The following is a 57,671-nucleotide window of genomic DNA, read 5'->3' as shown; positions in this document are numbered from 1 at the left end:
GGGGAGCGTAGAGAGGTCTTCCTGTAGATCTACTAAGATTCCGGGGTGGTCTCCTCCTTCCCGAAGAGTGTATGCGGAGACACTCGATCCTTGCTCATTTGAAGAATAGAGAATCGGTTTGCTTGGATGAAAACAGAGATGCCGGGGTCCAATTGGGGCACCCGGATTGAGATTTCCTATAGGATTTTGCGTAAGTGTGCCTGTATCCTCGTTAAAATGGAACTGGTAGATAGCGTTCCGGGGGACTGTGTGCGGCACAAAGGCAAACCGATTTGAGGCATCCGTCTCAATAAAGTGAGCGTGTATATCGGTTTCGACGGTCTGAAGCGTTTCGCCTTGGACAGTTTTATCGTCGCCGATTGTATGTACAGTAACTTTGCCAGCACCGTAATAGGCGGAAAACAGGAAACGCCCTGTTTTGTCTGGCGCAATATAACACGTATCCGCGTCTAACTGGACTGTCCGCAAGTGTGAGAGGCGTTTTGTCTCCTCGTCAATGCGGAAACTTGCGATTTCGCGACTGGAGCGTAGACCAGCATATAGGTAGTTGCCACAAGTTGAAAGTGCTAACGGACCCGGAGAACCGGTAACATCAATATTTTCCTGAAATTCGATGCTACCATCAGAAGCATCAAACGTGTAAATGGCGATTCTGTTTTCTCCTGCTATGGAGAGATAGACATGAGTTTGCATATTTTTAATTTTCCTTGTGGTTCGTTGAAGTGGGTTTGACCTTTGACGTTTCTCTCCGTCTATCTGAAAAAACACCTAAGCAAAACCCCTCCATTTCATTACGGGCTATGCGCGCATTAAAACTTCGTGGGTGTGGCGGAAGGGGAGGAACACCGCCTCCTTTTTTTCTACGTCGGATTAAGAAAAATGCCAGCGGCACCCATACCACCGCCGATACACATTGTTACCATGCCGTACTGGTGATTTTGCCTCCGCATCTCATTAATCAGACTCACGGTGAGCTTTGTTCCAGTGCAACCGAGGGGATGTCCCAACGCGACTGCCCCGCCGTTGACGTTTACTTTTTCGGGTGGCAACTGTGCCTCTTCAATTACAGCGAGGGCTTGCACAGCAAATGCTTCGTTGAGTTCTATAACGTCTATATCAGCCAAAGTTAACGCTGCAGACGCGAGTGCCTTAGGAATCGCAGGCACAGGTCCGATTCCCATGATTTCGGGCGAAACACCGGCTGTGGCGTAACTGACAAAGCGAGCCAAAGGTTCGTAACCTGCCGCCTCGGCGCGCGCCTCGGACATGAGGACGACAGCGGCGGCAGCGTCACTCATCTGGGAGGCGTTGCCAGCCGTCACTGTGCCATCCACGTGAAAAACGGGTTTGAGAGATGCCAATGCTTCTGGCGATGTATCTCGGCGGGGTCCTTCATCCGTATCAAAGACAGAACTGTTCGTTTCAGAAACTCCTTCCGAATTGAGATGCGTTTCTTCTACCGTGAACGGAACGATTTCTTCTCGAAATTTGCCTGCATCAATCGCCGAGATCGCCTTGCGATGGCTCTGATATGCATAAGCGTCCTGTGCAGTGCGAGATATACCATATTTTCGCACCAGATTTTCGGCAGTTAATCCCATGCTGAGATAGGCATCCGGCGCATGCGCTATAAGCGTAGGGTTCGGCGAGAGGTTAGCACCGAACGGCACTTGACTCATACTCTCCACACCACCCGCGATAACCACATCGGCACGTCCAGATCGAATCTGCTCAGCACCCATAGCTATTGTCTCCAAACCGGAAGCACAGAACCGATTGATCGTAATGGCGGGTATGGAAACCGGAAACCCTGAACGTAAACTCGCAATCCGAGCGACGTTGTAACCTTGCGGTCCCTCATGTGTAGCGCATCCAATGATGACATCATCTATAGTGTCCAAGTCAAGCTGCGGGAGTCTATCAACTGCCCCGCGGAGCGCGGCAGCGGCGAGTTCATCGGGTCGCGTGTTTCTCAGCGTTCCTTTTCCTGCTCTTCCTACAGCTGTGCGCACCGCAGATACGATAACTACGTCTGATGGTGTTTGCATTACTTTTTACCTTTTAACACCGTTGCTTCTATCCTTGCATGCGTTTCCTGTTCCCCACAAAGGCTGAGAAATACTTCATGTTCCAAGTCAAGTAGGTACTGTTCGGTGACGAATTGTGGAGTCGAAAGTGTGCCGCCACAGAGGACGTAAGCCAATTGATTGGCGAGGTGCTGCGTATAGTCATCAATAGCATCCGCTTGCCGAAGGAGATGTGTTTGTAGATTGAGACGAGCGATCCCCTCCTCACCAAGCACAAATATTTGTGGTGGTTCGGGTGGGTTATACCCTATTTCATGCCTTGACAGCACAAGTCTTTTGGCATCTTCGAGATGCATTTCCTGATTCAATGAGATAGCATCCGTCCGGCGAAGGTAACCGAGGCCCACTGCTTCTGCTGCGTTTTGTGAAATCGTGGATTCTCGGATGGTATCAAAAGCCTTATTAACATGTGGAAACAGATCCTGAATCGGCGCAGGCAGCGTCTGTCCGTCCAGACATCGGAGTGCCATCTCCTTAGTACCACCGCCACCGGGAATAAGCCCCACGCGGAGTTCAACGAGACCAAGGCGACTTTCTGTAAAGGCTTGGACCGCATCCGCCCCGAATGCAAGTTCGCACCCGCCGCCGAGTGCCATACCTACTGTCGCCGCAACGACCGGTTTTGACGCTGTCCGAAGTCTTGTGCAGACGGTTTGTAGTTTGCGGAGTGTTCCTGAAATAGCGTCCCAATTTTGGCTCTTCGCACGCTCCAGAAGAAGGATGAGGTTAAGTCCCACCGAAAAATGCTTCGCCTCTGTAGCAACAATCATGCCCGCATAGTTCGTTTCTACCTCGTCTAACGCCGCATCGAACATCTTCAGCATTTCGTCCCCGATGATGTTCAACTTGCTATGCAATTCAAACCGGGCGATGCCATCGCCGATGTCTATCAGACTGGCATCCGCATTGGAAATGATAGGTTTAGTGTCTGTTGTTTTTAATGTTGACATCTCGACAATTTACCTTAGAAGCATTCTCAAACTGTTCGGTAAAGAAGCATTACACATCGAAATGGTAGACGATTTCATCGAACCGATCCGCTGCGAAGGTGAACAGGAAAACCAACTTCTCGGTGCCGGTGCAACGGAGTGAATGCTTGGCATTAGAGGGTATGAAAACCGACGCTCCGGGGCCCAATGATGCTTCGCGATCGTCTACCGTTACATATCCAGAACCACTGATGACATAATATGTCTCCGCGGGTTCATGGTGATGGAGCGGTAGCAAGGTCCCCGGAGCCATCTCTGCTATTCCGGTGGCAAGCCGACTACTGGGTCCGCGTTCACCCGATATGAGGATCTTCCAACGAATTGGACTTTTGGCAGCGAGGTCTGGATCGTCCCAAGTTTCCCAGTCAAGTTCTGCTTGATTAAGGATAATAGGTTGTTGTTTATCCATGAGATATAGTCTAACAAATTGGCAGCGATTTTACAAGATTTTTCCGATAGGACAGACAAGCAACCAACCGTAAAATATTTACACATCCGTCAATGTGCTGGAGTTTGCGAGCCAAAATCCTTGTGTTTTACTTGACAAAAAATAGGCGGTTCGCTAAAATTATAGAAAACGTTTCGGCAATTTTCAAAACGTTTGACAGTGGTTTCATTCCCTTATGTAAGTGAAGACGCTCAAACACTGATACGGAGGAGATCATGGATACCCTAAAGGAATTTGAATTCAAACAAAGAAAATATATGCCTACTTTTCCAAAAGCAACAGGAAAACCCACCATTTACATTGAAGGCTACCCTTGTGAGGACGATGAACCGATGGCGGCGACAGGATTTCACGCTGATCAGATCCGTATCTTTTCTGATCAAATCTCGCGATACTTTGCGATCAACCCACACATTTACATTGGCATTGACAGTTTCATTTACTACCGTGAAGGCGACATCACAAAATTCGTCGCACCCGATGTTTACGTCGTCTTTGGTGTTGATAAATTTCCACAGCGGCGGAGTTTTTATACCTGGTCAGAAGGTGCTGTTCCTGCGGCTATTTTTGAATTTCTTTCCGATGCAACAGCGAATCAGGATCGGCATGAAAAAGTCCAACGCTATCTGAGGGATATGGCGGCTCAAGAGTACTTTATCCATCAACCCGAAATGGAGAAACCTTCGGAGTTTCGCGGATGGCAGCGAAATCCATCAGGAAACATCGTAGAACTTTCACCGGATGCACAAGGAGGCTTGTTCAGCGAAGCGTTAAATCTCTATTTTCGATGGGAAGATCAACTGGATACCCACGTCAGGCTTTTGCGTCCGTATTTACCAGATGGCACCCCGATTACGACTTCCATGGAGGAAGAGCAACTTCGGATAGAGGAGCAGCAACTTCGGATAGAGGAGCAGCAACTTCGGATAGAAGCAGAAACGCGCGCAGCAGAAGAAACACAACGGCGCAGGGAAGCAGAAATCGAGATAGAGCGTCTCCGTCGGCAACTCGCTAATCGCTAAGATAACCGCATTTAAGCGTTTTATCCTGTCACAGCCCCTTCAGAGGCAGAAGAAACCGAATTCGCATATTTCGCCATAACCCCGCGAGCATAGCGCGGTTCAGGGGGTGTCCACTGTTCAAAGCGTGCTTGAATTTCCGCGTCGGAGAGTTGAACGTTGAGCCGTCGTTCCTTTGCGTCAATTACGATTTCGTCCCCTTCTTGGAGGATAGCAATCGGACCACCTCTGGCTGCTTCGGGCGCGACGTGGCAAATCATGAAGCCGTGCGTTGCGCCAGAGAACCTGCCATCGGTTAAGAGGGCAACATCTTCGCTCAAGCCTGCGCCGACGATTGCTGCTGTTACGCCCAACATCTCCCGCATACCGGGACCACCGGTGGGTCCCTCATAACGAATAACGACCACATCACCTGGTTTAATCTCTCCACCTTTAATGGCGGCAAAAGTATCCTCTTCACGTTCAAATATACGTGCGGGACCGCGATGGAGCGTTCTGTCCTGTCCGGCTAACTTGATGACACATCCATCCGGGGCGAGGTTCCCCCTCAAGATCGCAAAGCCGCCCGTCGGTTTGAGCGGTGCATCTACCGGTCTGACGACCTGTTGTCCTTCAGTTTCGGTCGCTGCGTTTGCCTCTACACCGATGGTTTTCCCTGTAACGGTAAGTTCATCGGTGTGGAGCAAACCTGCTTCTGCCAAGCGTTTTGCCAAGAACGGAATGCCTCCCGCTTCATAGAGGTCGGTAGCGACAAACTGTCCGCCGGGTTTGAGGTCCGCCAATACCGGGGTTCTTTGACTAATGGCATGAAAGTCCTCAAGCGTCAATGGAATCTGTGCCTCGTGTGCGATGGCGAGGAGATGCAAAACACCGTTCGTAGAACCACCGGTTGCAGCGACAGAGGTAATCGCATTTTCAAGTGACTTACGAGTGATAATCTGACTCGGTCGCCGGTCATCAGCGAGCATGTCGATGACGAGTTGTCCAGCTTTGTATGCCTCCTGATCCTTGTCTTCTGCGACGGCGGGGACACTCCCACTTCCCAAGGGGGCAATCCCTAACATCTCAACGGCTGTTGCCATGGTATTGGCGGTAAATTGTCCACCACATGCCCCCGGACCGGGACACCCTTTACTAATTAGATCGTCCAATTCTTCGACCGTGATAGTGCCTTCTGCATGCTGCCCGACTGCCTCAAACACATCTTGGATGGTGACATCGCGTCCCTGAAAATTGCCCGGCATGATTGAACCACCGTAGAGGGTGAGCGATGGAATATCTAACCGTGCCAACGCCATGACGGTGCCAGGGACGGTCTTATCGCAACCACAGAGAGCAACGACAGCATCAAACATGTTGCCGATGGAAACCAACTCAATTGAATCGGCGATGATTTCGCGACTGATGAGCGAGGTTTTCATACCCTCAGTCCCCATCGTGATACCATCGGAGATACTAACGGTGTTAAATTCAAGTGGTGTTCCGCCTGCAGCACGGATGCCCTCTTTGACTTTGGCGGCAAGTCTTCTTAAGTGGAAGTTACAGGGACCGATTTCGATCCATGTATTGGCAACCCCGATAATCGGCTTGTCAAGGTCTTCGGGTGATAACCCGCCATCGCCAAACATGAGCATGGTGCGTGCAGCGGCGCGGTCGGGTCCATCGGTAATCGCATAACTTCGGGGTTTCAGCTTATTGGACATTTCTTTCTGTTCTCCTACAAATTGATAATAGATCTGCTACTTTCCTACATACCCAACCAGTTGTTAAACACACCACCATACTTCGCAATGAGACCCGCAAAAACGACAGACACCATAGACATCAACTTAATGAGGATGTTAAGCGAGGGGCCAGAAGTGTCTTTGAACGGATCCCCGACAGTATCACCAACAACGGTAGCTTTATGAGGCTCGGACCCCTTTTCACCGTATTCGTCCTTATGGCTGCCTTCCTCAATGAACTTCTTGGCGTTATCCCATGCACCACCGGCGTTTGCCATCATAATTGCGAGAACAAACCCAGTCGCCAATCCACCTGCCAGCAATCCTAACACACCACCGACATCAAAAATTAGACCGACAGCGACAGGCACAATAATGGCGATGAGTGATGGAAAAATCATTTCTCGTTGTGCCCCAACGGTTGAAATTTCGACACATCGTGCGTAGTCCGGTTTTTCTTCGCCTTTCATAATGCCCGGCTTCTCACGAAACTGACGACGGACTTCCGCGGCCATAGCTCCAGCGGCACGTCCCACGGCTTTCATTGTCAATGCACAGAAATAGAACGCCATCACTGCCCCGATGAACAATCCAATAAGGACCTGTGGATTCATCAGCGTGACATCGTAGTAATCCATAAATTGGCTGACGGTGACCTTCAATGTATCAATCGTGCCTTCGCCTTCAATATCCAGTGTTTCCTTGCCTGCCAAGTGGATCAAGCCGTATCGGATTTCCTCTAAATACGCAGCCAAGAGCGCGAGTGCTGTTAGCGCGGCTGAACCGATCGCAAATCCTTTACCAGTTGCGGCTGTCGTATTACCGAGGGCATCTAACTGATCTGTACGCTCTCGGACACTTTTATCGAGTTCCGCCATCTCAGCGTTTCCACCAGCATTGTCTGCGATGGGTCCGTAGGCATCTGTGGCAAGGGTAATACCGAGCGTTGCCAACATACCGACAGCAGCAATGCCGACACCGTAAAGTCCCATCAGTGGTTCGGTTGCTCCACCAGGAAGGTAGTAACTAATAGCAACCGCTGCAACGATAGTTATAACCGGAATTGCCGTTGATTCCATGCCAACAGCGATGCCTTCAATAATTACTGTCGCGGGTCCGGTTTGTGCCTGCTTCGCAATGGCACGCGTTGGAGAATAATCGTGGGAGGTAAAGATTTCGGTGACTTTGCCGATAACTAAGCCTGCTACAAGACCAGCGATAATTGCGCCCCACACTTGCCACTTGTTGGGAAGGTCAAGGTAGATAAGCACTGGCAGAGATAAGACGGCGATGCCTATTGCACTGCCATTAATGCCGAAGTTCAGTGAGCCCATCAGTTGTTTCATCGACGCACCCTCTTTTGTTCTCACCATATAGATACCCAAAATGGAGAGAATTACGCCGATACCGGCAATAATCATCGGTGCCGAGAGATATTTAAGTTGGAGGACAAGGTTCCCATGATCTTTGGCAGCGACAGCAGCAACACCAAGCGCAGCCGTCGCGAGGATTGAACCTGCGTAGGATTCGTAGAGGTCTGCCCCCATGCCCGCGACATCGCCGACGTTATCGCCGACGTTATCTGCGATAGCAGCAGGGTTACGCGGGTCATCTTCTGCGATTCCGGCTTCAACTTTTCCAACCAGGTCTGCCCCAACATCTGCTGCTTTGGTATAGATACCACCGCCAACACGAGCAAAGAGTGCTTGGGTTGAGGCACCCATACCAAAACTGAGCATAATCACAGTAATTTGCGGTAGCGGATTTACTTCTAAAAATCCGGGCAGTATCTTAGGGAACAGGTAGTAGAGAATAAGAAACCATCCGGTAATATCAAGGAGCGCGAATCCGACGACTATTAATCCCATAACTGCTCCAGCACGGAACGCAACTTTTAAGCCGGCGTTGAGTCCTTGCATTGCGGCACTTGTCGTGCGGGCAGAGGCATTCGTCGCTGTCTTCATGCCGAGGAAACCGCAGAGGCCTGAGAAAAAACCGCCTGTGAGAAAGGCAAATGGAACAACTTTGTTCTGGGCATCAAGGACGAAAGCCATGAAGATAAAAATAAGGCAGAGGACAACAAAAACGATGCCTACCACTTTGTATTGTTGCCTGAGATATGCCATCGCACCATCGCGCACAGATTGTGCGATGTCTCGCATTTTTTCATTGCCCTCGTCCTGTTTCATCACAGCACGGTAGAAGTGATAAGCAAATCCCAAAGCGATAAGCGCACCGATAGGGGCAATCCACCATACCGGTGGCAGAGCAGGTTGGGGGTCTGTTTGGGCAAAAGCCTCGGTGGCTAAATTTAGGATGGGTAGGAGTATCAGAAATGATTTCCAATTTAGCCACCCTCTCTTGCAAGTGATATCACGCATTAAAAACCTCTCTTTTCTTTTTTTAATTTTCCTTGCGGTTTGATGAAGTGTGTTTGAGCATTGAAGTTCCTTTCCGTAGATCTGGAGAAATCCGCAGAAACACCCAAGCAAAATCCCTCCATTTCATTACGGGTTTACGATCTTTCCCTAAGAAAAAGGAATTTCAATACGATCTTTCGCTGAAAAATTCGATTTAAATATTTTAAGTGCTTGACCAACAAGATAGAGCGAACCTGTAATACAAATTAAATCTGTTGGCGAGGCGTCGGATAACGCCTTCCTGATCGCTTTTTCCGGCGTTGAACATGTAGCCACTCTCTTGCATATACCCTTCCAAGTATACTGTATCTCTTCAGCTGGCATCACACGCGGGTTATTGGGAACTTGCGTAGTAATCACGGAATCTGCTGTTTGTGAGATAATGTCGCCAATTGCTGTCAGATTTTTATCTTTCATTAGACTAACGATAAAGGTCACCTGAGTGTAACGAAAGCTCTGACGGATCGTACAACATAACGCCTCCATTGAGACCGGCGAATGTGCACCATCAAGTATGATAATCGGTGAGGACATAATTCGCTGGATTCGTCCATGCCACTGCACATTCTTAAATCCCGCGTAAACACTGGTTTTTGGAATTATGTATCCTTTCTGTTTCAGGCATTCAATCGCTGCAATAGCCGTTGTCGCGTTTACAAACTGATGGTGCCCTAAAAGCGGCATGGTGAGCTGCGAATAACGCTCCGAATCCGTTTCCACGTCAAATTGCTGTGCTACAGGGACACCATCGGTATCCTGAACGAGGCAAGGAATTGACACACAAGGATTTTTTCCAACGAAACCCTTTGCTTCAAGAATCGGTGCCTTGCGTTCACCAGCCACTTTTTCAAATATAACTTGCGCCTCCGGACGCTGGGGAGCGAGTGCCAAGGGGCACTCCTGTTTAATGATTTCCGCCTTCTCGCCTGCTATCTCAGCATAAGTTTCGCCTAATATCGTAGTGTGCTCCAAACCGATTGGTGTAATAACAGTTGTGACCGGCGTGACAACGTTCGTTGCATCGAGTCTACCGCCCAAACCGACCTCAATAACGGCAAAGTCCGTTGCCTTGTCGGCGAAATAGGAAAAAGCAAGCGCAGTGTATATTTCAAAAAACGAAACACGTCCGAATTCAGAAGCGGAAACAGTTTCTATCGCAGGCTTGAGTTTCTCAATATAGAACGCAACGTCTGTCTCTGAAATTAACTCACCATCTATACGGCACCGTTCTCGAGGCGTAATGAGATGCGGGGATGTAAACAGACCTGTTTTATAGCCAGCATGTGTAAGCACCGATGCCACGAGTGCAGCCGTGGAGCCTTTCCCCTTACTTCCTGCGATGTGGATAACCTTCAATCTATCGTGTGGATTATCAAGCAGTTCCAATAATAAAGAGATCCTATCTAAATTATATAACCGCGCCTGCCGTGAAAAATCAGGACTTCTTTCATAGTCAATAAATGATTCGATATAGGCGAGTGCTGCTTCATAATCCATAGTTGTCAGTTCGGTTTTTCTGCGAAAAACCTTTCAGTTATCAGTTGTCGGTTAATTACTTGTGGCAGTCCAGTTCATTGTAGATGCTACACCAACTCCCTTAACTGAAAACTGAAAGCGAAGCGGTCTGATGACTGAAAACTGATCACCGATAACTACTCTAAATATTTATAAATCGGAAATTGTGTGCAGAGTTCTTTGACCTTCTCTCGGATTTGCTTTTTGATAGAGGATTTCTGCCTGTTTTCAAGCGTCTCCGCGATGAAATCCGCAACCTGGACCATCTCATCCTCTTTCATCCCGCGTGTCGTGATCATCGGTGTACCGAGGCGTAGCCCGCTTGTTGTCCTCGGTTTCCTTTTGTCGAAAGGAATCGTGTTTTTATTCACAATAATTCCGGCATCTTCCAAATGATCGGCGGCTTGTCTTCCACTGAGTTTCTCATACTTGGAGGTGAGATCTATCAGCATCAAGTGATTGTCGGTTCCACCGCTCACCAATCGGAATCCATTTTCAATTAACCTCGCAGCGAGTGCTTTAGCATTTTTCACAATCTGTGCCTGATATGTTTTGAAAGCGGGTTCACTCGCTTCCTTGAAGGCAACGGCTCTCGCAGCGATTGTATGGAGAAAAGGGCCACCCTGTAAACCCGGAAACACCGCGCGATCAATCTTATCCGCATGCTCGGCTTTACACATAATCATGGCACCGCGGGGACCGCGTAAGGTCTTGTGTGTTGTTGTAGTGATCACATCGCTGTATGGAGCAGGATCCGGATGCGCACCACCAGCAATAAGTCCCGCAATATGCGCTATATCTGCAAGTAAGTAGGCACCCACGGAATCAGCAACCTGTCGCCATGCGGCAAAATCAAAGTGTCGAGGATAGGCTGTCGCACCAACAACGATAAGTTTGGGACGATGCTCCTTAGCAAGACGCGTGATCTCTTCCATGTCGATCCGTTCAGTTTCAGCATCTACACCATAAGCAGCAATGTTATAATAGTTTCCTGAGAAGTTAACACCTGCACCATGCGTGAGATGTCCACCTTGACTGAGAGACATACCGAGGATCGTGTCCCCCGGTTCGAGCAGCGCGTGGTAGACCGCCATATTCGCTTGGCTGCCAGCGTGCGGTTGGACATTGACGTGATCAACGCCAAAGAGTTCCTTCGCGCGTTCAATCGCGAGGGATTCAACATCGTCCATAAACTGACATCCGTTATAGTAGCGTTCACCGGGATAACCCTCGGCGTATTTGTTGGCGAGAATGCTGCTTTGCGCCTCCATAACAGCACGGCTGGCATAATTTTCGGAAGGGATTAGCATGAGAGAATCTTGCTGACGTTTTAAATCTTTGGCGGTGATTTCAACAATCTGTGGGTCGACTTCACCTAATTTGGATTCCAATGTGTTCATTTCCGTTCACCGCTTGTAATTAAATTGTAATTAAAATACGAGATAGCGTTGTATTTGTAGAGGTTAAATTTTAACACAAATTCGCTACAAATTCAAATTTTTCTAAGAGTCGGGACAGAGTCATTCAATTCTCTGGAAAAACCACCAGACCCCGAATCGGTTTCGGATAACGAATAGCTAAAAATCTGTGTCGTCTGTGTCAGCCGCGATACAGATGATTCGACAATTGAATGCCTCTGAAAATGGGGACACGCCGTTACGACGCAACCAATCTGAAGGATAGAGACGTGGAAGGATAGAAACGAAAACTGAATGAAGATAATCTATTGTGCAAAGTCCCTGTGTCTCATTTTTAATGTCTCCTCTTTTTTCTCTATTTTAACATCTTCTCGCGAGGCTTTCAAGAAAAAAGTTGCTAATATTTCAGTTGTGTTATATTGGGAATCGTGCTAAACTGATAGGCATTAGAATTTTGTACAGAGAGGCATCTATTCGTGTATATTGTCAGACGATTGCGGAACAGAAAATACCTAATTGTGTTCATGTTTCTGCTTGTGTGGGGATGTGATTCACAGCAAACGAATCAGACCCGTCAATCCGAAACGCAACAAGAATCCGCCTCTGAAGCTACGGAACTTGTTACCCCTCCTCCACGTGCTGAAGATTGGCATACGTTCATGCACGATTTAGGTTTTTCGGGGATCAGCCCTGATAAAAACCTCACACCACCGTTGAAATTGCTTTGGAAATTCAAGACGGGTGGCCCCCTCCATGCTTCCCCTGTGACTGCAAATGGTATCCTATATATCGGCTCAACTGACGGCAAATTGTACGCGCTTGATGCAAAGCAGTGGGGTGTTAAATGGGTTTTTGATGCGGGGGATGCTATCCGCTATTCTGCGACGGTCTTGGGGAATCAGGTTTATTTCAATGCCCGGAATAACAAAGTTTACGCATTGGATACGAAAACAGGCGAAAAACTATGGGAATTCAAGACAAAAAGCTGGATGGAGGCACCACCGGTCGTTTCTGACAATAAAGTTTATGTCGGCGCATTCCGGTCAAAAATCTATCTGTTAAACGCGAGGACAGGTGAACTTGAAGCAATGCGTGAACGGACAGTCCACATTCAAGGTATTGAATATGGGTGTGCAAAAGGCGTGTTCCGCCCTATCTTTCCGGAACACAATGCGAATCTGTGGCGAGGTTACACAGATGGGAGTGAGAGTTATCCTGTAACGGCAAATGGGATCGTCTATATCGGGGCACGCGACGGGCAGCTTCACGCGTTCGACGAAGCATCTAAAGCCGAAACTTGGGCATATCAACTCGGCGGCTTTGTAAGTGCTGCGCCTGCTATCTCTGATGGCATCCTCTACGCTGCATCTGGCGATGGTAACGTTTATGCGTTTACAAACGCAAGCGAGGTTACAAACCTCGCCAGCAGAGGGGACGAGGTTGCAAACCTCGCCAGCGGGAATCGCACAACAGATACGCGACGGCACGGTGTTGTAACGCACGACGCTGCCCCTGTTTACACCAGAAAAGGCGGGGTTACAAATCCTGCGAGCGAAGGGTCTTCTGTATTGTTAGAACTCAACGATGCGGTGCACCTACCTATCGTGCAAGTTTCGGATGGATGGTATGAGATTGAGCTCCCGAACGGTGTTCGCGGATGGATGAACAAATTCGCCTTCGGGGAGTTTGAAGAGACAGACGGCATCATGTTCAATACCGATTTCTGTCGCAGCGAAGATCAATCAACTGTGGCTCCGTATAGGGTGCAATTGATTGAAGGTGCGGAATTCCCACGTTGGAGTCCCGATGGGGAGTTTATTGCATTTTTGAAAAGAGGAGACCTTGGCAGTCGGTATTGGCGTGCGAATGAATTGTGGATTATGGATCGGAAAGGAGAGCGAGTACGAAAACTCTATACTGGACAGTTTTACAATCCATACATTTCTTGGTCGCTTGACAGTAGGCTTTTGGCGTTTGAGGTTGACGAAGCGGGTGAGCGATATATCTATACAGTGGATTGGAAGTTTGGACGGATTAGACAATTGGCTCGTGGAGATGGACCCGCCTTTTCACCCACGTCCAACCGTTTGGTGTTCAGAAGACGCGACTTCTCTCTAACTGGGGGATTAGATGTTGTCTATCGAATCAACAGCGATGGCAGTGGGTTAGGGGCTATTGCTCGTGTTCCAATTGAACGTCCGCAGCGTTCTTATACCTATCTATCTGCACCATCTTGGGCACCTGATGGCACCCGCGTCGCCTTTGGCGTGAACAACTCAAAATACATCGGTGTTCGTATCCAGGATATAGAGGGTCAACGGATAAAAGAGATTCAGACGCAGCATCAACAGGTACATCAACTGAACTGGTCAGCAGATGGAACGCAGCTGGCTTATGTCTTGTCCGGTGGTAACCGTCCCGGTCAGCTGGTCGACAAGCAGCTGCACCTGTCAGAAACGGTGTCAACTTTGACGCAGAGTCAGATTCTGAAACATACGTCCCCATCGTGGTCCCCGACAGGTAAACGACTGGCATATCTGGAACGTGAGGACTGCGTAGGCATCCGTTGGAAGGTATGGGTCTACGATCTTGACAGCGGTAAGAAATTCCCTATCGCTCGCACGCCAATGAAACTAACATCTGTCGTCTGGATGCCTGACGGTAAACATCTTTGCCTGTGGCAAACGTCGGATTATTTGCGCGATAATGCGTATAAACCTGCCCTGACGAAGGGGTGGATTGTGCCCGTTGACCTCCGCTAAAACGCTGCTTCAAACAGCGCGACCATATCTTCTTCCGTACACTCTCTCGGATTGAATTTGTGGCAGTGATCAAGCATTGCATCTGCTCCGAGTTTCGGAATTTTTTCTCGGTCTAAACCAGCAGCTCCGAGACCGGTGGGCATATTCAGTTCTATATTGTATGCTTTGATTTTCTCAATGGCAGCATGCCCCGCTTCATCTATATCCATGTCACTCGTATCTATCCCTAAAGCACGAGCAACCTCGGCGTATTTCTCTCTCGCATGAGAAAAGTTGAATTCCATAACAGGCGGAAGGAGAATCGCGTTCGCTACGCCGTGCGGGATAGGGGCATCTGTAGAGAGTTGATGCGCCAGAGAATGAACCGCGCCGAGTCCTTTCTGGAACGAAAACGCCGCCATACAGGAGCCTAAGAGCATCTCGCCGCGCGCTGTTACATCACTACCGTCGTGGTAGACCTTTTGGATATTCGCACTCAACATTCTGAGTGCCTGCAGTGCAACCCCCTCAGCGATAGGGTGATACTTCGTCGCGACGTACGCCTCAATACCGTGCGTAATAGCATCCATACCTGTAGCAGCAGTAAGGGCAGGCGGCATACCGAGTGTTATCCCCGGATCCAGAAGTGCTATGTTTGACATGTTGAACGGCGTAACGAGTGCCCGCTTGCGCCATCGGTCGGTCGTGTTTAAAGATGTATCCGTAATGATCGAACCCTGTGAGACTTCACTACCGGTGCCAGCCGTTGTCGGGACACATATCAATGGCGGCATATTGTCACGAATGCGTTCGAGTCCACCGACATCAGCGTAATATGGTTCCAAAGGCGGTTCATGAGTTGTCAAAAGACGTATGGCTTTGGCGGCATCCATCACGCTCCCGCCACCCACAGCAATAACGACATCACACGCTTCGGCTTTGTAGGCTTCCACACCGTCTGTGATACTGATGTCCGTCGGATTCGGTTCAATATCTGAATATGTGGTGTGCGATAAACTAACTGCGTCCAACGCCTCTATCGCTTTCGCAAGAATACCGGCGTTGATAACACCAGCATCGCTCACCAAGAGTGGCTTTTTGCCATCAAAGGCTTTGACATGTTCACCTAAGTTTTGGATAGTTCCATCGCCAAATTCAATTCGCGGGGGTAAAAAGTAGTTGTGCATTTGAAATTTTTTGCATAAAGGTAGCGCGAGGCGGTAAGACCTTGCGCGACAAGTTATTAACAGTTTCAAAGTCTATTTTACGGATTTGAGATGTGCCCAAGTCGTCGCGAGTTTACTCCTCGCATCAACCGGTAACGAGGGACCATCAGGTCCGTAGACAACGACATCGTCATACTTTGCAACCGTGCTCCACGTCGCTAAACCGACTCTCCCAACACCGTTTTCGGTGTCATCGTCCACCTTCGCGACCTCTTCATCATTGAGGAAGAGCGTGTAACTACCGGGTTCATTGATAATCTTGATGTTATACCAATCTTTTTCATCGATAGTGTGATTGCTATTAGCACCACCTTTACCGCCCCACGATTCAACCTGTGAGCGTGTGTTTCCCCAACCACCGAGGTTCCACCAGTACTCCAACGAGGGTTTAAGTTTCTCCATACGTGGTGGATGGTCTTCGAGTGCTTGACCACGGGGTTGCATTAAGCCTTGGCACCGGAACATAATCAGGAAACCTTCGGCACCACTAATTTTGCTGCCTCTCACCTCGAAAGTGTAATCATTCCACTTGTCATCCCAAAATTCGTCAGCGACGACACTCATACAGTTCGGTGTATTTTGGAGCTGATGGTATTCATCAGCTTTTAATTCCCATTCTCCAAAAAGGGGCACCCATTTCTTTTCGGATTCTTTCGGATCATCGAAATTATCCTCAAAATAGGTTTGCGACATCGCCAGCGCGGCAATGCCAAGTGTGATTGTACAAACAGTAATGAACACATTACGTCTGTTCATGATAGTATTCTCCTATAACTTGTATTTCGTGTAGCATAGCGTGTTAGGCTGTGCAAACTAATGGTTGAGCGAAAATTCGGCTGAATTGAGCAAGACCCAATAGAGATCCTCATAAGCCAAGTCTTTGTTACGATAGAGGCTTCGTTCCATATAGCGTTGGAAATAGGTTTTCTCTTTGGTCGTTGGCAATCGAGAGAGGACGTTGAGATAGATATACTCCAATCGGTCTGCGGGTTCGCGCCATTTTTCAAGTACGTAATTTATGAAGCTGCCGTGTTCTTCATGACTCGCGCTATCATTCACCATATCCCCGTTAATCATCATGAGTGCCTGTGGCACGGTGCCGTTGAAGGCTTCGATCTCTTCCATCTCGCCGTTATCGAGGAGAAAAAGAAACTTTTGGAGATGTTCGCGTTTCTTTTGTTCAAGCGAGCGTAGCATTCCCCTGCGGTCTTCGCCCCCGTGCTTCTTGATACCTTCCATTTTAACCTGTTGTAGCCTTTCAAAACCGGTGGCTTGCAGGAGCGAATAGAAAAATTGTTCAGCCGTTAGGGGTTTGACGTAGGCATGCGAGTAATGGAGCTCGTCATTCTCGTTACTTTTATTTGTTTGCGATGTACGTTGATACGTCTCTGAATTCAGGATTGTCCGCATCAAGTGTTGTAAATCGTAGTCATGGATCACGAAATCATTTGCGAGCCACTTCAGGAGTTCAGGATTCGTGGCTTGGTTTTCTTCTCCGAACCCATCAACAGGTTCAACAAAGGCACGTCCCAGAAAGCGTTTCCAAATCCGATTCACGAGTGCCTGACTAAAATACGGATTTGATTTATCGGTCATCCATTGTGCGAGTGCTTCGCGCTTTTTGAGGCGTGAACCCTGATATTCTGTTCCATCCAAAAAGTGTGGGCGGACATGCTTCTCAAGGTCTCTCACCCAGATTGAATCTTCGGGTTTGTTGGTAAGAAGAAAATTATCGATTCTTCTCTCATTACCAACCATATCCATACTTTCGATGAATCCTTTCTGCTCACTTTCAATGCCGGTGAAGAAGGCAGCCACGCGAAAGAAATCCTCTTGGCTCCATACTTCTGTTTTATGATCATGGCATTCCGCACACTGCATAGGGAGTCCTAAGAAGAGTCGGGAGGCGTGCGAAGTCAGAGAGACAGGCGAACGCTCGTAACGCAAGATATAGTTTCCCGCGCCGTTGTCCCGTAATTCTCCATCGGCGGCGATGAGTTCCTGAACAAACTGATTGTACGGCATATTTTTTGCCAAAGCCTCCCGGACCCAAAGTCTTAATCCGAGGCGTTGACTGTCGCCATCCCCGCGTCTACCGATTAACCAATTCACCCATAACTCGGTCCAATAATCAAGATAATCCTCACTGGCTAACAGCTCCTCAATTTTTTTCTGCCGTTTGGTTGAGGAACCGTCCTTGAGAAAATCCAAGACCTCTTCGGGCATCGGAATTCTGCCAGTCATATCAAGATGGACGCGACGCAAAAACTCTGTATCCTTGGACACCTTTGAGGGTTGAATCCCTTCCCTTTTAAGCACCGCATTGATATGCCGGTCCAGGTGCTTCGTGCTTGATGAAACTTGTCGCGTAGGTGTAACCGTAGTTTTGGTGCAACCGAACGTCAAGAGGGAAAAAATAAGGAGGATAAGCGGGTAAAAAATGGGCGTTCCAAAAGAAGTTTTCACAACAACGAATCTCCCAATTTAGTGTTTAATTAGGTTGGGCCGGTATGCAAATAAAGCACAATGTGTAGGTAGTTTAATTTTAACCCAATCATTCACAAGACATCAAGGAAAATTGCCAAAACCATGAGGGCACAAGTCGGAGATTGAACAAAAGAATCGTCAAAAAGTGGATACTAATTCCATCGAACGCCTGTCGGGATGATGCCAATATCTTCACCACGACGCATCGCTTCAGCGGCATCAAGGATACTTGCCAAGTCGTGTTGCGGTTCATAGTCCAACAGCGTTTTGATTTTGCTTAAATCAAATTCAAAGTGGAGGGGTTGCGGGAGTTTCACATCGACAAAATCCTTATGGTAGCGTTCGGATAGGTATGGGGCGACCTCTTCGTGTTTGAAGACCCCGTTTCCACCGAGTGTGAATTCTTCGCCGACCGCTGCATCCTTTTCGATCCCTAAAACCAGTCCCTGCACAATATCCCGGACATCGGTGAAATGCTCTTTATAGGGTCGTCCGTTAGGATTGCGTTTGAGTATAAACTTTTCTTGTCCATCCCAAAGGCGTTTGACGGTCTCTGCAGTCTCTAACTCGGCAGGATCGTCGCCTTTATAATTCTTATATCGGTTATAGATAGGACTAAAGACAAATTGTTTTGGCAAATCGTCTTCGTTGAGAAATTCGCTCGGTTCAATGACAGTCGTGAACCGGAAAACCGTGGAAGGCACACCGTATTGATGATGATAGGACATGCACAACTCCTCGCCAATCCATTTGGTAAGGAAATAGGGCATGTGATGGTATTTAGCGACCATATCCTCGGTAATCAGTTTATCGAAAAACCGACCCTTTTCAGTGAGTTCCCAATAAATCGCCTCAGTACAGGCATAGACAAGGCGATGGATATTCCGATTGAACTCGCGGATACACTCTAAAATGTTGAGCGTTCCCATGCCGTTGATTGCCAAGTACTGGCGGTTATCAAAGGGACCCCCAAACGCTGCAGCGATATGATAGATGGCATCTACCCCATCAACGGCTTTCTTGACATCCTCATATTCGCGCAGGTCTCCGAGGACAGTCTCTACACGCTCAGCACCATCCCATCTTCCAACACGATTGACATCACCCGGATAGACAAAACTGCGGATATCGTGTCCTTTTTCTAACAGCCTTTTGACGAGATTTGATCCGATACGACCCGTACCACCTGTGACCAATATTTTCATGACTTTTTCTCCAAGGCATAAAAGAGTGATACACTTGAGGGAAGTACATCACTCTTTTTAGGATCATCTTTGCGGGATTGTAAGCAGTGCTGAATTTTCACAATTCGGCAAAGAACGTCTATTGTAAGAACTTTATTTCTCCCCATTTCACTGCCAATTTACCTCTCGGTTCTACATCAAAAGCAGTGCTTATGAGCTTTATATTATCTATCGCCCACCACCAATCGTTCTGTGCGTCAACGACACCGAAACTAATAGTCATCTCAGTGGCACCAGCGGGGTTGTCGATCGGGATTTCTAACGTTTCGTTTATCTGTTCCCCATCGTTTAATTTTTCTTCTTTTAGCTTAAGGGTAGGAATCGTAACAAGGGTATGCGCGCCTGCGTCGATACCGACACTTTTGAAGAATAGGATTCGTTCTTCCGCACCACCGTCGAAACTTACTGTTATCTCACCATTTTGGGTATCTTCAGGTCGCCAACTCGAATCCAATGTTAAGACAAGCGATTTTGCTGCTGCGCCCTTGATTTTAATGAGTGGGGTAATTAAGTGTCCATTCCAACGACTCAACGCGTCAGGATCGCCATTTCCGGCCCAATCATCCCACTCATCAGGATCAGAAACAGCTCCCTTACCTATGCCTTTGCCATCATTGTGTACCCCAGTGAATTCACTACGCCTCTGGTCTTCTGCTGTTCGTGTCCACCACTCAAGGTCAACAATCGCCCAGGTTCTCCATTCAGGCATACCGAGGTCCTTCGGGTTCTCGTTTGTAATTTCCCAGCCGTCAGGTGGTGTACCCGACCAAACTTTGTCATCCTTAACCTGTTCCATTATGCTGGATTCGAGTGCTACATCTTCAAAATCTTCTTCAAAGAGAACAGTATCAGCTGCCCACACCCATGGTGTTCCGAGACAAAAGATCGTTACAAGAATCGCACGGACGACGACTCCAATAATGCTGCTATTCATGATAATTCTCCTATTGGGGATCGATTAAGTTAGGGACGTTCAATTCTTCCTTGCATCCCTAACGCAGATCGTCACCCTAAAGTTTTGTTCTTGGGAACAATTACATTCGTGTCGTAAAGCACCCGCAGAACAATATCATAGGGATTTTAGCCTGTGACAGGCAAGATTTAAACTTAAATAACCCAAGCTGTTACTCGCAACATTTTAGACAAACATCTACCGTTTTTGATTGAAAATACAAGGAATTTCCTCTAATCCTGGTATTCTATGGTATCCTGCCCCTTATTTTCCATAAGATAGCAACTTGAATTAAGAAAATAACAACAGCAAAATGTAATACGGAATTGGCTTTCTGTTGACTTGTCTGTTGTCTAAAGTTAGTGTCTAAAAAGTGACGGCGTACCCGTCTGTTCTTGGATCGGAACCTCCAATGAGCGCGCCAGATTCGGGATGAACCATAATCGCCTGAGCACTCCCCGGACCACCCCAATCTCCAACGAGTTGAAGCGCATGTCCTTTCTCCGCTAACCCCTCCTGTGTATCAGAAGCGAACCGGGTTTCTAACTGAAGATCATTGGAACAAGTGTGTGGGATAGTCGATTCCATCGGGTTCTGTAAACTGCGCCAACGTGGCGCGGAGACCGCTTCTTGTGGTGTCATTCCGAAGTCAACAATATGCGTAACGAGCTGCAGGTTCGTCTGGACCTGTGTATCTGCCCCAGGTGTACCGCACGCTAAGAAGGGACGACCATCTTTTGTAACAATGACAGGATTCATGGTGTGGCGGACACGTTTGCCCGGCATCAAACAGTTCGGATGGTCCTCTTCCAGATGCCAATAGGTCATACGATTGTTCAAAAGGACACCTGTGTCACCCGCGACTAAGCTGGAACCGAACCCGGATTGGATACTCTGCAGCACGCAGACAAGGTTGCCCGCGCGATCCGCGGTGCAGAAGCAGGTTGTATCTTCGTGTGCCTCTGGACCGCCAGCAGGGACATCAAAAGCTGCCTTATCCAAGTCGATACGTTCTGCTTGTTCAGCAGCGTAAGATTTGGATAACATCCCTTCTATCGGAACATCCACCCACTCTGGATCTGCCATATATTTCTCTCGATCAGCAAAGGCAAGTTTTTTCGCTTCCACCATCAGATGCACACTTTCGGCGGTATTGCATCCCAAACTTTGCAAATCAAATAACTCAACCATGTTCAATTCTTGAAGCAAGATATGCCCACTTGAATTGGGTGGCATCTCATAGACTTCGTAACCGCGGTAGTTGACGTGTATCGGGTCATCCCAGTGTGCGTGGTAATTAGCGAGGTCTTCGGCGGTCAAGAGTCCATCGTGGGCGCGGCTGAACTCTCCAATAGTCTTAGCAATCTCGCCTTTATAGAATATATCTCTGCCATCTTTTGCTATCTTTCGGAGTGTGGTACCGAGATTAGGGTTGGCGATGAACTGACCAGCGGAGATCGGTTCACCATCGTTTGTGAAAATAGCACGACTGTCCGGTTCAGCGGCGAAACGTTCGTTCTCACCTCTAAGCCCACCAGCGAGCCTATGACTGACAGGAAAACCGTCCTCACAGAGCGAAATTGCTGGCGCGAAAACGTCTTCTAACTTGAGCGCGCCGTAGCGTTCGTGTGCGAGAAGCCATGCGTCAACGATTCCTGGCACCGAAACACTTCGTATGCCTTTCATCGGGATTCCACCATCTTTGAGATAGGTTTCCCGTGTCGCAGCACGCGGGGCGGGTCCAGTTCCGTTTACCGCTTCGACCTTCCCGGTATCCGCCCAATAGATGAGGATAAAGCCGTCGCCTCCGAGTCCAGAGCCAGCAGGTTCAACCATACCGAGGGCAACAGCGGTTGCGATGGCAGCATCAACGGCGTTGCCGCCTGCCATCATTGTCTGAATACCTGCTTGGGAAGCAAGTACGTGTCCTGATGTAACCATTCCGTTCCTGCCCATCACAGACGGACGGAACGCTGAGCCGTGTGGAGATTGCATTTTTTAATTTTCCTTGCGGTTCGTTCAGGTGGATTTGACCTTTGATGTCCCTTCCCGTACATCTGAAAAAATACCCAAGCAAAACCCCTCTATTTCATTACGGGCTGCACTCTCTTTAAAACAGGAAAGAGACAAATTCAAGAGTTTGAAAATTGCGTCTCTTAGGTAAGCATCTTCTTAGCAAACGCTTCAGCATCAACGCGTTCGTGCGTTCGCGCCGACTCGTTGCACGCTTCCATGAGTATCCATGTGCCGAGGGTTGTGTCTTGCATCCAATCTCGATCCGTGCCGTTGACAATTGCCTGTGCAAAGGCATCGAATTGAAGCCTATCATCTTCTATTAAACCGGCGTGTAAATCTTGGAGGTTTAAATCTTCAATGGTTTTGCCGAGTCGGAAGAGTTGTAGGTGTCCCGCGTCTCGTCGGAGGTCTCCATCCTCTCCGTGGAAACTCCAACTTCCACTCCAACCGAAGGGACCGGCATGTCCCGCTCGTGTTCCGGCATAAGAAAAAGGCGCGCCGTTTGCGTATTCCATGAGGGCGTTGCCCCCGGCTGTCCCCCAAGCCTCGATTTGCCCAAGTTCCGGATCGCGACGGTTGTGAACATGCGCTGTGACGTACTTCGGAAGCCCTTTCGCGGCGACAAGCTGATCCAACTGATGACTCGTGCCAGCATGGAAGAAGAGTCCATCAACATAAGCGTCTGGCTGCCGAGAATCAGTACCTGTGTATAAATTTTGGCGGATCCAGAATCGACACTCCCCAGCTAACATTTCACCAATACCACCATCTTCGCGGAGCCATTCCCGCATTTTTGCGGCGGCAGGGTTCCACCGTTTGTTCTGTCCTTGGACGAGTATCAAACCCGGGTTCGCCTTGTGTGCCTGGATAATATCGTGGAATTCTACTTGGGTCGTTGCAATCGGTTTAACACAGAGAGTATGCATGCCGAGATTTAGACTTTCGACAATTAACTTGGCGTGAACCGTTGTTGACGCATAGATAAGACACGCCTGTGCATCGTGTTTCTCTTTCGCCTCGGTGATTGTTGTGTAGATACGCTCTGTCAAGCCTTCAGGCGCGCCGTTGATTGATGCGACACCTGCCCGTGCCTCTTCAAGATTGATGTCCACACACGCGACAGGTTCTAACCCGTGCGAATTGACCTGTGCTTGCAAGCGACCGTGCGCGAAATGGGTGCATCCAACATGAATCGTAGGAATTGGCATTTGTGAATCTCCTTTAATGGCTATCAGTTATCAGTTGTCAGTTATCAGCAACTCGCTTGTGTCAGTTAGAAACGTTCGCAACTGCCACACGTTCTACTAACCACTGACCGACTATTAGGAGGGTTAGGAGATTTCAACGGCAGGTGGGTTAATGAAATCGTGATATTTCTGTGCTACTTTTCCATGGGTTGCATCGCCAGCGTGGATAAGGACACGGAAGCGGAAGTGCATCTCTTCGCCCTGCTTAAGTGTGTAGGAACCGTCTTTAGAAGGGTCGCTTTCAAAGGTGCCACCCCCGAAAATGTTGGTTCCCATTAACCCGTAGTTACGCACGTGCCAATACGTCGGATAGCGTGGATTGACAATATGATCGAACACAGCAATGCCGACTGGTGTTCCGTCAACAACACCGGAATAATCGCACCAGTTCGCACGTTTACCCCAAGTTTCCGGCTGATTGATACCACCGAAAGCGTTCTCTATCTTTCCGCCATCTGAAGCGTTCATTGACGGATGCACCCGAACTGTGATAATACCGCCCTCCTTGGTGTCTCCGAAATGAACATCCCCAGTGGAAGCGATAAAACGCAGATCTAAGTCAAGAATTGTAGCATCCTCAGGTAGGTTGTAAATGCGGAAGTTTTGGTTGTCCGTCATCAATACGTCCCCTGCCTGTGTCTGCCAACTATTTTCGGTGTAAATTCTACCGACAACAGCTCCGCCCTGTTTTTGTGTGAAGTTTTGCGGCACAACTTTTCCTGAATTACCGCCTTCACCCCACAGGTCAACATCGTTGACTTCACCATAAGCGACATAGAGAGAGCGATGATGAACGTGGTCTGTTGAGATCTCGCTTGTTTCACCACGTGTTACTTCGCGTCCATTGGGCCCGTGAACGGGAAAGAAATAGGGGCGGAACTGTGTTTTAGCATAGCGAAATGTTGTGAAGTGCCGGTCATTAAGCGTGACAACGATCGTTTCGGTGTCGTCTTTTAACTGAACACCTGTCTCTCCAGCGACGCTTCCCTCCGAAAGGGTATAGGTGCGTGTGTCACCGGCAGCAAGTCCATCAAGTATCCAAGTTAAAGTCGTAGTGCCATCTTCGCCAGCGTAACATTGCGCTGAGATGACATCACCGGACGCAACATCTGTCAAGATGACGGCATGATCGTGAAGTTGACTCACGCCGGGATGCTCAAGGCTAACACTAACCGGACATCCGTCTCGGTCGTGGGAACCGGCATCGACAGTGAGCGTCGGAAGATCTTGATTTGCCATAAATCTCCTTTTTTGTATTTTGGTTCCTCTTGGAAACTTTCCTAAGCGCGAAGGGGAATCACTTTGCCTATCAGAGCCATTTAACTTTGATTGCGCTTATCGTCGCATCAAGAGAAACTAAATGGCTCCACTGTTTCCACTAACTCTCTTCAGAGGTTAGGGCGAGGATTCCCTCTTCTTCACTGTTGTAATTCTCAAAAACGCTCATTAAGCGGCCGAGGATGAGAAGGTTACGAATGTGCGCGCCTGCATTGACGAGCGCAGTACGTCCACCTTTGCGGGAAACAGTCACGTTTACAGAGACCAACGTACCGAGACCACTACTATCCATGCGGGTAACATTCTCAAGGTTAAAGATAACCTTTGGAGAGTCAAAATGCTCTTCCAATTCTTCATTAATTTGTTCTCTAATTTCAGCATTTGCCGCACCGATCATGCGGCCGGTGGGTCGAATAACAATAACCCCTTCTCTTTGACGTATTTCTGCTAACATCTATTTTCCTTTCTTAATTGTTCGCGTTAAGAATCAATACGGGCTTATAAATATGCCCTAACGAAGAAATTTCCAATATGTTAATATAGTTGCTTTTAAAAACTTTGTCAAGATTTTTAGTGCATTTTTGGGAACTATCCATTTTTGGGAATATGCAATATCTGTTGGATAGAAACAAAAATCGTTAACATCAAGCGTGTCCTTTGGCTCCTTTAGAATAAGGTCGATATTCCAGCAGTGCCGATTTGCCCATGATAGCAATGACGCGCACCATCAATTCTTTGCCATCTGTATCAGTAAGATGCAAATCCTCTCCAAGAATGAAATGAACCGGTTGCTGCTGTCCTGCGTTTATGGCGATATTGGAAGCGTAGAGATAGGTTCGATCTTGAGTGTCGCGAATCGGATTTAAATGCCCGGACAAGCCCGGGATGTTACCTGTTGCATTAGAAAAAATTACGGATCCGCCATCTTGGAGGCTCTGCATTTCAAGTGCAAGTCCTCCTTTCGCTGGCACCCAGTTATTCTCAAGGTGTGCAGCAAAACCGGGGGCGGCTGCAAACACCGTCATTGGAAGGTGCGTTGTGTGCAGATCAACTTGTGCGTACCCATTCTCGTCGGTGGTTGCCCTTTTCCACGTTTTATTTGGGAATAGCATTAATAGTTCAACTCCAGACAGCGGATTGCTACTATAATGGACAAGAATGCCAGCAGTTGCAGGTGTAAGATCTGTATCAGCAGCTGGGATTGTAAGAACAAGTTCTGAATTATCAATAAGTTGATACTCTGGAGCTTTCCCACTCAGAGCCTCCGTTTCACGAAAGATCGTTGGTACACCATCTCCTCGCCGCTCCATGAAGAATTGCCGTTCCCCCGAACCCCTGATGCTTTCAACAGGTATTCGTCCGAGTATTGAGGCAAGTGCCTCGTTTCGTGTTGACTGGCGGACAGCCATGCTATCAATTGTCAGATTATTGGGTAAACCGCCGGGCGAATTTATTTCAATGCGGTCAGCGAACATTGAGAGCCGAATTCGACTGCTGGAAATGGCATAGTCGCGGTGGACAACAGCGTTGACAATAGCTTCAAACAGTGCTCTTTCGCTGTATTGGGGTAAGTCCGTACGAGCCGGATTCTTGTAGGCACCGACGCGCATATTACGCACGGCAAAGGCAACCGCCTCAGCAATTTGTTGGTTCAGCGGACCGGTAATTGTCTGGGCATCTATCTGTCCTGATGCACGATCTGTGCCTCGGTAACAGGTTGAGGAGATACAGGCGTTCGGTAGCCATTCTTCAGGAGAACGGGTGCACAAAAGGACACCTGCTACGGTAGCGCGCAGAGTTCCATTTTCGTCGCTGGTTAGAAGCCCCATTTTTTCCAATGCCAATTCAGGAGCAGTAGCACCTTCGGCACTCAATAGCGATTTCCAAAGGGATTCATCTAATGATCCAAAACCTGTTCCTGATACCGGTTGTTTGTCAAACCAGAGGAAGCGTGCCTGCCCACGCCGCTGCGCGAGACGTAGCTGCTCATCTGTTGTCATCTGGCGTTTCGTACTACCCACCCTATGATAACTGCCACCAGGACTATTGTGTAACGCATAACCCTGCGGTATTTCAACGAGTAAAAACGGTTTGCCTTCCTTTATTTCCTTGCGAAGAATGGTAGGTCGAACCGGAGGTTTAATCGCATCGGTGTAAATCTCAGTCAAGAGTCGCTCCAAGGCATCCATTTGCTTGCGGGACATACCTTGGACATCTCCACTGTCTGTCACACCACACAGCAACACACCGCCATCCGTGTTAGCAAAAGCGGCAAGTTCATCCGCCAGATCGTCACGACGGGGACTCTTGGGAACGTTTCCCACGAATGCAATTTCCTTGAATTCCCAGTAACTGTCTTCGCCTAAACGTATTTGACGTTTAATATCTTCATTCCTGAAATTCATGAGTCTTCTCCGAATCCTTATCCTCATTAAAATCATATCACACTTGGCATAGAAATTCAATGATTTCAATCGGGAAATATTTGTTATCTGAATCAAGGATTTAAGCGGAGAGTGGGAGGACACAAATTGAGAGGTGCGGTTAGGAATGCAGATCGCATTTGAGCGAGTCCGCCGCAAAACCGCACCTACTTTTGGGGAGACTATTCAACGTCCGGTGGAGGGTTGTGGTGGCCAATGAAGTCCGCGTTGGCCCGATAAGGCACGATTGGGAGATGGACGATACTCACGATCGGGCAGACCGATGAGTTTGCCATCTTCTACCCATTCTTCATCGCTGCCATAGAGTTCACCGATTAAGTGATTCGTTAATCGCTCAAGCACTTCGGCATACTCAGGTGAATTGGCGAGATCGTTTAACTCTCTCGGATCCTTTTCTAAATCGAAGAGCTGCCGGTAATTACCGGTGGCGTAGTAGATGAGCTTGAAGCGTCCCTCATGAATCATTCGGGTTGCACTTCCACCCTCGCCACATTCGCCGTACAACCATTCCCGTTTCTCGTCGCCTACCATCGGTATTCCGTCTACTGTGTCTGGGATATCGATACCTGCGAGGTGGAGAAGGGTCGGCATAACATCCTGCCATCCAACAAGCCGGTCATCAACCCTATGATGCCCGACCCGTTCATCGCCTGCAGTACCAACAAGGAGCATAGGGACGTTGGCGGAATCTTCATAATATAGCCGTTTTGCCCACATTTGATGATTTCCGAGCATATCTCCGTGGTCAGAGGTGAACAGTAAAATCGTGTTGTTCAGCATGCCCTCTTCCCGTAGAGTCCCGATAACGACGCGCAGTTGATGGTCGATGTGCGTACAAAGTGCATAAAACGCTTGGCGTGCGGAACGAATCAGATCTTCATTGTAAAGAGAATTCTGCGCTTGGCGTGATCTGAGTGGTAAAGGTAAATTTTCAGTTTCTTTAGCCCACTCACCACAATAGGGCATATCCACATCAATATCGCGATACATATCCATGTAGCATTGAAGCGGTGCTAAAGGCGGATGCGGGTGGCAGTAGGAAAGGTACCAGAATCCGGGACGAGTCGGGTCGCGGCGTTTAATCATCCGCACCATCTACTGCGTACTCCAGTTCGTAACGTGACAATCTTCAGGAAGGTGCCAAGGACGGTTGAGGTAATCGTTGTTGCACATTCCGTGGGCAAACTGCTGTCCCGCATACCCTCTGTCACCGAGGAAGAGTTCATAGTCATCAACCACGCCGTATTGTAATCTGCCCTCCTCACCTAACAGTACATCGTCAAATCCAATGCGGTCACGTTGGGGATAGACGTGCAGCTTACCGACGGCGTAAGCCTGATACCCGGCATTGCGAAACGTCTGTGCGATTGTCGGTAGTCCACCTATATCTTTCTGATCGTTGAAAACCCTGTCTTTGTGGGTCCGCGTTGTTGCGCCGGTCATCAACGTCTTTCGCGCTGGAACACAGACTGGGCATTCACTGTAGCCGCGCGTAAAGCGGGTACCAGCACGAGCGATCGAATCAAGCGTCGGTGTCTGAATAGCCGGATGTCCGCTGACACCCAGAAGTGAGTTGGGCCAGTGGTCAGTCGAGATGAGCAGAACGTGTGGTTTGTCAGCCATAGTCATTCCTTTTAGCGATCGTAACGTGCAAAGTAGAAGGTCTTAAGCGGTTCATCCGTGTCATTGATAAGGCTATGCCCTGGATTTGACGAAGCCACAGAGACAGCATCGCCCGGCATCTGACGATAAACATTCCTGCTGACAACGTGAATGCCATTACCCTCAAGCATATACCAGACCTCATCCATATCAGGACCGTGTCCATGTGTATCGGGTGTTTGCATCGCCTCAATCCGCACCATCAGCACTGAATGCAGCGTCACTAAGCCGTCATCTGGACCGAAAATCGGATGTACGAGATGTGTCCAATGTCCTTGCCCCAAGGGGCGTTCGCGATAGTTTCGGATGAGCGCGTCCTTGCGTGGTGCCTCTACGCCGTCCCGGATTACCTCTTCCAATATCAAAAACTCTAACGGGGCATCTTCCAAATTATTCAAAACGTGGTTGAGTCCGGGCGGGACAAGGATTGCATCCCCCTCTCCAACCTGCTGTTTCAAGTCTCCTGCCTCAAACACACCGGAACCGTCAACAATGTAGAAAATAAGTTGTCGATCATCTAATGCCGTAGGAACTGAAGATATTTTCGGTTCAAGATAGCATCGAGAGAAACTATCGACGTACCTCAGAATTGCGCCCTCTTTATCTGTAGCGTCTCCGTTGCTTTTGCTAAAGATCTCGCGCTTAATGATGTTACCGTGCGTCAGACTTGAAGGACTCTGTAACCAATGTCGCATATACATTGTGAATACCTCCGATGGACATCAATTGGATGGATAAGGCTCGTTAAATTCCGTTCACGCCACCTTACCAATCTTCCCGCCAAGACCCCATGCTTCAGCTTGCGGGATGTAGGCCGGCATTGGGTTTGTGAGTAAAAAACATTTGACATTTCCCTAAAAATGTGGTATAATTAATAATACTGACACTTGGATACCGCTCTTACCCTGCACAAACCTTGTGCAGGAGGTATCCGCCACGGTAAGAGGTGGTCAAATGGTGTCAGGTGTCAATACCACCTAAAAAGTATAAGAGACCGTTGACGCGTAATTGCACGAAAGTGTGAATCGGGGCAGAGGTCAAAGCCTGCACGTTGTATTGCGGTCTCACCTTCAACTTTTCTCTCCATTTCGGAGAGAGGCAGGCGGGGATAGCCAAGAACGTGTTAACTTGATATGCCCAAGGGAACTTTTTTGACCCAAGGGGAATCGCCTGCTGGTGGAGACGGATTAAGACGGTCTACTCTTTGAGAAAACCGCACTGTCTACGAAGCCGAAGCCCCTACCTTTAGGTAGTGGGTGCTATCACCAAATGTTGTGACAATTGGCAAAGGAAAAGTTCCAATGGCAATCAGCAGTCAGCTGCCGATTACGCTAAATATGATAGCGAATTTAACAACTTGTGTCAATAAAAAACAGCGTCTACATCTCCGACCTAAGAGACGGAGTTTTGACGCTGAAGATTATGATAACGGAGGATTATTGATTATATCTGCATCACTGTGGTATTTGTTAGATAGGGGGAATCAAATTCTGTCATGCAGTCTGCGTTGCACCCGGGAACTGGAAAAAGGCGTACCGATAGCGGCTTGTTCAACTGTATGGAGAGTGTGGCGACATCCGTCAGAATAGCGGCAATCTGAGATGTGGAAGCATCGCCGGGTATCGGAATTGTATCCAACCCCGTCCCACAGACAGTGGAATAGAGAAGGAGGCTGTCAAGATTAAAATAACCCGCTTCACTTCGCTCTCCTAAACCTACATCTTCAAGGACAGGGAGCATTAATCCTGAATATCCACAGAGCGGCAGTTCGAGGGATTGGAGTGTGTGAGTGAGACCAGCAGCGACTGTCAATGTGCCGCGCTCGCCAAAATAACCGGGGAGTTGTTGTTCCATGGCGTAAGCGATGCTTTCATCGCCCATCGGTGCCAGCGATGCGTCTATACCAACAAACTTTATGCCCCATTCCTGCGCCAACGTTTGTGCGAGTGCGACAATCTTTTGTCCTTCCGCTTCCATGACGGTTTTCAGGTTCTGCAAGCCGACTTCTAAATTCGGGGCATCCGTGAAAGCGTCTTGCACAAGGTCTATAGCCTGCCATCCGATACTGAAGTTAGTCCGAGTGTCGTGCCAGTACGCCGCTGGGAAGAAGGGCGTATTTGGCTGGCAGTTCATCAATGCTGCAAAGCGGAGGTTTCCATAGCCAGCATCGGTACGATGTGCGATCTGTCGGATGATGTCTGCAGTATTTTCAGTGATATCCAATGCTATACGTTCAGATTGGGTCGTAAGGGTGACGGTGGCGTAGAGCATCTCACTTTGGACAATCACATCGGCAACACAAGCGAGATGCGTTTCTGTGTATCGCTTTTCCGGTAGGATTGTCCCTAAGTTTAGGAATTCAATTCCCAATGCTTGTGCATCGGACTCCAATGTAAGGATTGTATCTATATCCCGTGCCTCATCCCAGATTTGGCAGCTGACACGTGTCGTTTGGACTTCGTAACCGTTCCCTTCAAAGCAGGTTCGACAGGCGGTGTTAAATTTTGCCGCACGTTGAAGTTGGTAAGGGGAAAAAGGGAGTGGAATACCTGTCGTGATCGTTCGTATCTTCATGTGTTTTAGTCATCAGTTGTCAGTCATCGGTTGTCAGTTACAAGAGATTTGGGTTACACAAAGCCCTTTTTCACTGTTAGTTTCTAAAGAGGTATCTTCTCTAATCAAAGGAAACCCTCTTAACGACTCTCACTGTGAGGTATGTTAACCGTTAACTGATAACTATTCAAGCAGTATCTTTGCCATAAAGCCCGATGTGTCGGTAACGTTCGTATCTTTGTTGGATGAGTTGTTGAGGGGTCATCTGCATCAATTCGGTGAAGTGTTTCCGCACCGCACGTTTGACGTTGCGTACAGAAGCCTCTGCATTCCTATGTGCACCACCGAGCGGTTCACGAACAACTTGGTCAATGATCCCTAATTTAAGCAGATCTGGGGCGGTAGGTTTATAGCCTTCGGTCGCCTCTGGTGCATGTTCGCCCTTGTCCTTCCACACAATGCCACTGCAGGCTTCGGGGGGCGCAACACAGTAGACGGCATATTCCATCATCAAAACACGGTTTCCGACTGCGATTGCCAAAGCCCCGCCACTCCCACCTTCGCCAATAATAACGACGAGAATTGGGACACGCATCGTCATCATCTCCGCAAGATTTTCAGCGATCGCCATCGCCTGCCCATACTCCTCGGAGCGGAGATCAAAATGCGCTCCAGGGGTATCAACAAGGCAAATTAAGGGTCGGTTGAACTTATTTGCTAACTGCATCAACCGTCTCGCCTTGCGGTAGCCCTCTGGATGTGTGTAACCAAAATTCATTTCCTGCCGCTCTTGAAGATTCGTGCCTTTCTGCTGTGCGAGGTAAACGATAGGTTGCTCGTCGAACCATGCGAAGCCCCCGATGAGTGCGCGGTCATCACCGTAGAGTTTATCGCTGTGGAGTTCAACAGGCTCATCAAGAAGTGCGTCAATATAGAAGGAGGCTTGCGGACGTTGCGGATGCCTTGCTAACCGCACTTTATCCCAGCGGCTTAAATTTTGGAACGTCTGTTTTGTGAGCGTGTCCGCATTCTCCTTTAGTGCCGTAATCCCATCCGTGAGGTCTAACTCAGGGTGCGTTTCCGAAAAAGCATTTAATTGGGCAAGATGCCGTTCCAACTCAATAAGAGGTTTCTCAAATTCTAATTCTGTTGTATTCATATTTATTCGCTTTCGGCTTTCGGCGGTTGGTTAAGCAATGTTTGACGCAATCAAAACTTCTTAACCAACTGCCGATAACCAATGACCATTCTTCCGACTGTCTGCTGCTGACAGCCGATTGTGATTAAGATTGACGTGCCTCCTTACTAAGCCCGATCCAGACACAGACTCCCATTCCCAACAGCACAATCGCGAAGGGAAAACCTGTCGCGAGGGAAGCAGCTTGTAACGCTTTTAGCCCTCCGCCAAGTAAGAGTGCAATAGCGACTAATCCCTCCGCAGTACACCAAAACACACGTTGCGGTATCGGCGCGTCAACCTTGCCACCCGCTGCGATGATGTCAATAATCAAAGAACCGGAGTCCGACGAAGTAACGAAAAAGACGATCGTTAACGTCATACCGACACAAGAGAGCAGCGTTGTCCACGGAAGTCCTTCAAACATTTTGAATAGGGCAAGTTCGTAAGTATATGTCTCAACATTTTCGGTTACACCCGTGTAACCCCCAGTGAGGAACTGGTGAATAGCAGTGCCACCAAAGGCACTAAACCATATCAAACATAGCAACGTTGGTAGAAGCAAGACAAAGATTACAAACTCACGAACCGTGCGTCCCTTTGAAATGCGAGCAATAAATGTACCGATGAACGGTGCCCAAGCGATCCACCATGCCCAGTAGAACGTCGTCCAATCGTAGAAGAAGGCAGTGTCTTCACGCCCAATCCAGTTGCTGAGCGGCACAATCTTCATAATATAGGTGCCAAGTCCAGAGAAAAGCGTCCGAAGAATGTAGAGCGTTGGCCCCAGAAGGATAACAGCCGCCAATAATACAAAGGCAAGAATTATGTTGAATTGACTAAGACGTTTGATACCGACATTAATCCCAGTCATTACTGATACCAGAGCGATGGCCGTAATTATTACAATCAGCACGACCATAGTGAGACTGTTCGCCGGGATCCCAAACAGATAGTCAAGTCCGGAGGTTACCTGTTGTACCCCCAAACCGAGAGAAGTTGCGAGTCCAAAGATACCTGCGAATATGGCGAGGATATCAATGATGTGCCCGGGCCACCCCCATATCCGGTCACCAAATATCGGATAAAAAGCGGATCGGATGAGGAGCGGCAAACCCCGATTGTAGGCGAAAAATGCGAGAGCAAGTCCTACGACACCGTAGATCGCCCACCCTTGTAAACCCCAGTGGAAGACCGTCGTCGCTATCCCCAAGGAAGCCGCCGTTTGAACCTTGGGATCCTCAGCGTCTGGGACATTTTCAGCAGTATAGACCGTCTTTGGGTCATAAACCGTTTCTGTCCCCAGCGGCGAATAACTACCACCCTGAAAATAGGTAACCGGCTCCGACACGCCAAAGAAGAGAAGCCCAATACCCACGCCTGCAGCAAAAAGCATAGCAAGCCATGTTAAGTAGGAATATTCAGGCTTCGCATCTGCACCGCCGAGACGCACTTTACCGAGTGGCGAGAATGCCACAACCAGACAAAAGAGAAAGACTAAATTGGCGGTAATCATGAACAGCCAATCGAGGTTTGTGGTGAGCCAGACTCTGAGATCTCCAAAAAGTTTTGTTGCACCCTCTTGGAAAATGAGAGAACCTATGATAAAAACAATGATAGCGATACTGGAAATAACAAATACAGGTGTGAGATAAATCTCTAAACCGAATAACTTCTTGTACTCTCTTTCCTGCATGTATTGTGGTTGTTGTCCTTCTTCGTGCATTTCAAAATTCTCCTTTTTTAATGGCTGTCAGCAGTCAGCCGTCGGCTTTCAGCAAAGAGGTCTTCTCATGTCCAATGGTTTTTGAAAGCCGAGAGCAGAGAACCGATTAGAAATAATAACCGAAGTTGAAATTAACTCGCCAATGCAACACGTTATTTCCATTGGCACCAACATGATTCACCCCTGTAAGGATATTCCCGTAGTCATCATCCGTATTACCGACAAAAAAATTACCGTCGGAGAGTGCGAAATCACTATACACATACAGTGCGCCCAAGACTGTCCAACTTGCGCCGAGTGTCACGAGCATACTCGGATTGTAGTCATCTACAGTTTTGAGAATAGTGCTCCACTCTGCATAAGGCGTAACACTGTCAATCCATGAGATGCCAGAAGTATCTATACCGCCGTATCGCAGCGATAGGGCAGGTATTAATCCTTTTGATGCGACAGGCCATGCGAAGTCGTAAGCCCCCATTGGAATGAGGTCCCCGGTACCCCAGGGGGTTTTGTCAGTGATATTATGCGCGTAATAAGAAAATTGCGAAAAGAGCGTGAAATCCGCGAAGGTGTTCTTCGCATGTGCGGAGACAGCATAGTGGTTACCACCATCATCGCTCCCAACATTCGTCCCCTTCAGCAATCCGTATTGTAGCGATACACCGACATCTGCGATGTTCTCAAGAGAATAGATTGCACGAACGTTAAATTGGTGCTGTTCATCAAACCCGTTTTCACCAGCACCCCATTCAACATTTCCCTTCGCATCCGCTTTCTCTTCCCATTTGACGACATCATAACTGTAGCGAGAACTCGCCAGGCTGCTATACTTTATCAACTGAGGATCACTCATAGGGTAATAGCCCACATCAAGCGTCAGCTTATCGAAGGTATCATTCCATGTGACCCCTAAGTCCATATCGTCGGCGAGCCCGACATAAAAATGCTGATCAAAAAACCAACTCGTAGAAACACCATAGGCGGTCGGTCCGAAGGGTGCCCGTACAATACCTGCTTTAAGTGTACCAAAATCACCCAAATTATACCCCAACCATGCAGTGTGTATCATACTGTAGCCATCATACCACCGGTATTCAAGCCGACCGATGATGTTGTTATAGTCAAGGTCGGCATTGAGACGGAATATCTCAAGGTCAACATCACCGATTTTTTCGCCTCGGGGATGTGGATTATCCTCATCGCCATAAGCACCATAGGCGTAATTTACACGCATCGCCCCGCCGACCTTAATCGGGCTTTTTTGGGGGACTGCAGCTTCAACAGCCTCAGTCGCTTCTTCAGTTGTATCAGCAGTAGCAAATAAAGAAATAAATAGCAGAAGTGCAATACTGAACCCAAAGGTGTATTGATATTTCCAATTTTTCATAATAAAAAAATTCTGTGCCTTCCATATTTAGGCACAAAACTTCCCTCCTTGGTTTGGTAATACTGTCTAACCGTGATAAAGAATAATCTAAGTTGCTGCCTTGGAAAAACAATAAACATTATAACGATTTAAGCAGCAAAGATGTTGGGTTTCACTGTATTTCGTGGAGGGTGGGTTTCGCGTTCCAAAACACCTTTTTTCAGAAGTGGTAATTTGCTTGTCTCCGTTCAACCCAACCTACGAGAAACTTGGCAAAACAGTGCGAATTCAACCGATAAAAGCGTATGAGGGTTACCTCCTATTATATTACAATTTCGTAATTATAGGTCTATTATAGCATTATTGAAAAAATAAACAAACAAAATGAGAGCCAAACGTCTTAAACGTGGCAAGCGTGCGTTAAAAAATAAAAACTCGCCCACAACCAAGTTATGAGCGAGTCAAAAACACATTTATTGCATCTGTCCCATACTTTGCATCATCGCAAAGGTATGGATAAGCTGCTTGAAATCGCCGAGAGTGAGTAGCAGCTTCGTACCAATTCCGCCATCCTGCACCTTGGCAGAAAAACCGATGCTGTAGTTCTCCGGTAGATTCATAAACATTCCGGACAACATCTGCATTCCTGCAGCAGTATTCGGATCTGACATCTCCGCGATAATTGGTAAGAGGTCTTTAACCATGGTCATTGGTGAAATTGCTAAAAATAGATTATTTTCCAATCCCAAGGTCGCGACGAGTTTTTCATAACTTGGCTCTCCAGAGAAACGAGGTCCGGTATCACCCCCTGCGTTGTTATCCAGACTCATCGTTATTAACTCCTTGCTTCCGATAGCCATCAGTAATTGATCATTGGCAAAGGCATAGTACCAGTGCCATTCGTCGGGCATCAATCCAGCAGCTTCGGGTGGCATCTCTCCAAGGGCAGCACCGAAATTAGGGAAGATGTAACTTTTGATCTCAACGCCGTTGTGCATCGTGGATTCTCCTTGATGCGCGCCTTCGTACATGCCGAGACTGGGAACATCTCCTATCATCTTTTGAGCGAATTCCATTGAGGTTTGGAGTTGTTTAAGTAATTCCTCTTCCATGTAGGTCTTCGCCTTCTGTTCATCTTTGAGTCCATAGACGATTAAATAGTCAGGGAGGAAACTACCTCTAAAATTAGCGGAAAAACTCCATTCCTCAGCGAGAGCCTCATAAAAGTCCTCTGACTGTTTAATAAGCGACTCAAGTATCTTAGCCTGTTCTGGGTCAGAGTCTTGTGAAAACACCTTTAGCCAGAACATACTCATCTGAACCATCAATTCGGGTTTACCTTGAAAAGCACCGTTCATAAACGCCCGATTTGGGAGCTCGCCGAGGCGTGTTAATTCATTAGGGGTCATCTCTTTTAACATGTTCTGAATTTTACTGTCGCTTTTGAATTTCAGGAAAGGTGCGAGTTGTACATCGGTGCCCTCCACTACGAGCGTCGCGCTTAGAGATTCCACCTGCATAAGCGTGTCTATCATTGAGGCAAATATACCTTCAAAGAAAGGTGCTGCCGCCATAGCGGCGGGATCGCTTTCAAGACCGTCCCTTATTAATTCCGACTGCTCTTCAATCGAAGTATTCAGAGCAGGTGCAATTGACTCAAAACCAAAGTGCACCGCGAGTTGTGCTTTCCCTTCTGAAACGCTATGGAGAAACGGACTGTAAGCTGGATGGGTTATGATAGACGGTTTTGTCCCTTTGTAGGTATCAATGACACTTTCACAGACCTCAGGCGACCGAGTGAAAACGAGAATGTCATCTATGATAGCAAAGCTTCCGCCGCCGCCAGCCGCGTTCCAATAGCTGACACCGTTGTATTCCGTGGCGGCACTCCCTTCGCTTTCCGCCTCAATTACCTGTTTCATGGCTGCAGAATCTGTTAGATGTACGGTTGCGGACAGGTCAGACGGGTTCGAGGATGTCATGAACATTGCAAAATCTTGATTCAGGTCCAGCCCAATTTCCTGTAACTCAGCAAGGCTCTCAAAGCCAGCCCCGAATCTATCTGCCAAGATTTTGGCAATTATTTCTGGATTTTCAGCGGTCGGCATCAAGTCCATTGCTAACATATTAACCCGATCGTCCAGTTCAGCTAAACTCGGACAATAAATAATTCCAAATGTTTGTTGGGGTATCAGATGCAAAACACTGCTGCTCGGAATTTCTATCGTTGGCATCACCTCTTCAGGTTCAGGCTCATGCTCCATTTCCTCTTCAGCCGCGTGTAATTCTCCCTGTGCTTCTTCTGATTTCTGTTCTACAGTTTCCCGTTCTTCGTGGCTCTCCTCTGATTCTTGTACGGGTGGTGCTTCAGCGATAGCTGGTGTCGGGGGTGTCTCTTTCGCACCGCAACCAACGAATATAAACGTCGTCAGTAGTGCTAACACAATAAGGGGTAAAGACAAACATCTCTTCATCATCAATTTCTCCTGAAACGTGGGACAACCTATTGGTACGTCCTCGCTAAATTAGTCGTCAGAACTTACACAGCACCCTTTGCTGGCGAGGTTTAAAGCCTCGCCACCGGCGTGCGGGATGTAGGTGCTCATCAGCAAATTGCGTAAGTCCTAAGTGGTATCAATTTTGGGTTTGTGTAATTTTTTCCTGAAGCGCATCAATCTCCTCGTTAGAGGCTAACACGCCGATTTCAACTTCATAGTGTCTGCGTCCACCGGGTTCAATATGCTGTAGGGTACCCCGTTCACGTTCTTTTGCCCTACCCTCTACGCCACAGTTTGATGGTTCTAAGCCGAGGACATAGGTGCCTTCACCACACATTTTCCACTGGACAAAACGTGGGAATTGCGTCTTGTGGTAGCGTACCGATACGCCGATGCCTTGCCCTTTGTTAAAACTTCGGTTTACAAGCGCGACGTGGATGTGATTATCAACATCTGGTTCCATTTCATGGTAGTAAACCTGCTCTTGGAAATCAACAGTTGGCGGGTCGCAGAGATTATAATTGTTCAAACTTGCGGCAGCATGTTCGTCGCGTGGTGTGACCTGTGAGGAGGGGGCAAGCAGTTCGCTGTCCTGCGTAAGGATTGGAAATCCAACATTAATATGGAAAAGGTACATGTGTGGTGAATCGTGGTATCCCAAGTTCTCGACAATATCCTCAACATGCAACGTACGCGAACCTAACTCGGTCCAAATCCTACGGGTGCGAGAGAGGTTTTCGCCCAGAGCGGCGGTCTCTTTAACCCTGCCTTGTGCCCATAGCATGTAGCGTTGTCCTTCCCACCGGCTGTCGACCCAAACATTTTTTGCCGGGGTATATGAGACTCTACCGTGAAGCCCTAATGCCTCATCGTCATCTTTATTCGGCACGCCGACTTGCCGCATCCCACAGGTCGTCAGCAAGCCACCGTAAAAACCCCGTAGCCAGCCGAGTCCTTCGGGTTCATAATGCGCGGGATTGACATCACCCGTACTTGAACGCCAACAGAGGGGAACACCCTGATACTCCGCATAAGAGATATCTAACCCTCGACTCGGCAGTACAGTGAAGTTAAGACCGCTACCTGTTCGGAAGTCGATTGCGTCAACACCCTTTTCGTTGCCATCTGTCAGCTGGTACGTTTTGGCATGGGCAATTTGTGACACATCTCCAACGTGACGAAGCAGTTGCATTCTGTCATACGTTGTTCCATATAGGTTCATTAAATAAGGTTCTCCTTTTTGGGTGCAGCTTGAGAGTTTCGATCTAAGGGCATTGTTTTCAAGCCCATGTTAAGAAGAGGGATCAAAGTCTTGTATAAACCGAAGAAATTATAGCACAGTTAGCAAAAAAAAGCAAACCTTTCGTTCTGAAATCTCAAATGTGTAGAAGCGATCGCGCAATCTCTATCAAACACAACTTTCAATTGTCTAAGTTTCAGTTTTGTGGTATTCTTAGTATTCCTGAAAACGACTTGTAAGCTCATATCTAAAAAAGGAAACTTTCCGTGATTGAAACTATAAGAAACAAACTTGAACAGATTGTTGAACAGGCTTGTGCTGCTGACACCAACATTTTCGGTTATGACATTTGGACCCATCACCAGATTAAACGAGCAGGAAGCCTCGCCTTTTAAGGCGGGGAGGAATGCTTGTCCTCGTGTGTTAGACCGTAGCGTTTTTGATAAAAAACACTTGACTTTTTTGCGAAAATATGGTTTAATATACATATCACGTTGGAAACCAGCATGACAAGCGTAGCCTCTCGGTTACGTGCTGGTTTCCTCCCACTTGTCAGGGGATAAACGCGTGATACGTGAACGTCCATGAGATTAACCTTTAAGTATCCTGTGTATCCTACGCAAACACAGGAACAAACATTGTTAGCGTGGTTTGACCACCTCTGTGAACTTCAGAATTCTGCGCGCAATAATCGCAAGTATGCGCACGAAGAAGAAGGTCGTTTTGTTTCGCGATATGACCAGGAACAACTTTTGAAGATTGCTCGTGAGAAATATGACGACTTTCGTGAAGTCCCTCAAGATTTCCAAGTTTCTGTCCTCAAGCGCGTTGAGAAAGCCTTTGATGCGTTCCGTAAGCGTTGCAAAGAAGGAGCAGAGAAAAAGGGCTACCCTCGCTTTAAAATGCGTGTCCGTTCTCTGACGTGGTGCTTGCGAAAGCACAAACTCAAGACGGGTGAACGTGTCCGCCAAAATCCGATAATAGAAACTGATTTTAGACACAATCGCTTAAAAGTGCCAAAGTTAGGCGAAGTCAAGATATACATGCACCGCCCCCTTCAAGGCGATCCCAAAGAGGTAACAATCGTTAAAAAAGCGAGTGGTTGGTACGCACACATCTCTTGTGATATAGGCGATACACCGAAGGTAGAACCAACCGATGCCATCGCGGTTGATGTCGGCACAACACACTATCTGACGACCTCCGAAGGCGAAAAAGAGGACAACCCGCGTTGGTATCGCCAAGCAGAAGGACTGACGCGTAAACATTCTAAAGACCTCTCTCGTAAGAAGTTGGGAAGTAACCGTTGGCGTAAACAGCAACACAAACTCGCTTTACACCATGAGCGAACAAGCAACAAACGCAAAGACTTTATCGGTAAATTGGTTTTCAAACTGTTTCATCATCAGAAAAACAACGTTCTCATTTCAGAAGATTTGAGAATCTCAAATATGGTTCAGAACAAACACCTCAGCAAGAGTATCAGCGATGCGTCTTGGGCAACCTTCTTTCAGTGGGCTGGGAACATAGCCGAAAGAGACGGTTTCCACTTCCATCAAGTTGACCCCAAGCATACCTCGCAAACTTGCTCGTGTTGTGGTATCAAGTCGCCAAAGAAAGTTGCGTTGGCGATACGCACTTTTAACTGTCAGTTTTGTGGCGCCTCTATCGACAGAGACCACAATGCTGCGATAAACATACTCTTTAGGGCAGCTGCTGCCCTTCGTGGAGAGCGGTGGGTTGCCACCCTCTATGAAACGAGAAACAACCCGAATGAAGCGTTTGGTTTGAAGAACCCCAATCAGTTATCGCTGTTTGACGGTTTGACACAAGCCTCGCGCTTTAGCGCGGGGTAGTTGACGGTCCGATTGAAGCAGAAAAACTCCTTAAGCGTTTCGGCTACCCAGAAGGAAAAACGGAAGCTGTCAAGGACGCTATCGCAACACACCGAGCGAGTGTAACAGTAAAACATCGGAGTGCAGAGGGAGCATGTCTCGCTAATGCCGATGCCATGTCCCATATTGAGGGAGGACCTTCACTTTTATATTTGGCTTATGTTCATCATGGAATGGGAATTGATGAAGGTAGAATGTGGGTTAAGGCAAAACTACAACGGAGTTGGCAGAAGTTACGAGAGGATGTCCAAGACATCGTTAGAGACAAGTATGAAGCAGCGTTGAAGGTCCTCTGACAAGAGATTTTATATAAATTTTTTCAAGGATTCAAGGAGGTTCACCAATGAAAAAGGAACAGATCGTTTCGCGCAACCCAAAAGTGATGAACGGAGCCTTAGTTTTCGCTGGTACTCGTGTGCCAGTCGAGATTTTGATTCAGTATCTAACGGCAGGCGACTCGCTCAAAAAGTTTCTTGATGACTTTCCGACGGTATCCCAAGAACAGGCTGTCGCGTACCTTGAGATGACGTTAGAGGTTGCCGATGCGCGTATTGCTTGATGAAAACCTGCCGCATCAGCTGCGAGAATTATTTGAAAACAACATAGAAGTAGTTACACTATAGTTTGGACAATTTCTGTCAGGGTCATGTCCAGTTTTCAAAGCGTTCTGATTTTTCTCAAAGTTTCTCATACAAATCCAACTTGCAAAAAAATAAACTTGAACACACCAAAACGCAGCCCCGTAGGGGCGGTATCTGTATAGAAACCGTTTCTCCCAGGGTTCAAAGCCCCGTAGGGGCGGTATCTGTATAGAAATCTATCTGATTGTGAATGTAAAAATCTTATGACCGCTGACAAAGTTCACTGGTTTCTTGATCTGTTTGATGAACTCGGTATTAAAGTTTGGATTGACGGCGGATGGGGTGTTGACGCGCTGCTGGGCGAATGCACTCGGAAGCACCAAGACTTGGATATTATCATCTCATGGGAAGATTCAGCAATACTCACCGAGGCACTCTCCGAGCGCGGCTTTGTTGACATCTACACCGACGACCGTAAGGATCGAAACTTCGTAATGGGACATCAATTGCACGGAAAGATTGATTTTCATGTAATTGAACGGACCGAGGATGGCGGCGCGATCTACGGTCCAGGGGAAATTGATTGGATTATCTCTGAATTGGAGCTAAACGCTGTAGGCACTATTGGTGGAAGGCAGGTTCAATGTTTATCGGTGGATTACCAGGTGCGCTCACACACTGGATATACATTGCAAGATACAGACTTTGCTGACCTACGTGCATTGCAAAAGAAGTACGGCGTTAAGTTGCTCCCTACGCAGATTAAGGAAGCATCATGATTATCGTATACGGAATCAGAGAAAAATTGAACCCAATAAAGACGAAACTATCAAATGTCATTCACGGGTGTATGCAGTCTGTTCTTGGTATGCCAGAGGACAAGCGAGCACACCGCTTTGTACCTATGGATAAAGAAGATTTTTACTATCCCGGCGGTCGTACAGATGCCTATACCGTCATTGAAATTAATATGATGGCAGGTCGCCAAGCAGAAACCCAAAAAAGACTTATCAAAACACTCTTCAAAGAAATCGAAAGCCAATTGTCGATTTCTCCTACAGATGTTGAAATCACAATAAAAGAACAAGCACCCCACTGTTGGGGATTCCGTGGTATAACAGGCGATGAAGCCAATGATCTAAAGTATAAAATCAAGGTTTAACAAGGCAGTTATACCACATGGAAAAATATATGTCTGCAATAAACCAGTGTTGTTTTATTATCGGGGGTGTACCCCAATCTGGAAAGTCAAGCCTTTCAAAAAAGTTGCGAGACAAACTTGGAGCGTCAATTTTCCCTTTGGACGCAATCGTCTCTTCGATGCACGACGCGTTCCCCCAACTTGATATCACGCATTTCACGTCAAACCCGCGAATCGTTTGTGAAAAACTTTCGACATTTACCCAAGCATTGGCACGACATGCAAAATATGAAGGTTTGAATTTTGTCATAGAGGGGTATCATATATCCCCCAAAACCGCCTCTGTTTTTCATAAAGAGGGCTTTAAGTGCGTGTTTTTGGGTTACGTGGATGTCAATGTTGAGGCAAAAATCACTGAAATACGGACATATACCCGAATGGATCATTGGACAACATCTCTCTCAGACTATGAATTAGAGAACCTGATTATCCGGTATCAGAAGGAAAGTCGTGAGATCCAAGCAGAATGTTTTAAGTTAGGAATTCCGTTTGTGAAAACTAATCATGTCCCAGCAGCGATTAATCAGGCATGGACAGAACTTATGGTGAATCAAGAAGGCATATAGCATCTGAGAAACAAGAAAGCAGCGTATGGCTTATACAAAGCCATGATCCTTAAATACTAAATTTTGGACAATTTCTTGTAGCCATCACCTATCGTTGGTCCCGTAGGTTGGGTTGAGCGGTAAAAACTCAATGCCCTTGTGTCGCCACCTAAACTGCAGTTCGCCAATACCTGCTTCTGGTAAATAGATAGAGCGAAACCCAACAAACCTACTACTCTAATGCTTCCAGAAAAGGATAACAACACCGGCAATCATCAAAGCGATGGACCACAGCAGATCCATGTTAAACCACGCCTTGCGAAGCAGCGCAAGTCCTACTACCTCGTAAACGATAACTGCCACAATCCCCGTCACAAGGAGAAAGCTGAGCGTATGTACCCCAACTGCCGATAATAACATTGCAGCGTCACCCGCCATGCTTGCAGGTGCGTGGTGTGTATGCCCTGAAGCCTCGGTCGCAGGCGTTCTCAACAAAAGCGGTGCCAGCATTAAGCCCGCCCCATGCGCCGATGCCATCAGGAAGGACCAGATCGTTAAGTCTTTGAAGTTAACACGCATTCCGACCCATCTCGGATGTCGCGCGCTGAAAAATTTGTACACGCCAAAGCCGAACAATACGACAGCACAGGCAATGCGAAGAACATCCTCCGGCAGCTGCCGTTGTGCCAAGGCGATGACGAAAACCACGGCTGCGATGGATATTGCGTGTCCAAGTGCCATTGGAAAAAGGGCACCGATAACCGCGCTTCTCCGTTTTTCCTGCATGCCTAAAGCGACTGCAAAAAGCCATCCCATCCCCGGATTAATGCCGTGATATACGCCGAGGAGCGTGTAACCTAACCATGAAACAGTGTCCATATTTTATAATTTTCCTAACGGTGCGTTCAGGCGAATTCCTTAAACGGGATCCGTCGCCGTAGATACGCCTTCAACGTTGTTGAAGACTTGAATTGCGTTAAAAAAGGGCTATTGCAGGCAATAGCCCTTTCTTCTATCCTATCGTTTTTCCTTTATGTTTTATGGATAACAGAAAGTATCAGAAGAACTGTCGCCACCTTGCAACCGAATCTGATGGGCACGACTCTCGCCAAAGTCCACGAAGAAGTCGGGATCCAATTCCAGCCCGCCGTCTTCCACGTTCACATCAGCCTTCACCATCCATCCGTTTGCGCCGTCGGGATAGAACTGGTTGTCCCATGCAACGTAGAGGGAATTGGTGAAGTAGAGACGCTTGCCATCTCGACTCAATTCAACCATCTGCGGACCGCCACTTACGGGTCCAGCAGCCGGATGCGGATGCGATTTTGTAATTCCGCCGATTTCAAGAGTACCTGTATGCTTCGGGTTAAACGGATCGGATACGTCGTATTGCAACATCTCCCCAGTTCCCCAACAAGAGACATACAGAAACCGATCGTCCAACGAAAGAATATGATCGGTAACGAGCGGCGGTATCATTCCGATATCCTTCAATGCCGGAGGTAAGTCATCCGGGTTTTCAGGTGCCTGCGCGGGAATATCAATAATCTTTTGAATGCCCCAATCGTCTCCATCTTTGTACCACGTCCAAATCGAGCTGGAGAGATCATTCATATTCAACACGGCATTGACGAACCCATGTGCCTTCGTTGGATCGTGTGCGGGACGTAATTCTAAGATCATCTGATAGTCATCGCCCAAATCCAACGTTTGGATATTCTTCCTGTGCCGGATATCCCAAATATGGATTTTATGCCCGAACTTGCGCTCACCTAAATCTTCAAGGCTCACACCGTTCTCAATCATTGCAGGATATCCCCATTCACTGGTAACAGCAACATCATAGCCCAAATGCCACCAGAAATCGTAAGAGAGGGATTGAGAACCGCGTTCGACTTCCCACTGCCCCAGGATATTGAAGTTATAGTGATCCATGAGGAAAATGCCACCAGGGCCTTCCTCCGAACCGGCTGAAGCCAAAGCACTGATATAGATCCCTTCGGGACCACAATGCACCGTATGCGGACGGGTATATCCAGAACGCGACTCAACTTCATTAGCGTCCAAAGTTTTAATGAGCTTCGGTGCCTTGGGGTCTTCTTTCACATCAAGGATGTAGATATGAGAACCCCGTAGTGCCGGCACAACGAGGTAACGCCGTTCTATATAAGGGTGCGGTGCGTATGGACAGAGTGCTGCACTACAGGCGTTCCAACCAAAGTGGTGGATTTCGTCACGAACGCCGAGCTCCAACTTATTGACGATTTCGCCATAGGTATCAGACGCTGAGTTGAGATCAACAACACACATAGCATCAGGTTTGTCGTCGTCCCGAGGTGCAGCAACATAAGCGACATCTTCAATAGGTGCCTCAATCGCCATTTTCGGTGATGGGTAAAAAGTTGGGTCAGGTTTCCACTGTTGTAACAAGATTTATTTCTCCTTTTTATCAGTTGTCGGTTATTGGTCGTTTTGTGCGCGGTCAAGCCAACCGGGAAGCCTGATGCCTTCGGAGAGTTTCCACGCAGTTAAATAGAGCGAAGCCGTCCAACGCACGGATTCACGTGCCTGGTCAGTCGTAAAATCAACCAGGGTGGGTGTTGGGTCTTTCAGATTTTTCCAATCTTCCGCGATTGCGTAAACACTGTCCACTAAACTGAATCCGGCTTCGACTTGCTTCACTATCGCAGGCATCAAATCGCCGACAGCTTCTACTTTTTGTGTTTTCGCGAGTTCTATTGGGTTCAGTTTCAGCATCTCAATTGCTGAATCGACTTTCTCATGGATACCGGCATGTAAGCGTGTTCCGTCCTCTTGCCTAATCCCATCAAAATTAATGGTTAGGTGCAAAGGCTGACACATATCCTGCGCGTAGTGTGCCAGGAAACCAGCATAGAGAAAGCATTTGTTCTGGATCATCGGGTTGTCGGGCCACTTGCGATGCTCTGCGAAAGCAACAGCGAGTCGCTCTGTCCACTCCGCGAGTGCATAGGGGAGGGTGCCAACCTTTCGGGGTTCAAGTCCGAGTTCAGCACATAATTTAAGATGCGCGTCGCGTCCCTCTGGAATCGGATTCCCTTTTAGCAATTCTACATCAATGTAGTGTTCACCGTATTCAGCCTGTCGGGCGTGCGGTGTGCTACGTTCCTTTGATATATCAGGATCGTAGACGCAATGAGCGATCATTTTTTCGGCGGATCGGAAAAATTCAGGCATCTCTTCGGGAAGTGCTTTGACGGATGCCTGTGTGAGGATATCGTGTCCACCGCCCCACCATGCACATACCGGGGTCGTGAGAATGAGTGAACACAGAATTAACGCACAATAGAAACGTTTCATAAATCTCCTTCTATTAGTCAGCGGCAAGATATTCTGCGGGACTTGCCTCTTGCCATTGGAACTGCAGTTCAGCCGTTTCATGCGGTTTAAACGATGTCGCGACCGTCTCTACAGCGGGTCCAACGATGTCAATCTCGTTCAAATCTGCAATGCCGTAGCCTAATTCGTTTGCGTAATGGAAAAGCCCAATCTCCAACGGCTCAAATCCCATCGCTTTTGTCGTAACAGCGTCGGCTGCAAATACGTCTCCACTCACAACTGCGATACCGAGTGGAACAGAGTCGGTGCCTCCAGGTCCATTGCCCTGTAATCCAACAGTGCCATCAACGATGGCGATATCGGGTCTGAGATGGCGCGAGACACGGAGCAGGTTGATATTGAGCGTTTGTGCTTCGCGTGGGAGCACCCGATCTGCGTGGCTGTGGTAGCCGTGCATTTTAATCCGGTCTTCCTTGTGCAGCGTCCCCATAATCATGTTTTTCATCGCGAGCGTCACGACTCCGGCATCATGCGTCTTGGCAATAGCGACAGAGATCGTGCAAGGACAATCCAGGACGATCTTCGGCATCCTCACGGTATCCTCATTACGCTCAGCGAGAAAGACCTTGGTTTCTGCCCATTCGGTTTCTTGATGCAAATCGACAAGTCGGATCGGGATATCGTATTCTGCTTGAAGTGCCTCATAACCGAAAATCTGGAACGCCTCGCCAGAAAATTTTTCATTCGCGCCTTCGGCAATAATGACTTCTTCGGGCGGCTGTGGCGTGCTCAACAGAAAATCCAACGCGCCGCGCATTGCATCCACATGTGACGAAGCGAGTTGATTTGTGCTGGAGAGGAAATTCGGTTTCAATAACACCTGCTCACGGACCTTCGGTGTGAGTTCCTCTCGTATATTGTCTAACGCTTCAAAAACATTAGAACGTCGCCTGCCGGTTTTGGCAAGCCCAACTTTGGTACCCATCAATTTCTCCTTTAAATTGCGCGCTTAGAGAGCGCGTCTGAAAGGATAGACTAACACGTGCCGCTGGCGAGGTTTCAAACCTCGCCAGCGAAGAAGCTGCGTAATTGTGTTTTATTCAAGAATTTGTCTCAAAAATCCAGAATGCTTTTCTAACAGTGCATTTGCATCTGTTGGATTTAGTCCTTTTGTAAGCATTACAATGGCGAGTTTCGCTCGTCCACCCGCCTCTGCTAATGCTATTTCAGCTGTCGCTGCGTCTACTCTGGTGACGGCTTGAACAATCCGAATGCTCCTCGCGATCAGTTTGGTGTTAGAAGCGTGCACATCTACCATCAGATTGTTGTAGACCTTGCCCAGTTTAATCATAGAAACGGTTGTCAACATGTTGAGAACCAACTTCGTGGCTGTCCCTGCCTTCAACCGAGTCGAGCCTGCAATAATTTCCGGCCCGACGATGGGTGTAATGAAATGCGTTATCCACTCCTTTAGTTCCTCAGGCGGTGGGACGCAGCAGAAGAATATTGTTGTCGCACCGACAGTGTGTGCTTCCTTCAAGGCACCTATAACATAAGGTGTCCGTCCACTGCTCGCAATTCCAACGATCACATCCTGAGGTGTAAGTTGCTGTTCTCGGGCAGCGCGCGCTCCGCTCTCAGGCTTATCCTCCTCATCTTCCACCGAGCGTCGTAACGCTACATCACCACCTGCGATTACTCCTTGGACCATCTCTGGGGGTGTGCTGAAGGTCGGTGGGCACTCGGAGGCATCTAAGACACCCAGCCTACCGCTCGTTCCTGCACCCACATAAAATAACCTGCCACCAGAACGAAATGCATTGATACACAACTCTATAGCCCGCGCAATTGCCTCAGATTCTGCTTCTACCGCCGCAACCGCTTTCCTATCTTCTTCATGGAAAATCCGAACGATTTCTGATGTTGACTTCAGATCAATGTCAACAGAATTCAGATTTTGCTGTTCCGTTGTGGACTGCATGCATCCCTTCACTGGTGATAATTCCGACTACAAATTCGCTTGTGCTAACAACACAGCACCATACACAGGTTCATGTTTCGGGAGTTGAACGGATGCTTCCGGTTGAACTTTCGCAAACCGATGGCGCAGTTTACTCGCAAACGTCGGTTGATGAATGAGGTTACCGCCACTGAGAACAATGTCAAACGGTTCCTTGAATTCTAACTGCTTAATAACGCTCGCTGCGGCACAAACGAGTTCATCAGCAGCCTCATCAACAATACCTTCTGCAACCGTGTCCGCTGTTTGGGCAGTATCAAACACTATTTCTGCCAACTGCGCAATGGTATCTCGACTCGCGGCGTGCACCCAGCGAATTAGTTCACTTGGTTCACTGAGTTCAAGTCTACTGAGAATCCGATTTGTCAATTCGGTCGAATTACCCCTACCATCAGCGGCACGCGCAACAGCACGGAGTCCTTTTATGGCGATATCGTAACCGCTCCCCTCATCACCGAGCAGATACCCCCATCCACTCGCGCGTGCTTCCTTGCCATCAGCGTTGATACCGTAGACAATCGCACCGGTCCCTGAAATGACAATTACACCTTCCTGTTTCTCCGTACCACCGACAAGAGCGATATGAGCATCGTGCGTCAAGATACGGTCCTCGCTGATGCCAAGTTCATCGCAAATCCTGCCAATTACACTTCGGTCTTCGGCACGCCCCAAACCAGCCATTCCTAAACAGAAGCGGATGGGACTCGTAGATGGGACACCCGCTTTTTTGCAGAGCTTACCGATGATGCTTTCCAGAACTTCCCGCATCTTCGCCTCGCCAACGACATGGTAGTTTGTTGGTCCCGATTGTGCTTGCGCGAGGTGTTGCCCCGTTTCTGTCGTCAGGATTCCAATCGTTTTCGTCCCGCCGCCATCAATACCGATGATGTACATGATATGCGGATGTAGCACTCCTACGATGTGTAAAGTTTTTGGAAGCCAGGATTTGAGAGATGTTTGTTAAAGTAGTATGCTTGGGATCCACACGCGGTCTCCGCCCTTATTTCAAAATAGCGACGACAACAGCACAGATAGCAACGATAATAGAAATCGCTGTTAAAATAACATGGCGTGTCTCTGCCCGACCCTCCAATTTCCCTTTGACCCATGAAATGTCTGACTTAATATTGGAAATGTCGGCACGTACGCTCTCTAATGTAGACACCACCATTTCTTCAAATTTGTCTTGATTCATTTTCGTCTTTCCTTTGGTTGTCTGACAGTTATCCCAGTTTTGATCCGCAGCTGGATTCTTGGGTTATAGTGAAGCTTATAATTACTGGTGCATCATCGCTTGGTGTTTTCAATGAGGTCTAAGAATTTAATGGAAGAACCTTTGTTTCTTACTTTGGCGGCCACTGATGCCCATCCAGTTCTTTTGGCAGTTGTTTAGGGTTTTCAGGTGAATCACGGATTTTCGCGAAGTGGGAAACACTTGCCACAGACCAACAGTCTATGCTACAGGGCCGCACTTTATATTAATCGCGCGTCAAAAACTTTACACGCTTGCACTTCTGTAAACACTTGACAACTCACTACAGATTTCGTATAATAATCCAAATTGCTACTTAAGAGGTTATAGGCAATCTGAATTATGTAAGTATGCCCTATTTCGTGCAGTCGAGACTAAAAAACGCCCCATTTTGTGCAGCACTTTCTCTGAGTTTTGCAGGAGACTCCGCCAATATAGTCCTGTTCAGATTGGCACGGAACTTGCTAAGCCTAAATAACATACGTTCAATGCCAGTATATAGATCGGTTTGCTTCCGCCCAAAAGTTATGTATGGGTGGTAAGTTGGATTATAATAGTATAGTTTATCACGACTTAAAAATAGATGCAATAAAAATTTAATTTGGGGGTCAAAATGCAGAAGAAACACTACCTCGCGCTTATCATCTTGTGTGGAATTGTTGCCTACTTTGGTTGTTCGCAAGATTCAATGCAATTCGAGTGGCGAAAACTCGAAAGCAACACAGGCGAACATCTTTACGGTGTTCATTTCGTAGATACGAAACACGGCTGGGCAGTCGGCACTGGAGGGACAGTACTATCCACTGTCGACGGTGGAATAAATTGGAAGGCGACATCGGTCTCAGCGGACACACTAACACAGGTTAATTTTATGACACCGAACAATGGCTGGACGGTCAGTATTGGGAAGGTGCATTATACAGGCAGCGGTGGTGCCTCGTGGAGTCTGCAACACCAAGCACGTGGTAAGAGTAAAACACCTCCGGGGATATTGGATCTGCATTTCGTCAATACAACGGAAGGCTGGGCAGTCGGCGGAAGAGGCACTGTGCTCCGAACAGAAAACGGGGGAAGTCGTTGGGAAAATCAACTGGATTTGTCAGATAAACATCTATGGGGTGTCTATTTTGTCGATCCAGAACATGGCTGGATTGTTGGCGAAGAAGGCGAAGTACTTCACACCCAAGACGGCGGGAAACGATGGGTTCGGCAGAAAAGCACCGTCGAGCAACCCTTATTCGCCGTTCATTTTGCAAACCTAACACGCGGTTGGATCGTTGGAACAAACGGATTGATTCTTCATACCGCGGATAGCGGAATAACATGGACTCGACAACGGACACCTGTCAACCAAAATCTGCGAGACGTGGCGTTTCGTGACGAAAAACGTGGGTGGGCAGTCGGTGAAAAAGGGTTAATCCTTCATACAACCGATAGCGGCAATACATGGAACCGCTATCCTACTCCCGCGCAACACAACTTGCAGGACATTTACCTCCTCAAAAACGCCGGTTGGATCGTCGGCGCGAAAGGGACAATTCTGCGGAGTTATTAGAATTCAAACTCTAATGAATTTTTAATTTTTGTTAGCCAGATAGACAAACAAAGAATAATTCCACCGATAACAATCAAATTCTGGGTTACTGGTGAACGACGATTCCATGTTTTTTTTAACCATATCGGGAAGAATGCTGCTGCAATAGTCAATCCAATAACGAAAAAAGAGAACGGATGGTAACCCCAGGCATCTGTGAACTGCCCCTGCGTTAAGGCAAGGCACGCTCGTGTCATCCCACACCCAGGACACACCAAATCCGTTAACGAATGGAATATACACGGAATCAGCGAAACCTCCGCTGGCGATATTTCAGACACTGCAGTATAGAGTCCTACTACACCCAACCCAATAAGGAATAGACGGGAGAGAGACGTATGGTTAAACATTAGGATTTCGCTCGTAGAGTCTGTTAATTTGGTGCTGCTGAACAGCAAGTGAAGCGATACCAATACCAAAAATCGCTAACAAAACACAGATAACTGGCAGACTCGAATCGAATACCAAATCATTGTCAGCCTGTACGGTATTGATACCGTTCGCCATCTTGTACTCATAGTATATACCAAAGATGCCACAAGTGATAATCGAAAGAAAGAACCACAGCCAAAAAGAGTACTCATTTCTGCTCATCCAAGCATTGAGTGTCGCCATCTGCTTGTATTGCCAATAAAGCCCGTAGATACCACAAGTAATTATACTTAGCAAAATGCCAACTACGAGACTCCGTTTGCCTTCAGACTCTGGATACGGGTATTGATTCAGCATAAAATTCTCCATTTTGAAGAAACATGAGATTTGTTAGGCACTATTCGCGTGGGAGCGAAACCGTATCAGGAACAACAATTTCGCCAGCAATGATTTCTGCCTTCAGCGATTCAACAGTCGTTATGATGTCGTCTGAAAGCAATGGTTGGTTGTGTTCATCAACAGCATAACTGACACCACCATCTGCTATACCGAAGTATCGGATACCCGCCATAAAATTGTCTTCAGCGGCTTCCTGGATGATGCGCTGTACAGAAGTTGGAATCTCTTTTGTCATACTTGTCAAGACAATTCCAGGAGCAAGATGGTTACCATTGGAGTCAACCCAAATGATGAACTCTTCTTGTTCCTGTGCTGCTTCAAGCACGCCTTGACCGGATCCACCAGCAGCGACGTAAATTACATCAATCCCGTTTGTATATTGCGCTAAAGCCAGTTCCTTTGCTTTTTCAGGTTGACCGAAACCTGTCGCATCCTTGCTAATATATTCCACAGCGACTTCCGCGTCTGGATTGATTGCGTGAATCCCAGCAACATAACCTGCTTCAAATTCTTGTAACAGCGGGACATCTGCACCACCGATATAGCCGATCTTGTTATTTTCCGATTTTAAAGCCGCAATTGCCCCGACCAAAAACGATCCTTCGTTGGATTTATAGTTCACAGAAGCCACATTTGGAATATCAAGCACAACATCAAATATCGCAAAATTGACATCGGGAAATTCCGGTGCGACGCGCGCAAGCACATCTTCCATCTGATAACCCGCTGTCAAAACAAGTTCCGAATTCTGCGCTGCATCTCGTAGGAGCATCTCTGTTGCTACAGGATCATCTTCATTACCGTTTGCTTCGGTTAGTGTGATGCCAAGTTCTTCCTCAGCAACTCTTACACCGGTATGGAATGCAGTGCAGTAAGCCGCAGAACCAACACAATCGCTTGGATATATCATCGTTACACGAAGCGGGGCAATATCTGTTTCACTTGACGGTTCAGAAAGAATTACGTCCTGAATCGTACCACAACCATAAATTAAAAATAGTCCGAATGCTAAGAAAAGGTATTTGCTCAAAACACGTAAACTTTTCATGTTCCCTCCGTAAAACTTTTATGATAAATATGAAGTTTGAAAAATTTATCGGTAATTAACGGCAGCCTCAGATTATACGCCTATCGCGTATCCATCACGCCGCGGGTCAGCACCACCCATAAAGCTTCCTTCTTCGGGATCAAAAGCGATACCGTGCCCACCTCCCACAGTTGCTGTCCAGTCGGGTAACACCTCTACCTCATGCCCGCGTGCTTCTAACGCTGCACGAACGGCAGCGGGGATGCGTCCCTCCATACTGACATGCGTACCGGGGTTTACTAACCGAATGCGTGGTGCCTCAATCGCCGCCTGAACGTTCATGCCGTGTTCAATTAGATTCAACACCATCTGCAGTGTCGTCTGAAGGATGCCGTGGCTTCCGGGTGTACCAATCGCAGCAAACGGATTCCCATCCTTCCAAACTTGGCACGGCGACATGCACATCTCTATCCGTTTATGCGGTCCAACGGCGTTCGGACTCTCAGGAATCCTGTCAAACCAGTTCATAAAGTTGTTGAGGAACATCCCCGTTGAACCGAGAATTACACCTGAGCCGAAGGGTTGTCCAAGACTCTGCGTCACAGCGACGATGTTGCCCTCTGCATCAGCAGTGTCGAAGTGCGTGGTACATTCGGTTGTCCAGTCATTAGCGATAATCTCACCGGGGAGTTTGTCCTTTGACCAACGCTCACCACCACTGACTGCAGCCTGTTCACCAATACGTTCGCGTTGTGCCTGTGCATAGTCTTTTGATAACAACCTTTCAATCGGTGGATTCGGACGCGGGGCGTATTCGGCTCTGTCCGCACTCGCTAATTTAATCGCTTCAATCAGTAGATGCAAGTATTCTGGGGTATTGTGTCCGAGCTCACCGAGCGCATCGTTTTCTAAAATATTCAGTGTCTCCAGATATTGAAAACCCGAACAGGGTGGAGGTGGACAGTAGACTTCGTAATCTTTATAAGTAACAGAGATAGGTTCCTGCCACTCCACTTCAAAGTCAGCCAAATCCTTTTCGGTAATCAGTCCATCAGTTTCCTCGGAAAAACGGACGATCTCCTTAGCAATCTCACCGCGATAGAACGCCTCTGCACCGCCTTCCGCAACCGTGCGAAACGTTTGAGCAAGATCCTTCTGCACCAAAACCTCGCCGGGATGTGGAGTTCTCCCTCGTGAGGCGATAACCTCTTCGGCTCTTTCCGAAAAATAGGGACGCGCGCCCGCAATGAACTCCGCATTCTTGACCGTGACAGCGTATCCGTTTTCAGCAGATTCAATCGCTGGAGCAAAGATGTCGGCGCGATCCATGCTTCCATAGCGGTCTAAGAGTGCCAACCAGCCGCCACATCCACCCGGCACCATTCCCGCACGGATGCCAACCTGCTGACTTTCGAGTGTCGGATAGACATCCAGCGTCGCTGCATAAGGGGCAGTGCCCAGATAATCTATCACGCGGTGTGTTTTTTCCTTCGCACTATAAATCAACATATACCCGTTACCAGCAATACCCGACATATAAGGCTCAACGACGTTGAGTGTCGAAGCCACTGCAACTGCTGCATCGAACGCATTGCCCCCAGCGAGCAACATACGTGCGCCAGCAAGACTCGCAAGCGGGTGAGCACTTGTTGCCATTCCGCGCGTCCCCGTTACCGTGGATCGGTGTGTTGTACCATGAGATGGAAAAGCCATGCGTATCTCCTTGTTCTTTTTTATTGCAAGTTTTATAGCAGATTTTAGAGTTAGCGAGGTTACAAACCCCACCTACCTATTTGGGGTATAAACCTCCAAAACCGGTGCCATCGCAATTGCCACACTAACTTCCAATAGGTGGCACGATGCACAAAAAGTTGTTGTCCATCTAATTCCAACACAGGAATCAGATGCTTGTATTTCGTGAACAGTCCCAGATTTTTGGTGATATCGATTTCCTCAACCGTAATAAACGATAATTTTGCTTCAATGCTTTGCAGCACTCTCTTTGCATCTTCACAGAGCGGGCAATCCGATTTCGTGTAGAACTGGAGTTGGATCGGTGTAGTTTTCAACAGAATCGCCTAAAAGCCGAAGTGAAGTTCACGTTTTTCAGTCAATCCAAAATCAATCTGACTTCGGGCGTAAATTGCGAAATGATAATCTATATCGTAAAGCACATATCCATGAATTGCAAACGAGCCACAATTCTCTTGTAGGAGGGAACTCCGATTCCCGACTCTTCTCTTGCTGACTGCTGACTGCCATTAACACAGAGTTTAGCACAAGTCGCCAAAAATCGCACTCATTTTTTATAATGAACCAATGTGGATTCTATGATAGAATCATGTTAGACCTTACCAGATGTTTTCGGCAATCACAGGTTTCAAATAGGAGAAAAAGACGTGAAAATCAGACTTGCACAATACGGTATTTCCCACGACCATGCTGGGGGGAAAGCCAACGTGATGAAGACAAGTGACGAAATCGACTTCGCCGGTGTCTTTGAGCCATCACCAGAAGTCCGAGACACCCTTGGTCAAAGTTCGGTTTATGACGGTGTCCACTGGTTCACATCCAAAGAAGAAATACTCGAAGATGAGACAATCGTTGGGGTTGCAGCGCAGGGACGTGTGTCGCAGAACCTCACCTTTGCACGGGAGATTCTTGAACACGGCAAGCATGTTTGGTTCGATAAACCTGCCGGTGATAACCTCGATGAATTTCGAGAGGTTTTAGACATCGCACGCGACAGAAACCTGCTCGTTCAACTCGGTTATATGTTCCGATACAATGCTGGCTTCCAGTTTATCCTTGACTGGGTGCACTCCGGCAAACTCGGTGATATTTTTTCAGTGCGGGGACGTATCTCATCAGGCCCTTCAAGTGACGCACATTGGCAACGTTGGGATTCACTCGGTGAACACTCTGGTGGAATTATGTTTATCCTTGCCTGTCATCTCACCGATATTATCGTCGCATTGTTGGGACAACCCACACGGGTGACACCCTTTTCGAGGCACGACGGACACGACGTGCCGTGGTATCGAAACAATACAGCAGCTGTGTTTGAATATCCGAGAGCGTTAGCAATTCTTGAGTCAACGTCATTGGAAGTCGATTCGGGGAAATCGAGACGATTAGAAGTCTACGGGACACGCGGCAGCGCAATTCTTGAACCACTGGAACCGCCAGCCTTGCGATTGTGTCTTGACGAGGAACGGGATGGATATGCGAAAGGTTGGCAGACAGTGCCTGTGGAGCCGCGCCCGCGCTATGTCGAAAGTCTTCGGGCGTTTGTCGCTGATATTCGGGGCGAAAAATCCCCTGATCGCTCCCTCGACCACGAGTTCACAGTTCAAGAAACAGTGCTACGGGCAGCAGGACTACAACAATAACCCAAGTTGCTATCTACTGTAGATATTCCGTCACCGCTGGCGAGGTTCTCTAACCTCGCCAAAAGGTTGTTGTATTTGGGGATTTATCTCCCAGATGAGCACAGAACCGTCGCCACTACCACTCACGAGGGTTTTTCCATCAGGACTGAACGCGATGCTGTTGACTGAAGATGTATGTCCCGTCAGTGTTTTCTGGTATTCGCCAGTGTAGGTATCCCATAAGTTGATCGTGGCATCAAAACACCCACTTGCGATTGTTTTTCCATCGGGGCTGAACGCTAAACTGTACACCCAATCTTTATGTCCCGTAAGTCTCATCTTGGTTGTTCCTGTCTCTATATCCCAGAAAAAAATGATGTTGTCTCCCCCACCACTTGCGATTGTTTTTCCATCGGGACTGAACGCAATACTTCTAATCCACTCTGTGTGTCCGGTAAGTGTCATCTTGTTCTCACCAGTGTCAGCGTCCCAGAGACGTACCGTATTGTCGTGATTGCCACTTGCGACGGTTTTCCCATCAGGACTGAACGTGACACTTTCGGACCTAGTAGTCTGTCACAATTATCTTGATAGTTGATCTAAAATCTGGTATCCTTAG

50 protein-coding genes and 1 pseudogene (1 of these 51 running past the window's edge) are annotated in these 57,671 nt (G+C 47.8%); 11 read left to right on the top strand and 40 right to left on the bottom strand.

The window, feature by feature from the left end; all coding sequences use genetic code 11:
- From OXH39_18785 to OXH39_18770, 4 genes are all read right to left on the bottom strand, one after another.
- A protein-coding gene (locus OXH39_18785; protein ID MCY3552513.1) for a lactonase family protein crosses the window boundary here: on the bottom strand, window positions 1-693 show its 5' portion. Its footprint begins 324 nt before the window's first position; only the first 693 of its 1,017 coding nucleotides appear in the window; it begins with the start codon at window positions 691-693; the stop codon falls past the left edge of the window.
- 167 nt (window positions 694-860) lie between these two features.
- Window positions 861-2,048 (bottom strand): thiolase family protein, encoded by a 1,188-nt coding sequence (locus tag OXH39_18780; GenBank protein MCY3552512.1) that lies wholly within the window; start codon window positions 2,046-2,048, stop codon window positions 861-863.
- Complete coding sequence (locus OXH39_18775) at window positions 2,048-3,037, bottom strand: enoyl-CoA hydratase/isomerase family protein (protein ID MCY3552511.1); 990 nt, start codon at window positions 3,035-3,037, stop codon at window positions 2,048-2,050. Before OXH39_18775 ends, OXH39_18780 begins: the two co-directional genes overlap by 1 nt.
- A gap of 49 nt (window positions 3,038-3,086) precedes the next feature.
- Window positions 3,087-3,485, bottom strand: a complete 399-nt coding sequence (locus OXH39_18770; GenBank protein ID MCY3552510.1) for a cupin domain-containing protein — start codon at window positions 3,483-3,485, stop codon at window positions 3,087-3,089.
- A 254-nt stretch (window positions 3,486-3,739) separates the two neighbouring features.
- Between OXH39_18770 and OXH39_18765 the strand changes: the two genes are divergently transcribed.
- Window positions 3,740-4,546 (top strand): hypothetical protein, encoded by an 807-nt coding sequence (locus OXH39_18765; GenBank protein MCY3552509.1) that lies wholly within the window; start codon window positions 3,740-3,742, stop codon window positions 4,544-4,546.
- Window positions 4,547-4,566: 20 nt separating this feature from the next.
- Here OXH39_18765 and ilvD read toward each other — a convergent pair whose 3' ends face one another.
- The 4 genes from ilvD to OXH39_18745 all read right to left on the bottom strand — a co-directional run bounded on the left by ilvD (window position 4,567) and on the right by OXH39_18745 (window position 11,602).
- Window positions 4,567-6,246: a dihydroxy-acid dehydratase gene (ilvD, locus tag OXH39_18760; protein ID MCY3552508.1), complete on the bottom strand. Its 1,680-nt coding sequence runs from the start codon at window positions 6,244-6,246 to the stop codon at window positions 4,567-4,569.
- 44 nt (window positions 6,247-6,290) lie between these two features.
- A complete protein-coding gene (locus tag OXH39_18755) occupies window positions 6,291-8,648 on the bottom strand; it encodes a sodium-translocating pyrophosphatase (protein MCY3552507.1) in 2,358 nt (785 codons plus the stop codon).
- A gap of 147 nt (window positions 8,649-8,795) precedes the next feature.
- Window positions 8,796-10,184: a bifunctional folylpolyglutamate synthase/dihydrofolate synthase gene (locus tag OXH39_18750; protein MCY3552506.1), complete on the bottom strand. Its 1,389-nt coding sequence runs from the start codon at window positions 10,182-10,184 to the stop codon at window positions 8,796-8,798.
- A gap of 155 nt (window positions 10,185-10,339) precedes the next feature.
- Entirely contained in the window at window positions 10,340-11,602 is a 1,263-nt protein-coding gene (locus OXH39_18745; protein ID MCY3552505.1) for a serine hydroxymethyltransferase, read from the bottom strand.
- Window positions 11,603-12,096: 494 nt separating this feature from the next.
- On the opposite strand from OXH39_18745, the gene OXH39_18740 reads away from it, so the two are divergent.
- Complete coding sequence (locus tag OXH39_18740; protein ID MCY3552504.1) at window positions 12,097-14,382, top strand: PQQ-binding-like beta-propeller repeat protein; 2,286 nt, start codon at window positions 12,097-12,099, stop codon at window positions 14,380-14,382.
- Here the strand turns inward: OXH39_18740 and OXH39_18735 are convergent.
- The 19 genes and pseudogenes from OXH39_18735 to OXH39_18645 form a co-directional block, all read right to left on the bottom strand.
- Window positions 14,379-15,548: an iron-containing alcohol dehydrogenase gene (locus OXH39_18735; GenBank protein MCY3552503.1), complete on the bottom strand. Its 1,170-nt coding sequence runs from the start codon at window positions 15,546-15,548 to the stop codon at window positions 14,379-14,381. The genes OXH39_18740 and OXH39_18735 overlap by 4 nt on opposite strands.
- Window positions 15,549-15,620: 72 nt before the next feature.
- Complete coding sequence (locus OXH39_18730) at window positions 15,621-16,343, bottom strand: hypothetical protein (GenBank protein ID MCY3552502.1); 723 nt, start codon at window positions 16,341-16,343, stop codon at window positions 15,621-15,623.
- A 57-nt stretch (window positions 16,344-16,400) separates the two neighbouring features.
- Window positions 16,401-18,053, bottom strand: coding sequence for a DUF1549 and DUF1553 domain-containing protein (locus OXH39_18725; GenBank protein MCY3552501.1), 1,653 nt, complete (start codon window positions 18,051-18,053; stop codon window positions 16,401-16,403).
- 173 nt (window positions 18,054-18,226) lie between these two features.
- Window positions 18,227-19,279 (bottom strand): NAD(P)-dependent oxidoreductase, encoded by a 1,053-nt coding sequence (locus OXH39_18720; protein MCY3552500.1) that lies wholly within the window; start codon window positions 19,277-19,279, stop codon window positions 18,227-18,229.
- 118 nt (window positions 19,280-19,397) lie between these two features.
- A complete protein-coding gene (locus tag OXH39_18715) occupies window positions 19,398-20,252 on the bottom strand; it encodes a hypothetical protein (GenBank protein MCY3552499.1) in 855 nt (284 codons plus the stop codon).
- A 384-nt stretch (window positions 20,253-20,636) separates the two neighbouring features.
- Window positions 20,637-22,265 (bottom strand): gamma-glutamyltransferase, encoded by a 1,629-nt coding sequence (gene ggt, locus OXH39_18710; protein MCY3552498.1) that lies wholly within the window; start codon window positions 22,263-22,265, stop codon window positions 20,637-20,639.
- Between the two features lie 161 nt (window positions 22,266-22,426).
- The gene (locus tag OXH39_18705; GenBank protein MCY3552497.1) at window positions 22,427-23,494 is read right to left on the bottom strand and encodes a Gfo/Idh/MocA family oxidoreductase; all 1,068 of its coding nucleotides are present in this window, start codon (window positions 23,492-23,494) and stop codon (window positions 22,427-22,429) included.
- Between the two features lie 123 nt (window positions 23,495-23,617).
- Complete coding sequence (locus tag OXH39_18700) at window positions 23,618-24,772, bottom strand: PmoA family protein (protein ID MCY3552496.1); 1,155 nt, start codon at window positions 24,770-24,772, stop codon at window positions 23,618-23,620.
- A gap of 139 nt (window positions 24,773-24,911) precedes the next feature.
- Window positions 24,912-25,265 carry an STAS domain-containing protein gene (locus OXH39_18695; protein ID MCY3552495.1) on the bottom strand — a complete coding sequence of 118 codons (354 nt, stop codon included), beginning with the start codon at window positions 25,263-25,265 and terminating at the stop codon, window positions 24,912-24,914.
- Between the two features lie 190 nt (window positions 25,266-25,455).
- On the bottom strand, window positions 25,456-27,216 hold the full coding sequence (locus tag OXH39_18690; protein MCY3552494.1) for a putative DNA binding domain-containing protein: 1,761 nt from the start codon (window positions 27,214-27,216) through the stop codon (window positions 25,456-25,458).
- Window positions 27,217-27,420: 204 nt separating this feature from the next.
- A complete protein-coding gene (locus tag OXH39_18685) occupies window positions 27,421-27,720 on the bottom strand; it encodes a DUF4976 domain-containing protein (protein ID MCY3552493.1) in 300 nt (99 codons plus the stop codon).
- Between the two features lie 108 nt (window positions 27,721-27,828).
- Window positions 27,829-28,878, bottom strand: a pseudogene (locus OXH39_18680) (sulfatase-like hydrolase/transferase).
- Between the two features lie 11 nt (window positions 28,879-28,889).
- On the bottom strand, window positions 28,890-29,618 hold the full coding sequence (locus OXH39_18675) for a cupin domain-containing protein (protein ID MCY3552492.1): 729 nt from the start codon (window positions 29,616-29,618) through the stop codon (window positions 28,890-28,892).
- Between the two features lie 742 nt (window positions 29,619-30,360).
- Window positions 30,361-31,491 (bottom strand): DUF711 family protein, encoded by a 1,131-nt coding sequence (locus OXH39_18670; protein ID MCY3552491.1) that lies wholly within the window; start codon window positions 31,489-31,491, stop codon window positions 30,361-30,363.
- 166 nt (window positions 31,492-31,657) lie between these two features.
- A complete protein-coding gene (locus tag OXH39_18665; GenBank protein MCY3552490.1) occupies window positions 31,658-32,629 on the bottom strand; it encodes an acetyl-CoA carboxylase carboxyltransferase subunit alpha in 972 nt (323 codons plus the stop codon).
- Between the two features lie 124 nt (window positions 32,630-32,753).
- A complete protein-coding gene (locus OXH39_18660; GenBank protein MCY3552489.1) occupies window positions 32,754-34,373 on the bottom strand; it encodes a BCCT family transporter in 1,620 nt (539 codons plus the stop codon).
- 106 nt (window positions 34,374-34,479) lie between these two features.
- Window positions 34,480-35,760: a hypothetical protein gene (locus OXH39_18655; protein MCY3552488.1), complete on the bottom strand. Its 1,281-nt coding sequence runs from the start codon at window positions 35,758-35,760 to the stop codon at window positions 34,480-34,482.
- Window positions 35,761-36,212: 452 nt separating this feature from the next.
- Complete coding sequence (locus tag OXH39_18650; GenBank protein MCY3552487.1) at window positions 36,213-38,216, bottom strand: DUF3352 domain-containing protein; 2,004 nt, start codon at window positions 38,214-38,216, stop codon at window positions 36,213-36,215.
- Window positions 38,217-38,373: 157 nt separating this feature from the next.
- Window positions 38,374-39,459, bottom strand: coding sequence for an aldose 1-epimerase family protein (locus OXH39_18645; GenBank protein MCY3552486.1), 1,086 nt, complete (start codon window positions 39,457-39,459; stop codon window positions 38,374-38,376).
- 284 nt (window positions 39,460-39,743) lie between these two features.
- Between OXH39_18645 and OXH39_18640 the strand changes: the two genes are divergently transcribed.
- From OXH39_18640 to OXH39_18610, 7 genes are all read left to right on the top strand, one after another.
- A complete protein-coding gene (locus OXH39_18640) occupies window positions 39,744-39,872 on the top strand; it encodes a hypothetical protein (protein MCY3552485.1) in 129 nt (42 codons plus the stop codon).
- Between the two features lie 189 nt (window positions 39,873-40,061).
- On the top strand, window positions 40,062-41,333 hold the full coding sequence (locus tag OXH39_18635; GenBank protein MCY3552484.1) for an RNA-guided endonuclease TnpB family protein: 1,272 nt from the start codon (window positions 40,062-40,064) through the stop codon (window positions 41,331-41,333).
- Window positions 41,334-41,524: 191 nt separating this feature from the next.
- Complete coding sequence (locus tag OXH39_18630) at window positions 41,525-41,668, top strand: hypothetical protein (GenBank protein MCY3552483.1); 144 nt, start codon at window positions 41,525-41,527, stop codon at window positions 41,666-41,668.
- A 47-nt stretch (window positions 41,669-41,715) separates the two neighbouring features.
- Window positions 41,716-41,931 carry a DUF433 domain-containing protein gene (locus tag OXH39_18625; GenBank protein MCY3552482.1) on the top strand — a complete coding sequence of 72 codons (216 nt, stop codon included), beginning with the start codon at window positions 41,716-41,718 and terminating at the stop codon, window positions 41,929-41,931.
- Window positions 41,932-42,216: 285 nt separating this feature from the next.
- On the top strand, window positions 42,217-42,732 hold the full coding sequence (locus OXH39_18620; protein MCY3552481.1) for an amino acid transporter: 516 nt from the start codon (window positions 42,217-42,219) through the stop codon (window positions 42,730-42,732).
- Complete coding sequence (locus tag OXH39_18615; GenBank protein MCY3552480.1) at window positions 42,729-43,115, top strand: tautomerase family protein; 387 nt, start codon at window positions 42,729-42,731, stop codon at window positions 43,113-43,115. Before OXH39_18620 ends, OXH39_18615 begins: the two co-directional genes overlap by 4 nt.
- 29 nt (window positions 43,116-43,144) lie before the next feature.
- On the top strand, window positions 43,145-43,720 hold the full coding sequence (locus tag OXH39_18610; GenBank protein MCY3552479.1) for a zeta toxin family protein: 576 nt from the start codon (window positions 43,145-43,147) through the stop codon (window positions 43,718-43,720).
- Window positions 43,721-43,936: 216 nt separating this feature from the next.
- Here OXH39_18610 and OXH39_18605 read toward each other — a convergent pair whose 3' ends face one another.
- The 7 genes from OXH39_18605 to OXH39_18575 all read right to left on the bottom strand — a co-directional run bounded on the left by OXH39_18605 (window position 43,937) and on the right by OXH39_18575 (window position 50,232).
- Entirely contained in the window at window positions 43,937-44,578 is a 642-nt protein-coding gene (locus OXH39_18605; GenBank protein ID MCY3552478.1) for a hypothetical protein, read from the bottom strand.
- Between the two features lie 159 nt (window positions 44,579-44,737).
- Entirely contained in the window at window positions 44,738-46,129 is a 1,392-nt protein-coding gene (locus OXH39_18600; protein ID MCY3552477.1) for a selenium-binding protein, read from the bottom strand.
- A 30-nt stretch (window positions 46,130-46,159) separates the two neighbouring features.
- The gene (locus tag OXH39_18595; protein ID MCY3552476.1) at window positions 46,160-47,038 is read right to left on the bottom strand and encodes a hypothetical protein; all 879 of its coding nucleotides are present in this window, start codon (window positions 47,036-47,038) and stop codon (window positions 46,160-46,162) included.
- A 13-nt stretch (window positions 47,039-47,051) separates the two neighbouring features.
- The gene (locus OXH39_18590) at window positions 47,052-48,002 is read right to left on the bottom strand and encodes a DUF362 domain-containing protein (protein ID MCY3552475.1); all 951 of its coding nucleotides are present in this window, start codon (window positions 48,000-48,002) and stop codon (window positions 47,052-47,054) included.
- 111 nt (window positions 48,003-48,113) lie between these two features.
- Window positions 48,114-48,998, bottom strand: coding sequence for an N-acetylmuramic acid 6-phosphate etherase (gene murQ / locus OXH39_18585; protein ID MCY3552474.1), 885 nt, complete (start codon window positions 48,996-48,998; stop codon window positions 48,114-48,116).
- 27 nt (window positions 48,999-49,025) lie between these two features.
- A complete protein-coding gene (locus tag OXH39_18580) occupies window positions 49,026-49,949 on the bottom strand; it encodes an ATPase (protein MCY3552473.1) in 924 nt (307 codons plus the stop codon).
- An 88-nt stretch (window positions 49,950-50,037) separates the two neighbouring features.
- Complete coding sequence (locus OXH39_18575; GenBank protein MCY3552472.1) at window positions 50,038-50,232, bottom strand: hypothetical protein; 195 nt, start codon at window positions 50,230-50,232, stop codon at window positions 50,038-50,040.
- A 670-nt stretch (window positions 50,233-50,902) separates the two neighbouring features.
- Between OXH39_18575 and OXH39_18570 the strand changes: the two genes are divergently transcribed.
- Window positions 50,903-51,844 (top strand): YCF48-related protein, encoded by a 942-nt coding sequence (locus OXH39_18570; protein ID MCY3552471.1) that lies wholly within the window; start codon window positions 50,903-50,905, stop codon window positions 51,842-51,844.
- Here OXH39_18570 and OXH39_18565 read toward each other — a convergent pair.
- The 5 genes from OXH39_18565 to OXH39_18545 all read right to left on the bottom strand — a co-directional run bounded on the left by OXH39_18565 (window position 51,841) and on the right by OXH39_18545 (window position 55,750).
- Window positions 51,841-52,233: a DUF2752 domain-containing protein gene (locus OXH39_18565; protein MCY3552470.1), complete on the bottom strand. Its 393-nt coding sequence runs from the start codon at window positions 52,231-52,233 to the stop codon at window positions 51,841-51,843. The genes OXH39_18570 and OXH39_18565 overlap by 4 nt on opposite strands.
- Window positions 52,226-52,612 (bottom strand): DUF4234 domain-containing protein, encoded by a 387-nt coding sequence (locus tag OXH39_18560; GenBank protein ID MCY3552469.1) that lies wholly within the window; start codon window positions 52,610-52,612, stop codon window positions 52,226-52,228. Before OXH39_18560 ends, OXH39_18565 begins: the two co-directional genes overlap by 8 nt.
- A gap of 40 nt (window positions 52,613-52,652) precedes the next feature.
- Window positions 52,653-53,702: a BMP family ABC transporter substrate-binding protein gene (locus OXH39_18555; GenBank protein MCY3552468.1), complete on the bottom strand. Its 1,050-nt coding sequence runs from the start codon at window positions 53,700-53,702 to the stop codon at window positions 52,653-52,655.
- A 72-nt stretch (window positions 53,703-53,774) separates the two neighbouring features.
- Window positions 53,775-55,394 (bottom strand): gamma-glutamyltransferase, encoded by a 1,620-nt coding sequence (gene ggt / locus OXH39_18550; GenBank protein MCY3552467.1) that lies wholly within the window; start codon window positions 55,392-55,394, stop codon window positions 53,775-53,777.
- 59 nt (window positions 55,395-55,453) lie between these two features.
- Window positions 55,454-55,750, bottom strand: a complete 297-nt coding sequence (locus OXH39_18545) for a glutaredoxin family protein (protein MCY3552466.1) — start codon at window positions 55,748-55,750, stop codon at window positions 55,454-55,456.
- Window positions 55,751-56,080: 330 nt separating this feature from the next.
- On the opposite strand from OXH39_18545, the gene OXH39_18540 reads away from it, so the two are divergent.
- Entirely contained in the window at window positions 56,081-57,073 is a 993-nt protein-coding gene (locus OXH39_18540) for a Gfo/Idh/MocA family oxidoreductase (protein MCY3552465.1), read from the top strand.
- 30 nt (window positions 57,074-57,103) lie between these two features.
- Here the strand turns inward: OXH39_18540 and OXH39_18535 are convergent, their stop codons facing one another.
- Window positions 57,104-57,517, bottom strand: coding sequence for a WD40 repeat domain-containing protein (locus tag OXH39_18535; GenBank protein ID MCY3552464.1), 414 nt, complete (start codon window positions 57,515-57,517; stop codon window positions 57,104-57,106).
- Window positions 57,518-57,671: the final 154 nt, after the last annotated feature.

The sequence above is a fragment of the Candidatus Poribacteria bacterium genome, from assembly GCA_026702755.1.
Classification (GTDB): domain Bacteria; phylum Poribacteria; class WGA-4E; order WGA-4E; family WGA-3G; genus WGA-3G.
This window is presented reverse-complemented; position numbering and strand designations above follow the sequence as displayed.

What these genes read in the sequence shown, in the direction of transcription:
- OXH39_18775 (MCY3552511.1), bottom strand. Translation starts at nt 3,037, where the DNA reads ATGTCAACATTAAAAACAACAGACACTAAACCTATCATTTCCAATGCG.
- OXH39_18675 (MCY3552492.1), bottom strand. Translation starts at nt 29,618, where the DNA reads ATGTATATGCGACATTGGTTACAGAGTCCTTCAAGTCTGACGCACGGT.
- OXH39_18780 (MCY3552512.1), bottom strand. Translation starts at nt 2,048, where the DNA reads ATGCAAACACCATCAGACGTAGTTATCGTATCTGCGGTGCGCACAGCT.
- OXH39_18645 (MCY3552486.1), bottom strand. Translation starts at nt 39,459, where the DNA reads ATGAACCTATATGGAACAACGTATGACAGAATGCAACTGCTTCGTCAC.
- OXH39_18620 (MCY3552481.1), top strand. Translation starts at nt 42,217, where the DNA reads ATGACCGCTGACAAAGTTCACTGGTTTCTTGATCTGTTTGATGAACTC.
- OXH39_18650 (MCY3552487.1), bottom strand. Translation starts at nt 38,216, where the DNA reads ATGATGAAGAGATGTTTGTCTTTACCCCTTATTGTGTTAGCACTACTG.
- OXH39_18705 (MCY3552497.1), bottom strand. Translation starts at nt 23,494, where the DNA reads ATGCCAATTCCTACGATTCATGTTGGATGCACCCATTTCGCGCACGGT.
- OXH39_18735 (MCY3552503.1), bottom strand. Translation starts at nt 15,548, where the DNA reads ATGCACAACTACTTTTTACCCCCGCGAATTGAATTTGGCGATGGAACT.
- OXH39_18665 (MCY3552490.1), bottom strand. Translation starts at nt 32,629, where the DNA reads ATGAATACAACAGAATTAGAATTTGAGAAACCTCTTATTGAGTTGGAA.
- OXH39_18765 (MCY3552509.1), top strand. Translation starts at nt 3,740, where the DNA reads ATGGATACCCTAAAGGAATTTGAATTCAAACAAAGAAAATATATGCCT.
- OXH39_18670 (MCY3552491.1), bottom strand. Translation starts at nt 31,491, where the DNA reads ATGAAGATACGAACGATCACGACAGGTATTCCACTCCCTTTTTCCCCT.
- OXH39_18535 (MCY3552464.1), bottom strand. Translation starts at nt 57,517, where the DNA reads ATGACACTTACCGGACACACAGAGTGGATTAGAAGTATTGCGTTCAGT.
- OXH39_18720 (MCY3552500.1), bottom strand. Translation starts at nt 19,279, where the DNA reads ATGAAAATATTGGTCACAGGTGGTACGGGTCGTATCGGATCAAATCTC.
- OXH39_18660 (MCY3552489.1), bottom strand. Translation starts at nt 34,373, where the DNA reads ATGCACGAAGAAGGACAACAACCACAATACATGCAGGAAAGAGAGTAC.
- OXH39_18655 (MCY3552488.1), bottom strand. Translation starts at nt 35,760, where the DNA reads ATGAAAAATTGGAAATATCAATACACCTTTGGGTTCAGTATTGCACTT.
- OXH39_18615 (MCY3552480.1), top strand. Translation starts at nt 42,729, where the DNA reads ATGATTATCGTATACGGAATCAGAGAAAAATTGAACCCAATAAAGACG.
- ggt (MCY3552498.1), bottom strand. Translation starts at nt 22,265, where the DNA reads ATGCAATCTCCACACGGCTCAGCGTTCCGTCCGTCTGTGATGGGCAGG.
- OXH39_18605 (MCY3552478.1), bottom strand. Translation starts at nt 44,578, where the DNA reads ATGGACACTGTTTCATGGTTAGGTTACACGCTCCTCGGCGTATATCAC.
- OXH39_18590 (MCY3552475.1), bottom strand. Translation starts at nt 48,002, where the DNA reads ATGGGTACCAAAGTTGGGCTTGCCAAAACCGGCAGGCGACGTTCTAAT.
- OXH39_18575 (MCY3552472.1), bottom strand. Translation starts at nt 50,232, where the DNA reads ATGAATCAAGACAAATTTGAAGAAATGGTGGTGTCTACATTAGAGAGC.
- ilvD (MCY3552508.1), bottom strand. Translation starts at nt 6,246, where the DNA reads ATGTCCAATAAGCTGAAACCCCGAAGTTATGCGATTACCGATGGACCC.
- OXH39_18730 (MCY3552502.1), bottom strand. Translation starts at nt 16,343, where the DNA reads ATGAACAGACGTAATGTGTTCATTACTGTTTGTACAATCACACTTGGC.
- ggt (MCY3552467.1), bottom strand. Translation starts at nt 55,394, where the DNA reads ATGGCTTTTCCATCTCATGGTACAACACACCGATCCACGGTAACGGGG.
- OXH39_18690 (MCY3552494.1), bottom strand. Translation starts at nt 27,216, where the DNA reads ATGAATTTCAGGAATGAAGATATTAAACGTCAAATACGTTTAGGCGAA.
- OXH39_18685 (MCY3552493.1), bottom strand. Translation starts at nt 27,720, where the DNA reads ATGATTCATGAGGGACGCTTCAAGCTCATCTACTACGCCACCGGTAAT.
- OXH39_18555 (MCY3552468.1), bottom strand. Translation starts at nt 53,702, where the DNA reads ATGAAAAGTTTACGTGTTTTGAGCAAATACCTTTTCTTAGCATTCGGA.
- OXH39_18560 (MCY3552469.1), bottom strand. Translation starts at nt 52,612, where the DNA reads ATGCTGAATCAATACCCGTATCCAGAGTCTGAAGGCAAACGGAGTCTC.
- OXH39_18565 (MCY3552470.1), bottom strand. Translation starts at nt 52,233, where the DNA reads ATGTTTAACCATACGTCTCTCTCCCGTCTATTCCTTATTGGGTTGGGT.
- OXH39_18625 (MCY3552482.1), top strand. Translation starts at nt 41,716, where the DNA reads ATGAAAAAGGAACAGATCGTTTCGCGCAACCCAAAAGTGATGAACGGA.
- OXH39_18595 (MCY3552476.1), bottom strand. Translation starts at nt 47,038, where the DNA reads ATGAAACGTTTCTATTGTGCGTTAATTCTGTGTTCACTCATTCTCACG.
- OXH39_18570 (MCY3552471.1), top strand. Translation starts at nt 50,903, where the DNA reads ATGCAGAAGAAACACTACCTCGCGCTTATCATCTTGTGTGGAATTGTT.
- OXH39_18635 (MCY3552484.1), top strand. Translation starts at nt 40,062, where the DNA reads ATGAGATTAACCTTTAAGTATCCTGTGTATCCTACGCAAACACAGGAA.
- OXH39_18750 (MCY3552506.1), bottom strand. Translation starts at nt 10,184, where the DNA reads ATGGATTATGAAGCAGCACTCGCCTATATCGAATCATTTATTGACTAT.
- murQ (MCY3552474.1), bottom strand. Translation starts at nt 48,998, where the DNA reads ATGCAGTCCACAACGGAACAGCAAAATCTGAATTCTGTTGACATTGAT.
- OXH39_18755 (MCY3552507.1), bottom strand. Translation starts at nt 8,648, where the DNA reads ATGCGTGATATCACTTGCAAGAGAGGGTGGCTAAATTGGAAATCATTT.
- OXH39_18610 (MCY3552479.1), top strand. Translation starts at nt 43,145, where the DNA reads ATGTCTGCAATAAACCAGTGTTGTTTTATTATCGGGGGTGTACCCCAA.
- OXH39_18770 (MCY3552510.1), bottom strand. Translation starts at nt 3,485, where the DNA reads ATGGATAAACAACAACCTATTATCCTTAATCAAGCAGAACTTGACTGG.
- OXH39_18715 (MCY3552499.1), bottom strand. Translation starts at nt 20,252, where the DNA reads ATGAATAGCAGCATTATTGGAGTCGTCGTCCGTGCGATTCTTGTAACG.
- OXH39_18700 (MCY3552496.1), bottom strand. Translation starts at nt 24,772, where the DNA reads ATGGCAAATCAAGATCTTCCGACGCTCACTGTCGATGCCGGTTCCCAC.
- OXH39_18695 (MCY3552495.1), bottom strand. Translation starts at nt 25,265, where the DNA reads ATGTTAGCAGAAATACGTCAAAGAGAAGGGGTTATTGTTATTCGACCC.
- OXH39_18745 (MCY3552505.1), bottom strand. Translation starts at nt 11,602, where the DNA reads ATGAACACATTGGAATCCAAATTAGGTGAAGTCGACCCACAGATTGTT.